Genomic DNA, 47,215 nt, shown 5'->3' on the forward strand with positions numbered 1-47,215 from the left:
CTGAATCCTGAATCCTGAATCCCGACCCCCGAATCCCGACCCCCGAATCCTACCCCGGCATAATCTCATCGAAGCGTGTGATCGCCGGGAATTCATCGATGTCGCGCGGCGGGCTCTTGGAGTCGGGCTGGCGCACGCACAGCAGGTGGCGGATGCCGTAGTGATGCGCGGAGCGCAGTACCGGCAGGCTGTCGTCGACGAACAGTGCGCGTTCCGGCTGGAAGGGCTCGCGCTCGCGCAGCCAGTTCCAGAAGCTCGGCTCCTCCTTGGGCTTGCCGTAGTCGTGGGCGCACACCAGACGGTCGAAGTGCCCGCCGAGGCAGGTGTGGTGCATCTTCAGCTCGAGGGCCTTGTGGTGCGCGTTGGTGACCAGCACGATGCGCTTGCCGGCGGCACGGATGCGGTCCAGGAATTCGATGACGTGCGGATGCACGGCGATCAGATGGTCGACCTCACGCTTGAGTCCGGCGATGTCGAGATCCAGCTCACGGCTCCAGTGATCCACGCAATACCATTCCATGCGCCCCTCGACGGAGTGGAATTTGGGGTAGAGCGTCTCCTTGGCCGACTCGAGCGCCAGCCCGTGGCGCTCGGCATAGCGCAGCGGCACGTGCTCGCGCCAGAAGTGGTTGTCGAAGTGCAGGTCCAGCAGTGTCCCGTCCATGTCGAGCAGGACGGAATCGATCTCGTTCCAGGGCAGTCGCATAGGGTTCGCGCGGTGCGCAGGTGGCTTCGGGGCCGCGGCGGTACCGCGGGTGGACATTATACAATCATGGCCCGGGATCTGCGGAACGGCATGGGGAAAACCTTTTTTGGCCACGGAATCCACGGACCAACACAGACAAAACCTTTTTTGGCCACGGAAACACACGGAAGTACACGGAATGTAAAACCCGTTATGTCGGCCTCTTCCGCGCCTATCGGTGCGTTCTTGTGGCGGATTTTCGGCATACCCCGTGCCTGTGAGGGACCGGGCGTGTAGGGTGCGTCGGCGGCAGCGACGCACCGGGGTGTGAAACCTGGTGCGTCAGGCTGCGCCTCGACGCACCCTACCGGTCCGCTGAGGGGACCCTGCAGACGGCTTCATTGCGTTTTCAACAATGGATTTTTTCCGTGTACTTCCGTGTGTTTCCGTGGCCATCAAGATTTTTCCGTACGCTTCCGTGGCAGTTGCGGTTTTTGGAGTCATGCGCTAGCCGTGGCTGAAAGGGGGTTCTCAGGTTCATGCGCATCTCCGTCGTCATCCCCACGCTGAACGAGGCCGACCGGATCGCGGCCACGCTGCTCCCGTTGCAACCGCTGCGCGCGCGCGGTCACGAGGTGCTGGTCGTGGACGGCGGCAGTACCGACCTGACCGCGGCGCGCGCCACCGGGCTGTGCGACCGCGTGTTGCAGGCGCCGCCCGGGCGCGCGCGGCAGATGAACCGCGGCGCGCAGGCCGCACACGGCGAGGCCCTCTGGTTTCTGCATGCCGACACCCTGGTCCCTGCCGGCGCCGCTGCGACCCTGCTGGAGGCGCTGACGCAGCGTGCCTGGGGCCGCTTCGATGTGCGCCTGTCGGGGCCGCAACCGCTGCTGCGCGCGGTGGAGGCGCTGATGAACCTGCGCTCGCGCCTCACCGGCATCGCCACCGGCGATCAGGGCCTGTTCGTGCGACGCGAGTTGTTCGAACGCGTGGGTGGCTTTCCCGACATCCCACTGATGGAGGACATCGCCTTGAGCCGCGCGCTCAGGCGCTCCGGCCCACCGGCCTGTCTGCGCGTGCGCCTGCTGACGTCCAGCCGCCGCTGGGAACAACACGGCGTGCTGCGTACCATCCTGCTGATGTGGCGGCTGCGCTTCGACTACTGGCGTGGCGTGCCGGCCGAGCGCCTGGCGGCGCGCTACCGTCAGGGCTGAACGATGCGTCATCCCAGCGCCCGCATCCTGGTGTTCGCCAAGGCGCCGGTTGCCGGGGCGGTGAAGACACGCCTCATCCCGGCACTGGGCGCCGCCGGCGCGGCACGGCTGCATACGCGGCTGGTGCGGCGCACCATCGCGCGGGTGAGTGCCTGCGGACTCGCGCCGCTCGAACTGCACGTCGCGCCCGACGGCCAGCACCCCCTGTTCCAGTCGCTCGCCGGCGCCGGTGTCCCGCTGATCGCGCAACGGGGACGCGACCTCGGCGAGCGCATGCACGCAGCCCTGGCAACGGCCCTGACCACGGCCGAGTTCGCGCTCCTGATCGGCACCGACTGCCCCGCGCTGGACTGCGCCTGCCTCGCGCACGCCTGCGATGCGCTCGCGGCGGGTCGCCCGGCGGTACTGGGTCCGGCTGAGGACGGTGGCTATGTCCTGGTCGGTCTGCGGCGCCCGGCAGCGACGCTGTTCACCGGCATCGACTGGGGCGGCCCGCAGGTACTGACCCAGACCCGCCGGCGACTGGCAGATCTGGGCTGGGAGGCCACGGAGCTGCCGACCCTGTGGGATCTCGATCGGCCTGCCGATCTGGAGCGGCTGGAGCCCGCCGAGCGGGCCGCGCTGTGCGCAGAGGAAACGGGATCGGAAATCTGATCAATTCAGGCGGTTGCTCAAATCGTACCGGCCGCGGTCGCTACAGGGCTGTCACAAGGTGCATACAGCAGGGGGCCGTCGGACGTGGCACGTCGTCGTTATACCGAGGCAGAGAAGCGGGCGGCCCTGGCCGCGGTGGCGACGGGGCGGGGACCGACCGAGGTGGCGACCTCTCTGGGTATCCCCATCGCGACCCTGCGGCGCTGGCTCAAGGCCGCCGGCGTCGCTACGGCGGCCGGGGCCGCCCGACATCAGGACAGGCCTCGCCGGTCGTCCCGCAGGCCCACCGCACCGGCACCCCACCCTGTGCGACTGCAGCTGGTCGTCATCGACGCGGCCGGTGATCTCCCCAAGATCCAGCGCATCCTGCACAACGAAGGTCTGGCCCTCGACCTCGTCCCGCTCGACCAACATGCCTTTGCCGAGAGTGTGGCCGACGGGCCGGCGTGGCGTGGACAGACCTGGGTCGCGGACGTCGACGATGCCGCGGCGCAACGCATCTTCGATCTGATCGAACGCAGCGGCAAAGTGCTGCCGCTGGTGGTGGTGGGTACGGTCGGACAGCGGCGTGCCCTGGCGCGCCGTTATTATCCGACCCTGGACGCCCAGGCTATCGATGACCTCGGTGTGGTGCTCGACCGTGAACGCCAGCACATCACTCAGCACGCCGCGCTGCAGGCACAATTACGCGATTGCCGGACGCACTTTGAGCAGCTGCTGCGCTGCAGTCATCGCGCCTTCGATGCCGACCCGGTACCGTTTGCGATCGTCGGTGCGCTCATCGACGATGTCGGCCATCGCTATGCGAACGACGCATACCTGGCACTGGTTGGGGCCACGAATTTTGAGGATATCCAGGGCTTGCCCTTCACGCGGCTGCTCGATGCCGAGTCCGGGACCGCGTTCATCGCTGCGCTCGGACGGCTGGACGACGCCGGTGCGACGCGGCGACTCGAGCTGTGCCTCCGCCGGGGCGACGCAATCAGTCTGGATATCACCCGCTTCCCGGGGACCTCATGCGGTTTTCAGATCGTACTGCAGACGACGGCCACGCTTGCGGCGCTGTCCGAGGATCGGGAGCAGGCGTTGTGGGCCGAACGTATCAACGCTGCCCTGACCCACAAAGGGCTGTTTTCCGTGGTCTACCAGCCGATCGTCGCACTGTGTGGTGTATCCAGCGACAGCTATGAAGTGTTGCTGCGTCTGCACGGGGGGGATGGCGAGTACCTGCCGGCGCATTTCATCCCGGCGGCGGAACGTTCCGGCCTGATGGTGCCGATCGACCGCCGGGTGATCGGCCATGCGGTCGAGGTGATCCGCGAAGAGCGACATCACGGTAAGATGCTCACGCTGTTCGTCAATCTGTCCCGGGGATCGGTGGTGGATCCGGAGTTTCCAGCCTGGCTGCGCGCGACGCTGTCTGCCGCCGGGATCCCTGCGGGTGCGCTGGTGCTGGAGATATCCTGTCGGGATATTACACCGTTGCGGGCGGACATGGCCGCCGCGTTGAGCGCGATCCGCGCGATCGGATGCCGCATCGCATTGGATCATGCGGGTACCGCCTGTCTCGAGACCGGTATCTTCCATCAGGTCACCATGGACTTCATCAAGCTGGACCGGTCGCTCACGGCCGGCAACGCCCACCCGGAGGCCACGATCGAGGCCATCGGCGCGATGATTGGCGCTGCGGAAACAGCGGGCGCAAAGACCATCGCCGGCTTCGTGCAGGATGCCGAGAGCGTATCGCGCCTGTGGCGTTGCGGCGTCACCCATGTACAAGGTTACTTTCTGCAGCAACCCTCGCGGGCGCTGAATTACGAATTCACCACCGCAGAGTACGAGATCCCCAGCACGAGCCGCTTCGGCCTCTGATCGCACCGTACGATCGGCCTCTCCTTTACCGCGCCGGACACCACCGGCATCAAGTCACATTTCTCCTCGCTTGTTCATACCGCCCGTCGTCAGGTAACACCCTGTTACAACTTGCCCGCATTCAGCAATATCCGCGAAACACCTGCGGGATAGCGTACTGAACTGTAGCAAGGGGGGAGTTTCAGGGTAGGTAGGGTGAAGGCTGTCCGATCCGCTATTCCGTTTAGGGATACGGATCGGACCTTTTTCGACTGGCCACCTGGAATTACTCACGAGCGCAAGTCAGTCCGGAGGGCAACGATGAGAAATACATGGCCCGTAGCGATCGGATCGGGATGTTGTACGGAGGTGTCGTGGCAGTCAGTGGTAAACGACCGCATGGCCTTGCTGCCCGGTTACGACTCCGGCGATTCGTTGTTCGGTCCGGAGGATATCAATCAGCTATGTCGGCGTCACCACCATCGTCGGGCGCAACCTGTCGTTCGGTACGGAATTTTGTGTCACCCGGTTGTCGACAGCTCACGCTGTCCATCATCCATGGTTTCGGAAACAGCATGACGGCCTCCGTCGGCCCGCCGATCGATGTCAGCTTAGAGACCAACCTGAATCACATTGCAATTCACCCATCGGCATTGAAGGCGTGTCCGAACCCAGCAGGTCATCCGTTTATAACCAGTGAGTAGAGAGGAGTATGCATCCATGTCCGTAAACACTGTTTCCCGGTTTTCCAAGAAACTGCTTCCTGCAGCCCTCGGTGTGGCGATTGCACTGACCAGTGCCGGCTGCATGGGCCCGCAATTTGCACCAGCCAGCTCCGATGTCGGCTGGGATACGAACTACACCGATGCCCTGAGTCCGCATACCCAGTTGGCGCTGGGTGTCATGAATGCGCTGAAGGATGATCCCGCCCAGGTCAAGAATCAGGCTGCGGCCGCGGCATTGTGGGATACCTTGGCCGGACAGGTCGATGCCAAGGCAGGTGATGCCGCCATCAACGCCACGCGCGCAAAGATCGAGGCACTGATGGGGCCGGAGCTGGTTGCAAAGGTCAAGAGCGAGCACTACAGCAAGGGGGATCTCATGGGCTTCATGATCAGTTCCGGCATGAAGATCCCGAAGGGCGGCAGCGGTTCGCTGAATCCCGATTTCATGGCCGCCCAGAATACCGCCAAGCTGCTGAAGGATGGCGGTGCATCGCTGCAGGCCAAGAGTGACGATGAATACAAGGCGGTGAGTCCGGAGGAGGCACTCAGCCCCATGCAGAGCCTGACGCTGGGGACGGCGCTATTACTGGCCGAGGATCGTGATTCCTTCGAGATGAGTCAGATATTCCGCCTGGCACTGTATTTCCGGCCGCTGCGGCGTATGTATGATCCCAACCCGGACATCATCAAGGCGTCGAGCTCGGCGAACTACGAGACGGTCTACATGGATCGAATCTGGCGCGTACTGCGACCCGAGCAGATCGCCGCGATCCGCAAGATGAATCTGACCCGCTCGGATATGGAAAAGTACCTCAAGGAGCACGTGCAGCTCTATAAGGTAGACATCAAGAAGACCCCGGACTTCGCGCTGGTCGAATACGCGGTCAACGATTTCCACGAGCAGATCGCGCCGCCGGACACCATCCCGCCGGAGGACAAGGGTGACTTCTTCATCGCCAGCAGTGTCAAGCGCATCAGCGGTGCCGCGCCCGGCGACGGCAAGAAGCTGTTTGAGGGTGTCTGCGCCTCCTGTCACGGCATCGACGGCCAGGGACGTTTCCCGCCGATCACCATGCAGTCCTACCTGTCACTGCACAGTGACCACGAGCACTTCGAGATCGTACGCTTTGGGCCGCCGCAGAAGCCTGGTTCGCCCATCGTCATGCCGACCTTCGCCGACAAGCTCACCGAGCAGCAGATGTGGGCGATCGTAAAGTATCTGCGTACCTTCGAGAACAGTACTGCTATGCGCCGGGGTGAGAGTGATGCGCGCGAAAGCGGCGTGAAGTTCTATGACACACCCGAAGTCTATGCTGCCTGGCAGGCCAAGGACAGTAATAAACTCTTCCTCGACCTGCAGAGTGATATTGCCTACCGCATCATGGGTCATATCCCGAACAGTCTGCACATCCGTCCCGAGGAACTGGCACAGAAGATGGATCAGCTGCCGAAGGACAAGGAGATTGTCGTCATCGACATGTTCGGCTCGCAGGGCCTGCAGCCGGCCAAGACGCTGGCCGACGCCGGCTATCGCACGGCGTACATGGCGACGGGCATGATGGACTGGCACATCACACGCAATTACCCAGTGTCCTATGACTGATCCGCTGCCCGCCGCCGCAAGGCGGCGGGCTTTGTCCAACGAAGGAGACGAGACATGCGAATACAGCCAATCGTGATCGGCCTCTTGGCCGCCGCGGGCACCATGACCCTGTGGGCGGGCAAGGCGCCTCAGGAGTCCGGTGCGCCACCAATCGACGAAGTCAAGGCCGTGGCCAAAGGCTATGCCGGCCAGCTCAAGGCGATGCTGCAGCAGCAGATGCAGGCGGGCGGCCCAGTCGATGCCCTCGCGGTCTGCAGTGACGAGGCGGCGCGCATCGGCAGCGATGCGGCCCGTGCCAGCGGCTGGTCTATCCGTCGTGTGACGGACCGGACGCGTAACCCGCTCGACATGCCGGACGCCTATGAACACCAGGTGTTGCAGGATTTCAGCAAACGTCTGGGCGACGGTGAGAAGGAGGTCGCGCGCTACGAGGTGGTCGAGGAGGGCGGCGTGCGCTATGCGCGCTTCATGAAGGCGATCCCGGTCGAAGGCCTGTGCCTGAGTTGCCATGGCTCGGCAACCGAGGTCGCCCCCGATGTCGCCGCACGTATCCAGACCCTCTACCCGCACGACCGCGCCATGGACTACAAGCTCGGTGATCTGCGCGGCGCACTGTCCATCAAGGTCAGGCTCGATTAGGACACGGCGGCTGGCTGATTTTCCATTGAAGCAATGACATCAAGAAGCGAGGAAATCCGATGAAATACATTTCGATCAGACACCTGTTCCAGAAGCGATTCCGTACCAGCACCCTCATGGCGGCCTTGCTGACGGGATCCCTGCTGCCAGCCGCAGTACCTGCACAGGAGCCGATCGGGCCCAAGCTCACACCGCGCCTGCACGAACTGCTGCGCGACGAGATGCTCTCCATCCGTCAGGCCATGGAACATATCATGAACGGCCTCGTGGCCGGCGACAGCTCCATCGTGGAGAACATGGCCATGCAGGTGCATGACAGTTTCATCCTGACCCAGCAGCTGACCGAGCAGGACAAGAAGGACCTGATGGCGGCGGCGTCGAAGGAGTTTCTGGCACTCGATGGCGAATTCCACGTGACGGCCAAGAAGCTTGCCCATGCGGCCGAGCAGAAGGACTTCGAGCTGCAGCGCTTCTACTACGGAAAAATGGTCGATAGCTGTCAGACCTGCCACAGCCAGTTCGTGACCGACCGTTTCCCGCAGTTTGCCGGCAAGGCACCCGAGGGACATGTGCATTGATGCCGGCGGTGCACCATACCCGATACCTGCTTCTGTCCACCCGGCCCTCCCTCGTCACACCCGACAGGGGAGGCGCTGGATGGGGGTAATATCATCCTGCTGGACACGGATCACGGGACGATCCATGGCATGAACACCTTCGAGTGCCACGAGTACCGGGTGTGGGATCGCGTGGTGCGGGTCTTTCACTGGGTCAACCTGCTGACCGTGTTGTGTCTGGCCGGCATCGGACTGGCACTGCTCAACAGCAAGATACTGGGTCTCTCCACGGACGGGAAACTGCTGCTCAAGACGTTGCATGTCTGGATCGGCTATGTATTCGCTGTGAACCTGTTGATGCGGCTGGTGTGGGCCTGCGGCGACAGTCCGCATGCCAGCTGGCGTGATCTGCTCCCGGCAGGTCCCGCCTTCTGGGCACGGTTCGGCCGTTATCTGCAGGCCCTGCAGTGCGGCACCTCGAGGCCGTACATGGGACACAATCCGGCAGGTCGGTTGATAATAAGCCTGTTGCTGGCGTTGCTGCTCGTACAGGGTTTCACCGGCATGATCCTGGCGGGGACGGAGATCTACTATCCGCCGCTGGGCGGCTGGATCGCTCACTGGGTGGTGGCGCCAGGGGTGGATCCCGCACAGCTCGTTCCGGGTGACCGCACCCTGGTCGATGCCATTGCCTATGCCGATATGCGTCATTTCCGCGAGTCTTTCGTCGCGATCCATGAAATTACGTTTTATATGCTGGTGCTGACGGTACCACTGCACGTCATCGGCGTGGTACTGGCGGAACTGCGTGAAGGCGGTGGGCTGATCTCGGCCATGGTCACAGGCCGTAAACGCATCAGCGGACGCCCGGAAGATACGGCCGAAACAGACCGGTGACAGCCGGCCAGGCCGAATGATCAATAATCGATGGTCGGTATCGGCTGGGCGGGGAACGACGCACATCCGCACCCCTGCGGCACAGCCGGTGCAACGGCAATCGTCGTTGCACCGGCTGTGCCGTTCTCATTTCAGGCTTGCGACATAGGCCGCCACGGCCTCCATCTCTGCATCGTCGAGCTTCGCGGCGATGTCGCGCATGACCGACCCGGAATCGTTGCTGCGGTCGCCGTACTTATAGGCGAGCAGCTGATTGAAGACGTAGCGTGACTGCTGACCGGCGAGAATGGAGAATCCACCAGCGGCCTCGCTGTGGCCGTTCGCACCATGACAACTCGCGCAGCTCGCGACAGCGGAAGTCCCCTGGGTGTAGAGTTTCTTCCCCTGTGCGGCCAACTTGGGGTCGGCCTCGCCCGGCGGCGGCAGCGGCAGGCTGGCGTAATAGGCAGAGACGTCCATGATATCGGCCTCACTGAGGCTCGCCAGCATCTGTTGCATGACGCCATTGAGACGCTTCCCGGCCTGGAAATCCTGCATCTGCCTGACCAGGTAATCAACGTTCTGGCCATCCAGCCGCGGCCAGGTCGGATTCATGGCCAGATTGGCGGCACTGTGGCAGGCCTCACAGTTGAACGACTTCTCTTTGCCGGCACTGGGATCCCCTGCACCCACGGCCGGCTTACAGACCATGACGCACAGCGCGATGGCGCCTGCCAATGTCGTTCTGTTCATGTCGATACACCCCCCTTTTCTGCAGTTTTGTCTTGAGTCGAAGACGCCGAGGCCGCGCCGGTGTCGTGCCGCAGCTCGCGCCGCCACGGGCAGCACGGCCGGCCATTCGTGTGTCAGGCTAACGAAGGATTCAGGGCGGTGTCTGTTACCAGTTGTATGCAGAGTGCTACGTACTGGAAACGGCGGTAGGTGTTGCGGTACCGATGCGCAGACGCGCCTCCGTACCTTGTCCCAGGGTGGAATGCAGGTCGAGTGCCCAGCGATGCCGATCCGCCAGCTGGCGCGCGATCGCGAGGCCGAGACCGCTGCCACCGGTGCGGCTGTTGCGGGACTTGTCCAGGCGGTAAAACGGCTGGAACACCAGCTCGAGTTCCTCCGCCGGTATGCCGGGTCCCTGATCGATGACACGGATCAGCGTACCCTCGGGCGTGGGGCCACAACACACCCGTATCGGTTTACCACCGCCGTAGCGCAGGGCATTGCACAGCAGGTTCTGGACGATGCGGCGCAGTACCAGCGTCGAGGCATGGCAGCGGCAAGGTGGATCGGCCGGTTCGAAGCGGATCCATTCACCGGTCGGGTCCATGTCGGCGACCAGTTTCTCCAGCAGGTCGTTGACTGCGAGCTCGCTGCCATCGTCGAGATGCAGGCCGCGGCTGAAGGCGAGTGATTCGCCGATCAACCGATTCATGTCCTCGAGGTCGGCGGTGATCTGCTCGATGAGCGCCGTGTCGGTCTGCCCGGCTCCGTCGTCCAGCATCTCGACGGCCAGGCGGATGCGCGCAATGGGTGTACGCAGGTCGTGGGCGATGCCGGCGAGCAGTACGGTGCGGTTGGACAGCAGCTGCTGGATCTGTGCGGCCATGTCGTTGAAGGTGCGCGCCAGGGTCGCGAGCTCGCCCGGGCCGGTCTCCGGCACGGGACCGGGCATGTCGCCGGCACCCAGCTGCTCGGCGGCGCTCGCGAGCCGGGCGAGCGGGCGGGTCAGCCGCCGTACCAACAGGACGGTGGTAATGCCGGTGAGCAGAGCGCTGCTGATCAGGATAGAAATCAGCGCCGAGGGGATATGGATGTCGATGCGGGACGCGGGAAAGCCGAGCCGCAGCGTCGCCTGTGGGCGTGGTATGTCGAACCAGTACCAGGTCTCGCCATCCTGGTCACGGCCGCGGTCGAAGCGGATATCCGTCTGCAGCCGGTGCAGCAGCGAGTTACGCAGGAAATAGACATAGGGGAGGTAGACGCGCACGTGTTCCAGCGGTGCCATGTCCGCATGCATCACCAGGCCCTGACGCGCTTCCAGGTCGTATTCCAGTGCGGGCCGCGCGGCGGGTGGGAGTGCCTCCCAGGCCTCCACCGCTGTGACGATGAAGGCCGCCAGGTCGTCGGCCGAACGCTTCGCCACGGGGATCATCACATAGTAGGCCGTCAACAGGAACGCAAACAGCTCGAAGACGATCATGACGATGGCGATGGTGATCGCCGTGCGGGCGAACAGCGTGGTGGGACGGCGGGCCACGCGCGGCCTCAGCGGGAACGACCTTCGGGGGAGAACAGGTAGCCCTCGCCCCAGATGGTGCAGATATAGGCCGGATCGGCCGGGTCCGTTTCGATCTTGCGACGCAGGCGCGTCACCCGTACGTCGATGCTGCGGTCGAACGGTGACCGCTCATAACCCTTGAGGATGTCCATCAGCGCGTCGCGGCTGAGCACCTTGTTGGGATGCGTCACGAACGCGTGCAGCAGCTTGAAGTCGGCATTGGTGAGGCGGATCTCCTCGCCGTCGCAGGTCAGCCGGTGTGCGGCGGCATCCAGCTCGAAGGAGCCGAAGCGGTAGGCAGGTGGGGCGGCCGGCGTCGATGGCGAGCGTTGTGCGCGCCGGCGCAGTACCGCACGGATACGGGCCAGGAGCTCGCGTGGATTGAACGGCTTGGCCAGATAGTCGTCGGCGCCTACCTCGATGCCGATGATCCGGTCCATGTCCTCGCCCCGTGCCGATAACATGATGACCGGGATCTCGTCACTGTTGCACAGCCGCCGCGCCAGCGTCAGGCCGTCCTCCCCGGGCAACATGACGTCCAGGATGATCAGATCGACGCCATGCCGTGCCAGGTGCGCCTGCATCGATTCACCGTCGGCCACCGCCGCAACCGAGAAGTCCTGCGCACGTAAATAACGCTGTAACAGGTCGCGCAGACCGGGGTCGTCGTCAACAACCAGGATACTGGGTTCGCTCATCGTCGCCTCTCATCGTCGGTACCGGGCCGGATATCAGCACGGTTACACACTGTTACATCTCGCAGCCGTCCTGCAATGTCGCAGCAACAGATTCCGCAGATGATCCGTTCTGCGGGGCGCATTGCGAATGCCACCGATTTGTGCAGGCGTAAGGCCGTTTTCCCGCTGTATTTTCCGATATAGACGATGTAGAGAGGCTTCCGTGCAGCGACGCGTAGCACAACGCCGTACAAACCTGTTCTTGGAATGTCCACCGAAACGACCGCGCGGTCAAGCAGGCCATCGCGGCTGGCGCACTGCCGGTGCCTTATGCGGAGCGTTATTGTGGTTTGATCCGGCCGCCGCCTGGGAGCGTCCGGCGTGGTTCGGTGACCTGGAGGTAGATACTGGCTTGACGTTCATCGGGCTGGTGCCGTGGGATGATGCGGTGCGTAAAGATGCCACGGCGTCGTTCGACGTCCTGCTGTCGCGCACCTTCCGCGGCGTGCATGTGCACCTGCATCTTGAAGGCAGCACCACCCCGGGCGCCAGCAGTGTGAGTGTGGCCGTGCCGGAGGCGAACGGTGACAGCGGCAGTGCGCTCGATGGCGACGGACGCGGCCGGGTGCAACGCTCTGAACTGTTCATGACGGTGCCCACCGCCGCTGGTCTGCAGTTCAGCACCGGGCTGATCGATGCTGCCGGTTTTCTGGATACCAGCGAGGTGGCTAACAGTGAGACCGAGCAGTTTCTCAACAGCGCGTTCGTCAACAATCCCACGATTGCGTTACCGGACTATACCCCCGGTGCCACACTGGTGTGGCAGCCGCCGGAGCGGGACTGGGGCGTGACCACCTTCCTGTCCGGGTCGCACGGACTGGTTGACGATGGTGGCTCCTATTCGGGCCTGTTCCGTTCGCAAGCACTGCGGTCCCATTTTGTCGGGATAACAGTGCTTCAGTTTGAATTCAGCTGAAGTTCCTATTATTTCACTGGCTATTTCGCCATCGGAATCCCCCCTGAAGTTAACCGCCATGAAGCTCACTCCTCTGACTCTCCTGCTGCTGACGGCGCTGGTTCCCTTCGTCGTCCGGGCCGAACCTTCCCTGCGCGACATCATCGACGCCAGCGTCGCGCGCGATCCGGATCAAAGCCTCGCCGGTGCTATCCGGGCCGAAGGTCGGGCCCTGCAGCGCCAGTCCAGCAGCCTGTTCGCGGCTGATCCGGCCCTGACTCTGCGCCATGAAACCGATGCCATCGATACCAATGCCGGCTACCGGTACTGGGAAGGCGGCCTTGCGATGCCGGTATGGCTGCCGGGCCAACGTGCCAATCGCCGTCTGGTGGCCACCGCCACGGAGGAAGAGGCGGCCGCCCAGGAATGGATGCTGCGCTGGCGGGTAGCTGGCACAGTGCGGGAATGGCTCTGGTCACTGCGTATCGCCGAGGCGGAATGGCAACTGGCACAGCAGGCGGTCGCCAGCGCCCGTAGTCTGCAGACGGACGTGGAACATCGCCTGCAGGCCGGCGAACTGGCCCGCACCGACCTGATCCTGGCCCAGAAGGAAACCCTGGCGCGGGAGCTGGAGCTAACCGCCGCCAACTCCCATCATCAGTCGCTGTTGCAGCGCTATCAGATGCTCACCGGCCAGACGGAATTACCGTGTCTCGAGGAGGAGTCGCGCGCGGCGGACAGGGACATCGGCAGCGGTCATCCCGTACTGGCCGCGGCCGAAGTCGCCATCGCCCGGGCCCGTGCCGAGCGCAACCAGATCAGGGATGAAAAACGCGCCAATCCAGTGGTCAGCATTGGCGCCATCAGCGAACGGGCGCAGCAGGGGTTCAGCACCGACCAGTCCCTGGCCCTGGAGATCAACCTGCCCCTGGGCATGGCCAGCCAGGCGGCGCCGCGTACTGCGGCGGCGGAACGTGCCCTGACCGAATCCACTAACACCCTGCTCCGTCTCCAGCGGGAACTGGAGCAGGCGCTGATCCAGGCGAACAGCGAGCGGGCACGCGCCGACCAGTCGCTGCGGCTTGCACAGGAACAACAGCGACTGGCTGCGGAAGGATTGCGCCTCAATCAGCGGGCCTTCGAACTGGGGGAAGGCGACCTTTTCACCTTGTTGCAGGCTCGTGCCCAGGCGCTGGCTGCAGCGCGCGAAGTGGAACTGCAGCGCCTCGCGCATGGCCGCGCCATCGCCCGGTACAACCAAGCCCTGGGAGTGATACCTGAATGAAAATCACTATCATCCTGCTGTCATTACTGTTGTCCTTGGGCAGCGCGCGGCTCGCCGCCGAACCGTTGGTGAATATCACCGCGGAACAACGCCAGGCCATTGGCATCGAGACCGCCGCGCTGCAGCCCATCGAATACAACCGCAGCGCTCTGCTGCCGGCCCGGGTCACGGTACCCAATGCCCAGCTGCAGGTGGTGACCGCCCCCCAGAGTGGGCTCGTGGAGACCTTGCTGGTAAGCGCGGGCGAGGCAGTCCAGGCCGGCCAGACCCTGCTGCGCATCCAGAGCCCGGCCTTGCTGGAACTGGAAAGCGATTACCTGGAAAACCGTACCCGGCTGACGCTGGCCCGCCGCAACTACGAGCGCGACCGCCAGTTGTACCAGGAGGGCATTATCGCCGAGCGCAGAATGCTGGAATCCCAGGCCAGCTATCAGGAACTGGCCACCACGGTGGCGCGCCTGAAGCGGCTGTTGGAGCTGGCCGGCTTGGAGGGTGAAGCCCTGCGGGTCCTGGAACAGCTGCGCCAGTTGACAGGTACCCTGCTGGTCCGCGCACCCTTCGACGGTGTGGTGCTGGAACAGATGGTCACCCCCGGCACCCGGGTGGCGGCGGCCGATGCCCTGTATCGCGTGGCCAGTCTCAAACCACTGTGGCTGGAGATTCATATGCCGCTGGAACAGCTCGGCACCACCGCCGTGGGCCAACAGGTGCTGGTGCAGAACGACCCACCCCTGCGGGGTGAGGTTATCAACATCGGCCACATGGTGCATGGCGCCGACCAGGGGGTGTTGATCCGTGCCGAGGTGGGTACCGGCAGCGAGCTGCTGCGGCCCGGTCAGTTCGTGCAGGTCCAGATCGCCATGCCGGCCGCAGCTGATCGCTACCGCATTCCCCGCGAGGCGCTGATCCGCAGTGCCGGCAAACACTATGTCTTCGTATCCCGGCCGGATGGCTTTGTGCCGGTCGCCGTCACCGTGATCATGGAGGAGCCGGAGCACCTGGTAATCCAGACCGTGCTGGCCACCGACAGCCAGATCGCCGTGCGGGGTGTAGCCACCCTCAAGGCCGCTTGGTCCGGGGGCACTGAATAATGCTGCAGCGCCTGATCGAGTTCGCGCTCACCCAGCGCATGCTGATGCTGCTGCTGATCGTGCTGATCGGTGGCGCCGGCTGGGTGGCGTTTCAGAATACGCCCATCGATGCCTTTCCGGATGTCTCCACCACCCAGGTGAAGATCATCATCAAGGCGCCGGGCATGACGCCCGAGGAGGTGGAAACCCGCATCACCGCCCTCATCGAGGTGGAGATGCTCGGCATCCCGCAGCAATCCATGCTGCGTTCGGTGGCCAAGTATGCACTGACCGATATCACCGTGGACTTTACCGAAGGCACCGACATCTACTGGGCCCGCCAGCAGGTGGCTGAGCGACTGGGCGCGATCTGGGGCGACCTGCCCGCGGATGTCTCCGGCGGCATCGCTCCCATGACCACCCCCCTGGGGGAGATGTTCATGTTCACCATCGAGGGCGGCACGCTCGATAACATGCAGCGCCGCGACCTGCTCGACTGGGTGATCCGCCCGGCCTTGCGCTCTGTGGCCGGGGTGGCCGACGTCAATGCCCTGGGCGGCCAGGTGCGCAGTTTCGAGGTGGTCCCCGACAACGCCCGCCTGCAGGCCCTGGGCATCCCTCTCAGTGAACTGCGCACGGCGCTGGAACAGAACAACCGCAACGACGGCGCCGGTCGCCTCAACGATGGGGAGGAGGTGCTGCTGGTGCGCACCGAGGGCAGCATCCAAACCTTCGATGATATCCGTGCCATTGTCGTGCGTGCCGATCGCCGCGAACCGGTGCGGGTGGCCGATGTGGCCAGCGTGCGCACCGGCGCCGTGACCCGGTATGGCGCCGTCACCCACAACGGCAAGGGTGAGGCGGTGGAAGGCCTGGTGCTCGGCCTGCGGGGTGCCAATGCCCGCGATGTGGTGCAGGGGGTACGGACCAAACTCGAGGAGCTGCAGCCGGCACTGCCCGAAGGGGTCCATATCAACGTGTTCTACGATCGTGGCCAACTGGTCAACAAGGCCGTCGGCACGGTCACTAAGGCCCTGCTGGAGGCCACGGTGCTGGTGTTGATCCTGCTCGTACTGTTCCTCGGGGATCTGCGCGCCGCGCTCACCGTGGCCTTCATCCTGCCGCTCGCGGCACTCGCCACCTTCGTGCTCATGTACCGCTTCGGTATGTCCGCCAACCTCATGTCCCTGGGTGGCCTGGCCATTGCCATCGGCATGCTGGTGGATGCCGCCGTGGTGGTGGTGGAGAATGTAGTTACCCATCTGGCCCGCGGCGGTGCCACCTCGCGCCTGCCGCGTCTGCATCTGATCTACCGCGCAGCCAGCGAGGTGGCGGTACCGGTCACCTCCGGCATCCTGATCATCATCATCGTGTTCCTGCCGCTGCTCACCCTGCAGGGACTGGAGGGCAAGCTGTTCATTCCCGTGGCACTGACCATCGTGTTCGCCCTCAGCGCCTCCTTGCTGCTGTCGCTGACCGTGATCCCGGTGTTGGCATCCTACCTGATCGGCAAGGTGTCCCATGAAGAACCGCGCTTGGTGCAGTGGCTGCAGCGTGGCTATCGGCCGGTGCTGCATTGGGTACTGGACCATGGGCGCACGGTCACCATCGCTGCCGCTGCCCTGCTGGTGATCGCCGGCTCGCTCTATACCCAGATCGGCAAGTCCTTCATGCCCACCATGGACGAGGGCGACTTGATCGTGCAGCTGGAAAAGCTGCCTTCCATCAACCTGGAACAGTCCCTTGATATCGACCTGCGGGTACAGCGCGCCCTGCTGCAGCAGGTCCCGGAAGTTAGTGGCGTGGTGGCACGCACCGGCTCCGATGAACTGGGCCTGGATCCCATGGGGCTCAACCAGACCGACAGTTTCCTGGTCCTGAAACCCCGTGATCAGTGGCGCATGGATAGCAAGGAGGAGTTGACTGCGGCGCTGCGCGTGGTGCTGGATCAGTTCCCCGGTGTCGATTACGCCTTCACCCAGCCCATTGAGATGCGGGTCTCGGAGATGCTGACCGGGGTGCGCGGCGACCTCGCCATCAAGATCTTCGGTGGCGATCAGGACAAGCTGAACCGCAGCGCCGACGCCATCGTCGCCGCCCTGGGCAAGGTGGACGGGGCCGAGGATGTGTTCACCCCACGCAATGAAGGAGCCCAATATTATCGGTTGGTGGCCGATCGTATGGCAGTGGGCCGCCTCGGTATCTCCATGGACGAGCTGCAACGTGCCCTGCGTACCCAGGTGGAAGGGATGGAAGTGGGTACGGTATACCAGGAGGCACGACGGATACCCCTGATGCTGCGGGGACCGGAAGGCCTGCAGACATCCCCGGCACGATTCGCCAATCTGCGCTTTGCCCTGACCAACGGCGAGACCACCGGCCTGCAAGACCTGGTAACCCTGGAGCGCACCGAGGGACCGGTGGCGGTGCAGCGGGAACATGGTAACCGCATGGCAGTGGTGATCGCCAACGTCCAGGGGCGCGACCTGGTGAGTTTCGTGGAAGAGGCCAAGCGCGTGGTGGCCGGACAGGTGCAACTGCCGGTCGGTTATTACCTGGAATGGGGTGGGCAATTCGAGAACCAGCAGCGTGCCGCGAAGCGCCTGTCCATCGTGGTGCCGGTGGCCCTGGGGCTGATCTTCCTGACCCTGTTCGCCACCTTCCGCTCGGTGCGGCAGTCGGTGCTGGTGCTGAGCAACATCCCCTTCGCGCTGATCGGCGGCATCGTGGCCCTCTGGCTCACCGGTGAGTACCTGTCCGTCCCGGCCTCGGTGGGGTTCATCGCTCTGCTCGGCATCGCGGTGCTGAACGGGGTGGTGATGCTGACCTACTTCAACCAGCTGCGGGCCCTGGGCCGGCCCATTGCGGAAGTGGTGACCGACGGTGCCCAGCGACGGCTGCGGCCGGTGTTGATGACTGCGAGCATCGCGGCCTTTGGCCTGATGCCGCTGTTGTTCGCCCAGGGACCGGGCTCGGAAATCCAGCGCCCACTGGCCATCGTGGTCATTGGCGGCCTGGTATCCTCCACCCTGCTGACCCTGTTCCTGTTACCTCTGCTCTATCGCCGCTATGGTGTCGCGAAGCCCGGAGTCTGATATGCAATCCTGCCTGCTGGCGCTGGCCGTATCCCCCTCGATGGAGCACGCCATGGTCGATTGGCTGCTGGAGAATGAGACCGTGGGCGGTTTCACCAGTCTGTCCATCCACGGGCATGGCACCTCCCTTCACTCCCTCAGCACCGCCGAACAGGTGGCCGGTCGCAAGGGTCAGATCCTGTTTCAGCTGTATCTGCCCGTGGCGGCCGCGCGCGAGGTGGTGGCAGCCCTGCGCCGGGAGTTTCAGGGCAGCGGCATGCATTACTGGATCACACCCCTGCTGGAGGCCGGTCACCTGGACTGAATACGTCACGGGGCAATACTGACAAAACGGATTAGATTGGCATGGTTTCGCATTGGGCGGGGCGTCACACGGAGCGCGGTGTCCGATGTCGGCCGCGCGCCCGACGAGGAGGATTCACGCGAGGCGGAGCTGTATCTTGGCCTGCAGGCCACCGCACGGACCAACATCGCGCTGTCGTTGCAAAGGATCCTGCACAGCGATTTCCGCGCCGGCCATGACGGTATCGGTCCGCATCAGACCGTGCTCGGGCTGCGCGTCAACTACCAGCTGTGAGCGGCGACGCCGCAACGTCAGGCGGCGCCGTCCGGCCCGCCATGCAGCGGTGCGTAGTGGCTGAAGCGCATGTCGAGCCGGACGTCAGTGCCGCACAGCAGGGCCAGTTCGGCATCGTAGCCCAGCAGCTCCGCCAACGGGACATGGGCGCACAGACGGGCGCGTCCGTCTGCCGCGATCCCGTCGCGTGCCTCGCAGTCGCGCAGCACGGCGCGGCGCCGTAGCAGGTTGGCGCGCAGCAGCGCCATATGCGGACGCGGCACATCGATGATCACCCACATGATGGGTTCGGCCGGCTCGGGATCGTCGCGATAGCGGATGCGCGGCTCGCCCACGTCGAGCGTCTCCGGGTAGTGATGTAGCAGCATTGCCACGGCATCGGCGAGTTGCTGTTCGCTTTCGGCGAGCAGCCGCAGACCACGTGGCGAAGTCTCCGGTACGGCCGCCGGCCGCGGGCCGAGCAGCTTCGCCGCCTCGGTGGCGAAGCTGGCCTGGATGTCGAGTCCGCGCTTGCGGACGAGCTGTTCGAGCACATGAGTGGGCATGTGTGATTCTCCTCGGTCAAAGCACATTGAATGAAGCCGATGTAGCAGTGGCCGGCTTCCATGCATTGTCGGTCGTCCCCGTGTCCGCACCAGGCTCCTAGAGTTCGAAATCGCCCGCCGCCTCGGGTTGATAGAGCAGTGACTCCACCCGCCAGCGGCGTGTCCCGGTCGGCAGTTCCACCTCGATGATCTCGCCGACGCGGGCGCCGAACAGGGCCGTGCCCAGTGGCGCGAGCACCGAGATGCGCCCGGCCGAGGCATCGGCGCCGTTCGGAAAGACCAGCGTGCATTCCATGGTCCGGTTGCTATCCGTGTCGAGCAGCAGTGCTACGCTGTGCATGGTGACCAGTTCGTCGGGCACTTCACGCGGCTGCAGCTCTTCGCCGGCCTGCAGTTTGTCGATCAGACGCTCCAGATGCGCGGCATCGCGGCTGCCCGGGGCGATGGTCTCGAGCAGGTGTGTCAGGCGCTGGACGTCGTGGCGCGAAAGATGGGCGGATTGCGGATTCATGAAGGATTCTCCTGTGTGTCTGTGCATTGACTGCGGCCGATCCCGGGTGTTGCGGCGGTGTGCCGGGTGCGCCCGCTTCACGAGGCGCATGAATATCTGGTAAGCGTGTCGCCTGTCGGGCGAAACGGGAGGGCCGGGGATGGTCGGGGATATACCGGGGCGCAGGCGGGCTGCGCCCCGGATCAGGGCCGCGTGGCGGAACGCGCCCCCGTGATGATCAGTCGTGGAGGGATCAGGGTAGGTACGCCGCCAATAGACAGGTTGTAATGTGACATGACGAGCCCCTGAATACAGATGCGCTGGTGCGCGCACGGTTGGCGCGCATCCCGGGTACAGAATAGCAGGTCCGTCCCGGAAGGCCAGCTGAACCGACATGCACGCTGGGGTTTATGATGGCACCTCGTGGGCAACTGCGGTCTAATGTTAAATCGTACGCGATATGGCACCGGTCCGGGATAGCGCGGATCGGGCGTTTGATTCAGTAGAGGAAACCGTCTATGAGTAATGATGCAGACGATGGCGTCAAGCGTCAGGATTTCGCCAATGCATTGAAGGAAATGGGTACCTTCGTCGACGTGACCCTGGACGATTTGCTGGAATTGAATACCCGCGCGGAAAAGTACGCGCGGCTGCGTACCGTGGGCAGCGGCGAGGTGGAGCGGGTGATGAGCCGGCACGTCGTCACGGTCAAACGGGACTGCTCGCTGGCTGAGGCCGCGCATATGCTGGTGACGCACAGGATCAGCGGCCTGCCGGTGGTCGATGACGACAACCGGCTGGTCGGTGTGGTCACCGAGGCCGATCTGTTGCGGGCCATGGGCCTGCCGGCGCACCACCCGACCCATTCGCTGTGGCAGACCCTGGAGGCCATGTTCACCCATCCCGTGCAGATCCCGGAGCCCACCGGCACGGTGGCGGATCTCATGGTCGAACAGGTCATCTGCGTAGGGCCGCACGAGACCCTGCACGGCGTTCTGGAGATTATGAAGAAGAACCGCATCAAGCGCGTGATCGTCTGCGACGAGCAGCGGCATGTGGTCGGTATGGTGACGCGCTCGGATCTGATCAGAGTATTTTTCGACAAGCTGCGCCGCCCGGGTGCGAAGTGATATCCGCAGCACCGGGGCCACGCGCCGGCTGGAATCGGTACGGAGGGAGGCGAGGGTGCACATCGCCATCAAACGCGTCTACGAAAAGGCATCCAAAGCGGACGGCCAGCGGATCCTGATCGACCACATCTGGCCGCGCGGCGTCAGTAAGGCGAACGCCGCGCTCGATGCCTGGCTGAAGGCGCTGGCCCCCAGCGGTGCACTGCGCACGTGGTTCAACCACGACCCAGCGCGTTGGACAGAGTTCCAACACCGCTACGGCCGTGAGCTCGACGCCAACCCCGACGCGCTCGCCGAACTCCGGGACTACATCAAAGCCGGCCCCGTGACCCTCCTCTATGCGGCCCGCGACGAGCAGCACAACAACGCATTGGCCCTGAAACAGTACCTCGAACACCGGTGGCGATCCTGAGCGGGGCCGGCGGCGCCTGTAAAACTTGACCTACATCATGTTTTTCGCCATCGATCTGCTGCGTGTGCAGGGCATTTCGTCGGTCACAAGGGCTCTTTTTCGGGGGTTTTCTATCCACTCGGTGGTAGAGGGATATCTCCGGCCCGACCGGGACGCCGGACGGCGTATGATTGCGAAACACAGGTCCAGCATCCTGATCTGTCGACGTAATCTCGGTCTGCCGGGCGCGACCATCGCCGCGGTGCGGTCGCCAGCCGGTCGCTGCATTGATGCGGTGTGGCTATCCCACCCTCCCCATCGGCTTATGCCCAATGGGATATACAAGTCCAGCGCGCGAAGACTAAGGTATGCCAAAGCGGTATACTAGATGCCGCATATATCCATAGCCACATCTGTTGTCGTCTTCACGTTCGACCGGAGGATCTACCAATGGCAAAAAAGTATGACACCCCTAATCTTGATCAACTCGAAACCGGTCCCTGGCCGAGCTTCGTCACCGGCCTGAAGCGGCTGGGGGAAAAGAAAGAGCTGATCGCCGATATAGTGGGAATGCTCGAATACTCCTACCAGACCAAGAAGGGTTACTGGAAGGGTGGCACCATTTCGGTCCGCGGCTACGGCGGCGGCATCATCCCGCGTTTCTCGGAGGTGGCGGACAAGTTCCCCGCGGCCGCTGAATTCCATACCCTGCGCATCATGCCGCCCCCCGCCATGCACTACGACACCGACATCCTCCGCAAGCTGTGTGACGTGTGGGATGAGCACGGTTCCGGCCTGCTGGCATTGCACGGACAGAGTGGTGACATGATGTTCCAGGGCGCCCGCTCGGATCAGGTTCAGCCCGCCTTCGATGCCATCAACGAACTCGGCTTCGATCTCGGCGGCGCGGGCCCCTCGGTGCGTACCTCCATGTCCTGCGTGGGTGCTGCGCGCTGTGAGCATTCCTGCTTCAGCGAAGCCGTGGCACATCGTCAGGTGATGAATAATTTCACCGATGACCTGCACCGCCCGGCGCTGCCCTACAAGTTCAAGTTCAAGTTCTCGGGCTGCTCGAACGACTGCATGAACTCCATTCAGCGCTCCGATATGGCGATGATCGGCACCTGGCGTGACGACATCCAGATCAAGCAGGATGAGGTGAAGAACTTCGTTAAGGCCAAGGGACGCCAGTATGTCATCGACAACGTGGTGACGCGCTGCCCGACCCAGTGCATCACCCTGAAAGACGACGACACCATGGCCATCGACAACCGCAACTGCGTGCGCTGCATGCACTGCATCAACGTCATGACCAAGGCGCTGTCGCCCGGTAAGGACCGCGGTGTCACCATCCTCACGGGTGGCAAGCGCACCCTGAAGATCGGTGATCTGTTCGGTACCGTCCTCATCCCCTTCATGAAGCTGGAGACCCAGGACGACTACGACAAGCTGAATGAGCTCGCCAGCAACATCATCGACTTCTGGGCCGAGAACGGCCTGGAGCACGAGCGTTGTGGTGAGATGATCGACCGCATCGGCCTGTCGAATTTCCTGGACGGCATCGGTGTGGATATTGAGCCTGCCATGGTCGCCCATCCGCGCACCAGCTCCTACATCCGTCTGGATAAGTGGGAGGAAGAGGCTGAAAAATGGCATGCCCGTCAGGCCGAACGTCATACTGCCTGAGGTGGTCCCCGCTGAAGTTCGATGATGATTGCGCCGGCCACTCTGTGGCCGGCAAAGGAGTGAAATGATGTCACAGCCAGAACATCGTCAGGCCGTCGAGAGCGGTGTGCCGGACGCCTTTCTCTACATGCATCCGTTGATGGTCAAGAATTACGGGAACTGGGACTGGCACGATCGCCCGCGCCCCGGTGTCCTGCACCACGTCGCCAAGAGCGGCGACGAGATCTGGACGGTGCGTGCCGGTACCCAACGGCAGATGGATACCGGTACCATCCGCAAACTCTGCAGCATTGCCGATGAATACGCCGAAGGTCACGTGCGTTTCACCATCCGCTCGAACATCGAGTTCATGGTCGGCAGTGAGGCCAAGGTGGCGCCGTTGATCGAAAAGCTCGGCAAGGAGGGCTTTCCGGTCGGCGGCACCGGCAACTCCATGTCCATGATCGCGCACACGCAGGGTTTCCTCCACTGCGATATCCCGGCCACCGATGCCTCCGGCGTGGCCAAGTCGATGATGGATGCACTCTACGAGGAGTTCATCAACGAGCAGATGCCCAACCGCGTGCGCATGTCCACGTCCTGCTGCCAGATCAACTGTGGCGGTCAGGCGGACATCTCCATCAATATCCAGCACACCAAGCCGCCGATGATCAACCACGATCTGGTGTCGAACGTGTGCGAGCGGCCGTCGGTGGTGGCGCGCTGCCCGGTGGCGGCCATCCGCCCGGCCATGGTCAATGGCAAGCCCTCACTGGAGGTCGATGAGAAGAAGTGCATCTGCTGCGGTGCCTGCTTCCCACCCTGTCCGCCGATGGCGATCAACGATCCGGTAAACTCCAAGATTGCCATCTGGATCGGTGGCAAGAACTCCAATGCGCGTTCCAAGCCAACCTTCCAGAAGCTGGTGGCGGCCGGTCTGCCGAACAATCCACCGCGCTGGCCGGAGGTGTCGGAGCTGGTGAAGAAAATTCTCACCATCTACAAGGAAGACGCCAAGGAGTGGGAGCGGGTCGGTGAATGGGTGGAGCGCATCGGCTGGCCGCGCTTCTTCGAACTCACCGGGTTGCCGTTCACACGTTTCCACGTGGACAACTGGACGGGTGCACGCCACTCGCTGAACCAGTCGACCCATATCCGCTTCTGAGCCACGAGGTCGGCCCCTTCGGCTGAGAATGCCGGGGGGCTGCCTACCGAGCAATGGCAGGGCATGACCCGGCCGCAGGGAGGGCGGCCGGTCATGTTTTCCGAACTCCGGCAAGCTTCGCGAACTGAGCCTTTCCGGACCAGCAACCGAACGGGAGGTACCAATGACGAGGGTTGTGGACTATCTCGCTGACGTGGAAATGGGTGATGAGGGCTATCTGGCCCATCCGGCGGATTGGAACGAAGATATCGCCCGGCAGTTGGCTGCGAGTGAAGGCGTTGAACTGACCGAAGAGCACTGGAAGGTAATCCGTTTCATGCGGGAGTATTTCGCAGATAACGGCATCGCTGCGGATGCACGTTTTGTCGTCAAGTTTCTTGCTGAAGAGGTCGGTTACGGGGCGAAGGCGCACGCACGACTGTTTCAGCTGTTCCCCTACGGCTATGTCAAACAGGCCTGCAAGATCGCCGGGATGAAACGTCCACGGGCGTGGAGCACGGGTTGATCGGCAAGACCCGGTATGCCGACCGGGGCTGGGTGGCTTCCAAGTAGTTCCGCAGCTGAATTGTCATGTCTCGGTCCAGACGCCAGGACTGATGATTTTCCCCTTATAGTTCATTACCCTATCACGTTGGCGCGGACAGGATGGATACGCGTGGCGGGCGGCAATGATCGCTGCCCGATGCGTCACGCCCGCGCACATGCCGACCCCCAGGGTGCCTTGCATACCCCAGGATGGTACTTCGCATCCTGAATAGAAGGATTTCCCGTGACGCGGGGCTGTGGGGTCCTTTGTTACTCAGACGCTCCCTGAATCAACCGCTGTACGCCTGCCCAAAACGGCATACCGAACTCAATCCCGACCTTTTCGTGTTTCAGATGGCAGCAGCCTGTTATGGGCCGTGCCGACCTGAACGCTCCGCCCGCCCCGCTCAGAGGCGGTCGATGGCCGGCCGCGCCGTGCCACTGGCCGCAGCCGCGTTGGTTGCGGTGGCGTATCGCCGGCCCAGGCGTCTAGACTGAGGCATGGTAATGGCCGGTGGCTGTCCGGTATAAGCCGTCGGTGAGGCGCACAGGAGTGAAGGCCATGCGACCGGAACAGCGCATGCTGGAGGACATCGAGCGCGAGGTGGGCTACACCCGCAGCCTCCTTGGCAAAGATGCCCTCGACGCGCGCGTCATGGCGGTCCTGAAAGGCGTGCCGCGCCACGCATTCGTGCCCGAGGAACTGCGCGACGCGGCCTACGACAACGGGCCGCTGCCCATCGGTCACGGCCAGACCATCTCCCAGCCCTATATCGTGGCGCTGATGACCGATCTGCTCGCACCCGAGCCCGACGACGTGATTCTGGAGATCGGTACGGGTTCCGGCTATCAGGCAGCGGTGCTGTCGCGGCTGGTGCGGCAGGTGTATTCCCTGGAAATCATCGAGTCGCTCGCCACGAGCGCCCGCGAGCGGCTCGCCCGGCTGGGCTACGCCAACGTCGAGGTGCGCGCCGGTGATGGGTACCATGGCTGGCCCGGGCATGCCCCCTTCGATGGCATCGTCGTCACCGCCGCCGCGCCGGCCATTCCCGAGCCGCTGATCGAGCAGCTCAAACCGGGTGCACGCCTGGTGATCCCCGTCGGTCGACCTGATGGCGATCAGAAACTCATGCTGGTGGAGAAGACCACCGATGGTCGTGTCGAGAAGCGCAGCGTCCTCGGTGTAGCCTTCGTGCCACTGACGCGTCCAGGCGCCAGACCCGGCGAAAGCTGATGTGGGCCGATCCGTCGCTTTCACGGCATGACATCGCCCTGCTCGGGAGCGGCGCGGCATGGGGCTGGTCCGGGGGCATCCGCAGCGGCGCCGGGATGCGGACGGGTTCAGCCGAGCCGCTTGCCGGCCAGTGTCGGCACCTTGTCCATGCGCGTCTCCAGTTTGAGATAACTGACCAGCCGCACCGCGCCATCGGCATGCACTGTCGCATGGACTTTCTCGATGGCGGCGAGGATGTCGGTCAGTTCCCCCTCGATGTTGGTGCCGGAAGCATGGGTCTCCAGCAGGAAACCGAAGCCCTTCAGGATCTCCACGACGCGCATGATCTCACGCCGGACGGAGACGCCGCTGCCGATGGGCACAAGCTGAAATTCAGCGGTCGCATGCATGCGGTATTCTCCTTGCCTATGGAAATAGCGTTGGTGCTGGGCCGAGTCTAGCAGGGACGTCGTCGGGCTACAGAGGGGGAAACCGTCCAGAAGCCTGTCGGACTTGGGCGATCGTAGCGAGCCGGGTGGGGGAGCGAGGTCATTTTTTCGCTCCTTCGAGGGGAATAGCCGTAGCTATTTGATGAGCAGGATCGGGAAAATGGACGGCTATCCCACCGGCGCAGTAGATTCGTCCCAAGTCCGACAGGCTCCTGGACTGTATGTTGACGGCTCGACCGTCTGCACGCGGGCAGGCGGCTATGGGCATCTACAGGAAACCGCATGAGCGAACCGGCGACTGACCACAAATCACCCTGGCGCGTGCAGATCAATCCGCCGGTGTTCGTCCTGTCAGGTATGCTCGCACTGGCCTTCGTCACCTTCGCCGTGATCTATCCAAAGGCCGCAGGCAGCCTGTTCGCGGCCGTGCAAGCCTGGATCACTCACTCGGCGGGCTGGTTCTATGTCCTGACCGTGGCGGGTTTTCTGGTGTTCGTGGTGACATTGGCGATTTCGGGCTACGGGCGCATCAAGCTCGGACCCGATCACAGTGAGCCGGATTACAGCTATACATCCTGGTTCGCCATGCTGTTCTCGGCGGGCATGGGCATCGGCCTGATGTTCTTTGGTGTGGCTGAGCCGGTCATGCACTACGTGAGCCCGCCTGTGGGTGAGGGCGGCACGGTCGCGGCCGCGCGCGATGCCATGCGCATCACCCTCTTTCATTGGGGCATCCACGCCTGGGCCATCTATGCGGTGGTGGCGTTGTCGCTGGCCTACTTCGCCTTTCGCCACGACCTGCCGTTGACCATCCGCTCGGCGCTGTATCCGCTGATCGGCGAGCGCATCTACGGGCCGATCGGTCACGCGGTGGATATTTTTGCCGTGCTCGGGACGCTGTTCGGCGTGGCCACGTCGCTCGGCTTCGGCGTCATCCAGGTGAATGCGGGTCTGAACTACCTGTTCGATGTGCCCAGCACCGTCTTGACTCAGATCATCCTGATTGCCGTGATCACTGCCATCGCCACGCTGTCCGTGGGTCTCGGGCTGGATGCCGGCATCCGGCGCATCTCCGAGTTCAACATCGTGCTCGCCGTGATCCTGCTGTTGTTTGTGCTGGTTGCCGGGCCAACCGTGTTTCTGTTGCAGACACTGGTGCAGAACACCGGTATGTATCTGTCCAATCTGTTCGATATGACCTTCAACCTGCAAGCCTACGAACCGACGACCTGGATCGGTGGCTGGACGCTGTTCTATTGGGGTTGGTGGATCGCCTGGTCGCCCTTCGTCGGCATGTTCATCGCGCGGGTCTCGCGTGGGCGTACCATTCGGGAATTCGTTATCGGTGTCCTGCTGGTGCCGGTCGGATTCACCTTCATGTGGATGACATTCTTCGGCGACACCGCCATCCATATGATCCTGATGCAGGGTATCAGCGAGCTGCCGGCTGCGGTGGCGGCGGATACCTCGGTGGCACTGTTCAAATTTTTCGAACACCTGCCACTGACCGGCATCACCTCGCTGCTGGCGACGGTGCTGGTGGTGACCTTCTTCGTGACCTCATCCGACTCCGGCTCGCTGGTGGTCGACATGCTGACCTCTGGCGGTGAGGAGGAGTCGCCGCTGTGGCAACGGGTCTTCTGGGCCGTGGTCGAGGGTATCATCGCGGCGGCCCTGTTGCTTGCCGGCGGCCTGCAGGCACTGCAGACGGCGACCATCGCCAGTGCCCTGCCGTTCGCGGTGGTGATGATCCTGATGTGCTGGGGCCTGGCCCGCGCACTGCGCCTCGAGGCCATCAAGCACCTCAGCCTGCGGCGTGCGCGAGTCACACCGGGGGCACCCCAGATGGCACGCAGTTGGCAGAGTCGGCTGCGTAACGTGATCCACCAGTCCAGCCGCACCGAAGTAGATCGTTTCATTCAGGAAGTCGTCAGACCGGCCCTGCATGAGGTCAGCGAGGAATTGAAAAAACAGGACATGGAGGCCGGTATCGGCGGCGACGAGGAGGGCAGGGTCTGGATCGAGGTCCGCCATGGAGCAGAGATCGATTTTTTCTACTCGGTACATCCGCGGCCCTACGAGCCGCCATCCTTCGTATTACGTGACACCCGGCCACGGCGAATGGAGGCATTGCGGTACTACCGTGCCGAAGTCCATCTGCGTGAAGGTGGGCAAAACTATGACATCATGGGCTGGAGCGGCACCGACGTGATCAATGATGTCCTCGACCACTACGAACGGCATCTGCACTTCCTGCACGTCGTCCGCTGAACGCCATCGACCGAGCGACAGAACCGGGAGGACGCATGCCGATCCGCATTCTCTGCATCCGTCAGCTCGGCGTCCTGGCGATCGCCATCCTGACCTTGGATACCGCAGTTGCCTTCGATCTCGGCAACGGCTTCCGCCTGGGCGGTGCGCTGCGCTACAACTACGTATACCAGGATTGGGATCCCAGGTACGACGGTGCGGGTCTGATCAATTTCGATACCTTCCGCATCGATACCGGTTACGACCACGGCGATTGGCTGGCTTCGGCACAGTACCGTTTTTATCGTTACCGCGGCGGTACTGAGACGAATTTCCTGCAGCACGCCTGGGTCGGGCGTCGCTTCGGTGATCGTACTCAGCTGCAGCTCGGTGTGAATTCCATCCCTTTCGGTATCCTGCCGTATGCCTCGCACAGCTTCTTTTTCTCCATAGCCTATTACGTCGGCCTGGAGGACAGCTACAACCTCGGCGGCAAGTTGATGCATACCATCGGGCCGTGGGATCTGCAGCTCGGCTACTACGTCCGCGACGGTGGCCATGGGAGCGGCAACAGCGAGAGCAGTGCACGCTACACCTTCAACCTCGTCGAGGACGGTGCAATCCGCAATCACGAGCGCGATACCCTGGTCGGGCGCGCGGCGTATACCTTTGAGCAGGGCGCTGCACGCCGTGGCGAGGTCGGCCTGTCGCTGCTGGCCGGACGCCTGCCGAACGCGACTACCGGACGCGACGGTCATCGCCGTGCCGCTGCGGTGCATTACCAGGACAGCTATGGGCCCTGGGGTGTGATGCTGCAGGCTGCGCGCTACGTGAACAGCGTCGAGAATCCACCCGGGCAGGATCGTCGCATCGTCATCATGGGTGCCTACGATTTTCCCTACGAGGTAGCGGCGCGCGCGAATGTCTATACGGTCAATCTGAGTTACACACTCGGCACGTGGGGACCACTGCACGATGTCACGCTCTATGCTGACTATGGATGGCTGTCCAAGGACGTGGCGGGATTCCGCGACAGTGCACAACGCGTGTTCGGCATGTCGTTTACGCCGATCGACAAGGTGTTCGTCTATGTCGATTACCTGCGCGGTCGCCAGCATCCCTACATCGGGCCGAACTTCACCACCGGTCTGGCGGCCGGTGGCAGCGACGACACCTGGCATGAGCGGCTGAACATCAATGTCGGGCTGTACTTCTGAGGCCGTCGTGCAGGGTGCAGAGGTTTCTTCAGACACCGGTGTCCGGATGCGTGGCCTGCTCCTCCGCCTCGGCCAGCATCACCAGCGCCTCGGGCGAGGTGCGTACCATCGCTGCGAACTGGGTGTGGTCCGCAGCGGCGACGGGCGGTGCCTGGCGTATGCGCAAGGAGACGAACGCGGCCAGCAGCAGGAGTATCGTGGCGTAATAGACCAGCAGGCTGAGCGGCCCGAAGCGGCCCATCAGCAGTCCGACGCCAGCGGGTCCCGTCGCCGCCCCGACACCGTGCAGCAACAGCAGACCGCTGCTGCCCTCCAGTATGGTGTCCGGCTGGAGGTGATCGTTCAGATGTGCCACGCTGAGCGGATAGACGCTGAAGGCGAGTCCGCCGAACGGCACCATGCAGACCAGCAACCATGTAACCGAGTCGGGCGCGACCACGGCAGCGGCGAGGGCGGATACGGTGCCCGCCGCACCCACACAGGCCAGCACCCAGCGGCGGTCCAGGTGGTCCGACAGTCGCCCGATCGGCCACTGCAGTGCCGCACCGCCGAGGATGGTCGCCGCCATGAAGCCCGCGACCCCCGCGTTGTCCAGACCGAGGTGGTGGGCGAACAGCGGGCCCATGCCCCAGAAGGCCCCGATCACGAGTCCCGATGCCAGCGCCCCGGCGACCGCAACCGGCGAGGTGGTGTAGAGAAAACGCAGGCCGAGCCGCGGTGCCGTAACCGGCTGCGGTGGTGCCAGGCTGGTGAAAGCGACCGGCAGCAGCGCCAACGACATCAGGATGGAGGCGATGCCGAACAGGGTGAAGCCGGCGGGATCGGCGCGGGTGATGAGCGCCTGGCCGAGCGCCAGTGCGAGCAGCGTCACGACCATATAGGCCGCGAACACCTGGCCGCGTCTGGCGCTCGGTGCCTGTGCGTTCAGCCAGCTCTCGATGACGATATACAGCCCGACCAGGCACGCCCCGGTGATCATGCGCAGAATCAACCAGACGCCCGGATGGATGATGAGCACATGCAGGATGACCGTGGCAGCCGCGACGGCGGCGAACATGGCGAAGGCCCGGATATGCCCGACACGGCGAATCAGCGTCGGACAGAAGAAGGTGCCGGCGAAAAAGCCCACAAAATAGGCCGACATCACCAGGCCGATGACCGGGTCCGCGAAGCCCTCCAGGCCGGCGCGCAGTGCGAGCAGTGTACCGAACAGGCCGCTGCCGACCAGCAGGATGCCGATGCCGGTCAGCAGGGAGACGAGCGGGAACAGGGTGGGCAGCATGATTCGAAGCCGCGTGGGATCGCAAAGGGGCGAGTGTAACAAATTTGGCCGGCGGTGCACGGCGAGCAGATCGCGCGGTGAGCGCCTATGCTAGTCACAAGGGGTGTGGCGATGGCATTGAAAACTGTATGGACTCTGCTGCTGTTGATTGCCTTGTCGGCACCGGGCGGTGGGCCGGCGCGTGTGGCAGCGGGATCGGATAGGCAGATCCTTGCACTCGATATCAACGGTGCCATCGGTCCGGCCACCGAGGACTATATCGAACGCGCCTTCGCCACGGCGGACCGCGAACCCACGGCGCTGATCCTGATCCGCATGGACACACCCGGCGGGCTCGACAGCGCCATGCGCAACATCATCAAGCACATCACCCGTTCGCCCGTGCCGGTGGCCACCTATGTCGCACCCAGCGGTGCGCGCGCTGCCAGCGCCGGCACCTATATCCTGTACGCGAGCCACATCGCCGCCATGGCGCCGGGCACCAACCTCGGTGCCGCGACACCGGTTCAGATCGGCGGCTCGCCCTTCCTGCCGGAAAGCGGCGACAAGGACCACGTACCGTCGCAGGACGGCCCCGATGCCGAGCGGTCCGCCGGGTCCGCAACGGCGCCCCCGGGCGATGCGATGACGCACAAGCTGGTCAACGATGCCGTCGCCTACATCCGCGGGCTCGCGGGACTGCATGGGCGCAATGCCGACTGGGCGGAGCAGGCGGTGCGTGAGGCCGCCAGCCTCCCGGCCAAGGAGGCCCTGAAGCTGAACGTCATCGACATCCTCGCGACCGATAGCGCCGATCTGTTCCGTCAGCTCGACGGCCGCGAGGTGCGCGTGCTCGGCGCGGTGCGTACCCTGCACACACAAGGCCTGCCGCTGCGCGCGCTCGTACCCGACTGGCGCAACCGGCTGCTGGCGGTGATCACCAACCCGAACGTTGCCTATATCCTGATGCTGATCGGGATCTATGGGTTGATCTTCGAGTTCATCAACCCCGGTGCCGTCGTCCCCGGCACGGTCGGTGCGATTGCGCTGCTGATGGCGCTGTATGCCTTCCAGCTGCTGCCCATCAACTATGCCGGTATGGCTCTGATCCTGCTCGGTGTCGCGCTGATGGTGGCCGAAGCCTTCCAGCCCAGCTTCGGTATCCTCGGCATCGGCGGCGTGCTCGCCTTCGTGCTCGGTTCGATCATCCTCATGGACACGCAGGCGCCGGGCTTTGGCATCGACATCGCCGTGATTCTCGGTTTTGCTGCGGTGAACGCGCTGGTGTTCATCTTCGTGATCGGCATGGCGCTGCGTGCCCGGCGCCGGCCGGTGGTGAGCGGCCGTGACCAGCTGTTCGGTATGGAAGGTGTCGCACTCACCGATTTCAACGGCGAGGGCAGCGTGCGCATCCACAGTGAGATCTGGCAGGCGCGCACCACACGGCCCGTGCGCCGCGGGCAGCGCGTCCGTGTAACGGACGTGCAGGGCCTGACCCTGTCCGTCGAACCGGCCGTGATGGCCACACAGGAGAATCCACCATGACCGCCTATGTACTCTATGCCCTGATCGCCCTCGCCGTGCTCTTTCTGGCCAGCGCGATCAACATCCTGCGCGAATACGAGCGGGGCGTCGTGTTCCTGCTCGGGCGCTTCTGGCGGGTCAAGGGGCCGGGCTTCATCCTCATCATCCCGGTCATCCAGCAGATGGTGCGGGTCGATCTGCGCACCATCGTCATGGACGTGCCCACGCAGGACGTCATCTCCCGCGACAACGTCTCGGTGAAGGTCAATGCGGTGGTGTATTTCCGCGTCATCGAGCCGGACAAGGCCATCATCCAGGTGGAGGATTTTCTCGAGGCCACCAGCCAGCTCGCCCAGACCACGCTGCGCTCGGTGCTCGGCCAGCATGAGCTGGACGAGATGCTCGCCGGACGCGACCGTCTGAACGCCGATATCCAGAAAATCCTCGATGCACAGACCGATGCCTGGGGCATCAAGGTCGGCAATGTCGAGATCAAGCATGTTGATTTGAATGAAAACATGGTCCGCGCCATCGCCCAGCAGGCCGAGGCCGAGCGCGCGCGTCGCGCCAAGGTGATCCACGCCGAGGGCGAGCTGCAGGCCGCGGAGAAACTGCGCGATGCCGCCCGTATTCTCGCCGAACAGTCCCAGGCCCTGCAGCTGCGCTATCTGCAGACGCTCACCGACATCGCCGGCGAGCGTTCCAACGTCATCGTGTTTCCACTGCCGCTGGATATACTCGGCAAGCTGCTGCGCGAAAAATCGCCGCCGCCCGCGCCTCAGTGAGGTCGTCGCTCCGCGGGCAGTTCCCCGCCCCAGGGTTCACGCAGGGCGCGCCAGAGCAGGGGCAGCAACACGACGGCCAGCAGCAGCGGTCCGATGTAGATCAGGCCATCACCGTAGTCCGCACCCAGGAGAAAGCGCTCACGGATCACCAGTGCGGCATGCAGGACGACCAGGACCAGCCCGACCGTGGTAGTCAACGCACCGCGCAGCAGCGGTACCGCCAGGGCGTAGATGAAGTAGGGGGTCAGGCCGGCCAGTACCACACCGAAGCGGAGCTGGTAGCCCGTGCCGTAGTACGGTACGACTGCGGCGGCGAAGGTGAGCACGGCACCCAGTACGATGACGGCATAGGCCAGGGTGCGTGACGAGGTTTGCGTTTCCATAGGTGTCCCTCCTCGGATGGAAACCGGCGGAAGCGCACACCACCAAGACCTCCGCCGTATGGAAGATCCGCCACAACGACCGCGAAAGCCGACGGGCCGCAATTATGTTCGTGGGTTTCGTGGCGCTTCACTGCTGTTCCATAAACCCAAAAACCGTATTTGCCACGGAAGCACACGGAAGACACTGAAATGAAACCGTGTCGCAGAAGCTCTGCCGCAGCGCTTGGCAGGTGACGTGAGATGCCGTGTGAAGCATATGATCTCGTCCGTGTTTTTCCGTGTACCTCCGTGGCAATACGGTTTTCAGATTTATCTGTGCCTGTCGCTCAGGCCGTCGCCTCCACACCAAGGCGCTCGGCCTGCGATTTCATCAGGTCGACGATCGCATAGATGCCGACGTGGCGGTTCGGCGACAGGTGTTCGCCGAGCTGCAGCTGTTCGAAGATCTCGTCCATGTCGATGGCCTGGATGGCCTCGATGTCGCGTCCGGAGTACAGATCGATCAGCAACGCCAGCACGCCCTTGATGATCGGTGTATCGCAGTCACCACGATAACGGATGTACTGTGGGTGCTCGGGGTCGCGGTAGGCACAGACGTGCACCGTACTCATGCAGGGCTTGACGTGGTTTTCCTCCGATTTGAGCGCTGCCGGCATGGGTGGCAGCTGCTCGCCCAGTTCGATCAGATAGGCATAACGCTGGTCCCAATCGCCGAGCAGTTCGAAGGTCTCGACGATGTCGGCGAGATCGGTCATGTGTGCGCCTCCCGGCATCGCCTCAGACGCTGAAGGATTCGCCGCAGCCGCAGGTGTCCTTGACGTTCGGGTTGCGGAACTCGAAACCTTCGTTGAGGGCATTGTTGCGTACATAGTCGATCTCCATGTCCTCGAGCTGCTGCAGGCTGCCCGTGTCGACCACGACGGTCACACCATGGCTCTCGAACACGCGGTCATCGGCCCCGATCTCGTCGGCGTAGTCGACCACGTAGGCGAAGCCGCTGCAACCGCTCTTGCGGGTGCCGAGCCGCAGCCCCAGTCCATGGCCGCGCTTGCCGAGCATGGTGCGTACGCGCTGCGCCGCCGCTTCTGTCAGTTGGATCCCCATCTAAACGTCGTCCTCTCTGTGTTGCTTGTCATTGAGACAATACGGTCAGAACATCCCCAATTCAAGGCGTGCCTCGTCGCTCATGCGCTCGGGGCCCCAGGCCGGCTCCCAGACCAGCTCCACGTCGACTTTTTCGACGCCCGGTACGCGTTTCACCGCACGCTCCACCGCGCCCGGCATACTGCCGGCGACCGGACAGGCCGGTGCGGTCAGGGTCATCTCGATGTGGATATCCTTGCTGTTGACGATCTTGATAACGTAGATCAACCCCAGTTCGAAGATGTTCACCGGGATTTCCGGGTCATAGACCGTGCGCAAGGCGCTGATAATCTGTTCCTGCAGGGTGTCGCCGGTGATCGCTTCACCCTTGGGGTTGTCCATCTTGCTTTCCAAATCGGCGGTGCGTACTGCGCGTTCAAACATGGGTTTCACCTCCGGTTGCGTGCTTCTTCGCCTCGTTCGACAGGAGCTGCTGCATACGCCGCTCCACCCGCGTGCGGAAACCTTCCACGGAGCAGCCTGCCAGGACCTCGGTCGCAAATCCCAGGCACAGCATGCGGCGTGCATCCTCGGCGCCGATGCCGCGTGAGCGCAGATAGAACACCTGCGCCGGTTCCAGCTGGCCGATGGTGGTGCCGTGGCTGCACTTCACGTCATCGGCGTAGATCTCCAGCTGGGGTTTGGTGTCGACCTCGGCGTCGCGCGACAGCAGCAGGTTGTCGTTGGCCAGATGCGCGTCGGTCTTCTGCGCGTCCACCGCGACGCGGATAAGGCCGTCGAACACGGCGCGGCCACGGCCCAGCAGAATGCCCTTGAAGCGCTCACGGCTGCTGCAGTGCGGTACCGCATGTTCGATTTCCAGGTGAAAATCGGTGAGCTGACCGTCGCCGGCCACGTACAGACCGTCCAGCTCGAAGCGTGCGTGTTCCTGGCGCAGGGTATTGTGATATTCGACCCGCGACCACAGCCCGCCGAGGCTGATGCCGATACCCTGATAGAGGCTGTGGCTGCCCTGACGCACGAATACCTGGCCGATGTGCCGCGCTGCGGGGCTCTCATCCTGCAATCGCTCGTGTTCCAGTTGCGCGTGCTCGCCCAGCAGTACCTCGGTGAGACCGTTGTTGAAGTAGGCGGCGTCGCCCAGGCACGCGTAGTGTTCGATGACGATCGCCTCGGCGCCGTCCCCGAGGACGATCAGGTTGCGTGGTTGCAGCAGCGGCGGCTGGTCCTGACCGATGGCCAGGTGCAGCACCTCGATCGGCCTGGAGAGTTTCACGTCGGCGGGGATCTGCACGAACAGACCATCGTCGATCAGCGCGGTGTTCAGTGCCGCGAAGCTCGATGCCGCCGGCGACGCGGCCTGGCCGAGGTACTGCGCCAGCCGATCGGGTTCGTCCTCCAGCGCCGCGCGCAGGCTGCCGACCCGCAGGTTGGAGGCCAGCGCGCGTGTGTCGGAGAGTTCAGGTACCCAGCGGCCGTTGGCGAATACCACCAGGGCGGCGGCATCCTCGACCAGTCGGAACTCCTCGATGTCCAGATCCGTCAGTGCCTCAAAGGGCGCCTCCGGGATCTCCCACTGCTGTTCGAGCACGCGGTCCAGACTGGTGTAGCGCCAGGCCTCGTCCTTGCGCGTGGGAAAGCCCTGGGCGATGAAGTGTTTGGTCGCCAGCGCGCGTTGTGCTGCCAGCCAGTCTGTCCGGCGGGCCGGCAACCGGGGTGCGGCGTTGTCGAGCAGCTCACGGTAGCGTTCGACGGGTTCGGGAATCGCATTCATGCAGCGGCCCCCTCGGTGATCCAGCCGTACCCCTTGCTCTCCAGTTCCAGGGCCAGCGTCTTGTCTCCGGAGCGCACGACGCGCCCGCCGGCCAGTACATGCACATGATCCGGCTCGATGTAGTCGAGCAGGCGCTGGTAATGGGTGACCAGGATCAGGGCACGGTCGGGCGAACGCAGTGCGTTCACGCCGTCCGCGACGATGCGCAGGGCGTCGATGTCCAGACCGGAGTCGGTCTCGTCGAGGATGGCAAGCTTGGGCTCCAGCAGCGCCAGCTGCAGGATCTCGTTGCGCTTCTTCTCGCCACCGGAGAAGCCGACGTTGACCGGTCGTTTCAGCAGGTCGGGATCGAGTTTCACCAGCGCGGCCTTCTCGCGCACCAGCTTCATGAACTGGGCGGCGTCCAGCTTGGGTTCACCGCGGGCGCTGCGCACGGCGTTGAGTGATTCGCGCAGGAATACCATGTTGGCGACGCCCGGCAATTCCACCGGGTACTGCAGGGCGAGAAACACACCCTTGCGCGCCCGTTCTTCCACCTCGAACGCCAGCAGATCTTCGCCCTCGAAAAGCACTTCGCCGCCGGTGACGTGATAACCCTCGCGGCCCGCCAGCACATGCGCCAGACTGCTCTTGCCCGAGCCGTTCGGACCCATGATGGCGTGCACCTCGCCAGGCCGTACGGTGAGATTCAGACCCCTGAGGATCGGCTCGTCGTCAATCGTCACCTGCAGATCCGTCACTTTCAACATGTCGTTGCCTCCGTTTTGTTCAGGCGGGGGATTTCCCCGGCCAGCCCTCGTCCGCCAGGAGAGGGGTAAATGTTCAGTCAGTCCTGGTCCCGATGAGGACTCATGCCACCACGACCTGAGTCCTCGTCATTGCCCGCGTCGATAGCGTCAGCCCACCGCACCTTCAAGGCTCACGCTCAGAAGTTTGGTCGCCTCGGCGGCGAACTCCATGGGCAGTTCCTTGAATACCTCCTTGCAGAAGCCGTTGACGATCATGGATACGGCATCTTCCTCCGACAGTCCACGGCTGCGGCAGTAAAACAGCTGGTCATCGCCGATCTTCGAGGTGGTCGCCTCGTGCTCGACCTTCGCCGTCGGGTTGCGCACCTCGATGTAGGGAAAGGTGTGGGCCGCGCAGCGGTCACCCAGCAATAGCGAATCGCACTGGGTGTGGTTGCGGGCGCCCTCGGCCTTCTGGCTCATGCGCACCAGGCCGCGGTAGGCGTTGCTGCTGCGGCCGGCGGAGATGCCCTTGGAGACGATGGTCGAGCTGGTGTTGCGACCGATGTGGATCATCTTGGTACCGGTGTCCGCCTGCTGCCGACCCTTGGTCACGGCGACCGAATAGAATTCCCCCACGGAATCGTCACCGCGCAGGATACAGCTCGGGTATTTCCAGGTGATGGCCGAGCCGGTCTCGACCTGTGTCCAGGAGATGTGCGAGCGTGCACCGCGGCAGTCGCCGCGCTTGGTGACGAAGTTGTAGATCCCGCCACGGCCTTCCTCATCGCCCGGATACCAGTTCTGTACCGTGGAGTACTTGATGCGCGCGTCGTCCAGCGCGATCAACTCGACGACGGCGGCGTGCAGCTGGTTCTCGTCGCGCGTGGGCGCGGTGCAACCCTCGAGGTAGCTGACATGGCTGGACTCATCGGCGATGATGAGGGTGCGCTCGAACTGGCCGGTATTCGCGGCATTGATGCGGAAATAGGTCGACAGCTCCATCGGGCAACGCACACCCTTGGGGATATAGACGAAGGTACCGTCGGTGAACACCGCGGAGTTGAGCGAGGCGAAATAGTTGTCGCGGTACGACACCACGGTACCGAGGTACTGGCGCACCAGCTCCGGATACTCGCGTACCGCCTCGGAGATGGGGCAGAAGATCACCCCGGCCTCGGCCAGCTTTTCCTTGAAGGTGGTCGCTACCGACACACTGTCGAACACGGCGTCCACCGCCACGCCGGCCAGGGCCTTCTGCTCGTCCAGCGGAATACCGAGTTTCGCGTAGGTCTCCAGCAGTATCGGGTCGACCTCGTCGAGACTTTCCAGTTTGGGTTTCACCTTGGGCGCCGAATAATACGAGATCGCCTGATAATCGATCGGCGTGTGCTGTACCGAGGCCCAGTTGGGCTCAACCTGTTGCAGCCAGTGGCGAAAGGCGGTCAGCCGCCATTCCAGCAGCCATTCCGGCTCCTGCTTCTTGGCGGACAGGGCGCGGATGACGTCCTCGTCCAGTCCGGGCGGGAAGGTGTCCGTCGCGATGTCGGTGATGAAACCCTGCGCATAGTCGCGCTGGATCAGATCCGTCACGCTGTGGCTGTTGGCACTCATAAGTCACTCCCGGTCGAGGTTGATGCGCTGGCCGTCACAATGCCAGCATCCAAGGGGTATATGGGGTATATATTGTTGGCCGCTATCAGAGTGTTGATGGTGTGCGCCCGCCCCGCTGGTTGAACTGGGGATGGTTATCCCAGGCAACCACGGGGGATAACCCCTCGCTAAAAACTGAGTAATCTTGTCAGGTATGTGTTTTAAGATACCTGAGCGTATTAGTCAACAATTTTTCCTGTCGGGTTTTTGTGTCTGGGGCGTCGAATCTGCGCATGGAATGACAGATAGACACGGTCATACGCACTCCCCAGATACCTTCATCACCCTGATGATGTTAATGGATGATTGCAGGAATTCTTTGTATTTAGATGTTTTATATTATTTTATTTTGTTACGAATCAATTTCCTGAGCCGGTAACCCAAGCGCATTCGGATCGGTATTCGGTCGTTTTGGTATATTCGACCCATTTTAACGCATAACGGTGTCCATAGCCGTATGCCCCTGAGCCGTATGCTCCTGTATCCGCCTGACCGGCCGAGGACGATCGTCCCTTCATGAAACTGTCTGATCCATTACCACCTGCGGGTCGGGGTACGCTATCGCTGTGGCAACGCCTGACGGTCGCCATGGGCGTGCTGCTGGCGGTGTTGCTGCTGACCGCCTTCATCGGCTATTCGTTGGTGCACCGCGCCCTTGATGTGCTCGAAGACGGTTATATGGTGATCGAACGGGAAACGTTGCCAGTGGTGCGGCTCGAGATGCTGTTGCTGCAGGCACATATGCCCGCCAGCGACTACCTCGTCCACGGCGATGCCGGCGAGCGGGAGAAGTTCGAGCTTACCGCTGCGGTCCTGGAGGCGCATTTCCGCAAGGTGTTCGCCATCCCCTTCGAAACGGCTGCGAAGACGGCTCTGTTAGGTGAGGCCTATGCCCTGTGGCAAGCCGGGGCCGCACTGAGTCGGGAGATCATGGCGATCCCCGCGCCGGTTGGCGATGCCGTCGGGGCCGGGCTCATGATCCGCATGGACGGGCACCTGACCCAGGCCGCTGACCACGTGAGTCAGATCAGCCGACTCACCATCGCCGAACTCGACCGGCAGCGGCAGCTTATCCAGCGGTTGCATGTGCAGACCAGTGTGGTGATCGCCGTCATGTTCGGCCTGATCATGGTGGCGATCGCTGCTGGCACGGTGTTCATCCGCCGCTGGATACTCACGCCGCTACGGGCCTTGCGCAGCGGGGCGGAGGAGTTCGCCGAGGGGCGGCTCGACCACCGCATTCAGGTGTACGCCGACGATGAGATAGGCAGAGTGGCGACCACCTTCAATCAGATGGCCGAAACCGTGATGCACGACCGCGATGTCATGCACAGCCTGGCGATTCAGGATCAGCTGACCGGGTTGCCGAATGTCCGTGAATTCTATCGTCGTCTGGAACTGGAGCTCGCCCGCGCTGTTGCCGAATGTCCGTGAATTCTATCGTCGTCTGGAACTGGAGCTCGCCCGCGCTGAACGTCACGACCATCCATTGGCGGTGCTGATGATCGATGCCGATTTCTTCAAGTCCATCAACGACCGCTTCGGCCATCCGGCGGGTGATCTGGTACTGCGCGAGCTGGCCTACCGGCTGCGCGGCTCACTGCGCCCCAGCGACGTGGCGGCGCGCTATGGTGGTGAAGAGTTCGTCATGATGCTGCCCGAGACCGATACCGCCGGGGCCATGGCCATGTGCGAACGCCTGCGCGGGCAGGTGCAGGACACTCCGTTCGAGATCAGTGTCGACAACCACCAGACACTCACGGTGAGCATCGGTGTGGCCGTGTATCCGCGCGACGCACAGACGGCCGAGGCGCTGATCGCGGCCGCCGACAAGGCCCTGTACGCGGCCAAGGGTGGCGGTCGCAACCGCTGCGCGCGCTACGTGCCCTGACCGCACCCCGGAAAAGCATGCTGCGGGCGGTGTGTCCGCCTGCGGGGGGCGCTCACCCACGCAGGTGCCGGGTCTGGCGCGCGGGTACGTGTCCATCTGCAGGTGACAACGTCGCCGGTGTCGTGCGCAGCCGTTCCTGCAGAAATGCCGGACAACCCTTGGCGCCCTGTGAGGCGCAGTCGCGGGCCAGCGTGTCCAGCACGGTATCTGCGTCGATTGCAAACGGTCCGATGAGTGCGTCGGCAAGCAGTTCGAACAGGCGCGGCAGGGCGATGCGATGGGTCTGGCCGGTGCGATCGAACAGCCAGTCGGAAAATGTCAGGAAGCGTGCGAAGGGCGCGTCGTCGAGCAGCAGCGGCAGGGTGGCGGTAAAGCGCCCGGAATTGCCGATCAGATCCCAGTAGCGGGCAAAGCGCGTCATGCGCTGCATGGCGGCGAACGGAATGCGGTCGGTGGACAACACGGTGTAGGGCGGCTGCGGCATGAAGCGCAGATCGAAGGTCTCCACATGCCGGCCGATCGGCGCACCGCGCAGGCGTTTGAGGATCCCCACCTGGATCTCATGCGGACCCAGTGCATACAGTCGGTCGAAACCCGCGCCGAAGCTCGTCAGGTCCTCGCCCGGCAGGCCGACGATCAGATCGGCGTGGATGTGCGCATGCGAGTGCTCGCGCAGCCAGCGCAGATTTTCCGTAGTGCGGTCATTGTCCTGGCGGCGACTGATGAGCGCCTGTACCTCCAGGTTGAAGCTCTGTACGCCGATCTCCAGCTGCAGTGAACCGGGTGGGAACAGCGGCAGTAACTCCTTCAACCCATCCGGCAGCCGGTCGGGAACGACCTCGAAGTGCAGGAACAGATCATCACTCAGCCGGTCGAGAAAGAACTGCAGGATGCGCCGGCCGCTGCTGACATTGAGGTTGAAGGTGCGGTCGACAAACTTGAAATGCCGTGCCCCGCGCCGGTGCAGCCGGTCCATTGCCGCGAGAAATGCATCCAGATCGAACGGCCAGGCGGTCTTGTCCAGCGCCGACAGGCAGAACTCACACTTGAACGGGCAGCCGCGTGAGGCCTCGACGTAGATCAACCGGTGGGCGATGTCGGCGTCGCTGTAGTGGGCGTAGGGCAGGGTGATGTCCGCCAGTGCCGGTGGTGCCGGTGTGATGAGTTTCTCTATCGGCCGTTCGCCGCTGAGCAGTCGTTCGCACAGCGTGCGGAAGGCGAGATCCCCCTGGCCGGCGACGACATGGTCGGCGAGTTCGACGATCGCTTGTCCCGCCTGTTCGTGGCTCACCTCCGGCCCGCCCAGCACGATCACCAGTTCGGGGGCGACGCGCTTGAGCAGCGCGACCAGCTCGGCCATCTCGCGTGCGTTCCAGATGTACACCCCCAGTCCGAGGATGCGCGGTGCCTGCGCGAGCAGCCTCTCGGCGATATCCGCCGGCCGCTGTTCGATGACGAATTCCATGATCGTCGCCTGCGCCTGCAGCACACCGAGATTGGCGTACAGGTAGCGCAGCCCCAGCGAGGCATGGATGAACTTGGCATTGAGCGTGGCGAGGACGATGTCAGGCATGGCGCCATTGTACGTGAGCTGTGGCGTGACCGAACACCACGGCCGCCGTAGGGTGCGTCGGCGCAAGCGACGCACCGTGACGCCCGGACCCGGTGCGTCAGGCTGCGCCTCGACGCACCCTACGGGGTTTCCAGCAGCTGGCGGCGGATACGCCGTTCCTCGGCAGGGGTGACCAGGCCCTCGTCCAGCAACTCCTGCAGGACCTGCAGCTGGCGCAGGCGGCGCTGGGAGATGGATTCACTGGCGACAGGGGCACTCCGCTGGTCAGGCGCGACCGGAACACGTGGCGTGAGCGTCGGCGGTTCCGTGAGCGGTGGCGGGCGTTCGGGTTGAATCGCCGGCACGGCGCGTGCCGGCGGGACGGGTGCGGCGGGTTGGGTGCCGCAATCGAGCGTGACCTGCAGGCCGCGCTCGAGGTCGCCCCGGGTGACGCGGTGGACCAGGGTCTCGCAGCCGGCGCGGCGCAGGGTGACGGTACCGTACAGGTGGGCCCGATCCTTGGGGTAGTCGTTGGGGTAGAGGGCACGCTCATCGATGGTGAGCGGGGTGTGGCCGACGCTGCCGCCGATCAGCAGCACTTCGGCGCCCGGCGGATCGGATTCGATGCGCAGCTTGTGCAAGGTGAGCTCGGCCGCCACGCCGGGCAGGGTGAGCAGCGCGCCGAGCAGCCCGGCGGCACAAGCCTGCAGGTGGGTCGCGATGGTGGCGGGACGCGCCATGTCAGAATGCGGTGTCGAAACCGAACAGGATGTAGTTTTCCTTGGTCAGGTGGCCTGTCCAGTAGCTACCGGTCTGGTTGGTCTTGTCGAGAAAATCGACGTTGAGCTCCGCGATGCCCTTGACGTTGCGCATGAAGTAATACGACGCCGTCAGACTGAGGCTGTTGATGTCGATGCCTTCGTAGATGGTGTCGGTATTGGCAAGATCACCGGCGTCGGCGTAGTTGTACAGCAGCGAGAAGGCCCAGCGTTCGCTGGGGATGTAGTCGACGCCGGCGAAGCCGCCGTGCCAGCGGTAGTCACGGCCGGCATCGGCATCGAGAAAGCCGTCCCAGGAATTCCACAGATACTGCGCATACCAATAGGTATTGCCACCGAAGTCGCCGGACACGTCCAGGCCCACGGCACGCTTGTCGGTGTTGCGGTCGCCGCTGTTCAGGCCGGCATTGCCGACGGCGATGCTGTGCTGCTTGCCGGTCATACCGAACAGGCCGGTGGAGACCGGGCCGATGTCCGTGCCGATACGGCCGAATACGGTCTTGGAATTGTCATTGTCGAACATCTTGTCAGGACGACGGTAGCCGGGGCTGTTGATGTTCAGGTTGTCGGTGATGCCGTTGCCGTTGGTCAGACCGAGCGCCAGTTCGACCGGGCCGAGGTCGCGGTCGAACAGCACGCCGCGGTCGTAGGTGATGCCGGCCATGCGGTAGACCATGTAGTCCTGGAAGGGCATACGGACCTCGCGCGGGAACATCAGGTCGGAGAGCTGGAACTGGCCGAGCATCATGCCGATATCGGTGCCGAAGATGCTCGAGTGGCGGAACCAGGCGTCCTCGACCAGCACCTCGCCGTTGGTACCCTTCTCGGCGAGGATGCCATAGAAGTAATAGGTGATGTAGTCGCTGAGCGGCGCGCTGGACAGGATCTTCACCAGGTAGGGCGACTGGAAGTCGGTGGTCGCCGAGTCGGTCTTGCCGCTGAGTGGATCGATGGATTTACCATCGCGCGCTTGCACATAAGCCTGCGCGCGTACGGCAAAGGGCGGATAGGCGGGCAGGGCCAGGCGGTCGTCGCCAGTCTTGGCGGTGCTGTCCTTCCAGTGCGGCAGGCGCATGTTGTTGGCGGCGAATTCCTCACCGAACTGGTTCAGGCGCGGGAAGGCCGAATGACAGGCGGCGCAGCTCATGTCGTAGCGACGCGCGAATTCCGGCATGGCCCAGGCCGACTGCAGGCCGAGGATCCAGATCAGGGCGGCCTGGGCCACGAGCAGGCCGCCCGCTCGGATGCGGTGAGTGTTCAGGTGCATGTTCCATCTCCTATAATTTACTTCTTATGTGTAGGGACACTAGACAATGCCCGCGGCGATGTCAACGCGACGGACGCGGGATTGATATCTGACAGTCCGGCATGCATTGCTGACCGCCATGGGGGGCACGGGCGTCGTGAACGACGGCCCTTTATTTCGTCCTCAACGGGGGAACTGAGGGCTATGAAGTCGCTACCAATATAGGTGTAAATGCCTCCGCAGTCTTTACTGAAGATGCCTCCATCGCCCCACAGTGGTTACAGGTCTGCAACAAACGCCGCACGATCGCGGACCCACACTCCTTAGAACCAGAACGTGGTGTCCTTCAGCAGGAATTCCACATACGACATGTAGTGCGAGCCGTCGCAGGAGAAGGTCAGGCTGACCATGCCATTGAACAAGTTGATCGAGGCGGTGCGTAGATAGATGGTCGGGTCGGCCAGGCGCAGCGCCTGCATGATCTGCAGGATGCGCTTGACGTCACCGCGCGGGATGATGGCATCTGCCGGGTAGGGACGTGAGGGGAAGGCGAGGCAGATGTCCGGGTCCCGCAAGGCCTCGTGGTCGAGGATGCGGTAGCGGTACGGGTCGTCGACGGTCCAGATGATCGCCTGGCTGCTGGAGAAATGGATCTGGCACTGGAACACGCCGCGTTCGGTCAGCAATTCCTCCAGGATCGACAGTGCCCGGTACATCTTGCGGTCCATGGGGCTTTCGGTGCGGCACTGCTGGAACACCGTGCCGCGGATGGCCGGATCGCCCTTGATCTGTCGCCAGTAGCCGGGCTCGTCGTAGAGTTCCGAGGTACCCGGCAGGTTGCGCAGGTCGAAGTCGGCACCCAGATAGCCCAGGGCCCGACCGTCCTGGCGCACCACTTGCAGGGCGGTGAGGGAGGGGCGGTGTTTCCGCAGGCTGATATACGCATCCGACAGCAGGAAGCCCCAGGCCGGTACCGCCTCCTTCATATACGGGCGCTGTGAACGGTCGCGGCCGAAGTGTTCGGGTGCCAGTCCGTCCTTGCCGACGTTGTCGCAGATCTGCACACCGTCCGTGCCGACGCCGTAGAGGTAGGTGCAGTGCGGGATGCTGGCGAAGCCATCCAGGAGCACGGCGTTCAGCGCTGCACGGTCGCCCCAGACGGGGGCACATTTGGCGGCCAGCTGTTCCAGCGGTTCGCGCAGCAATGCGGCGAGCTGCTCACGCTGCAGGTAGATGCTGTCTTTCCATGAAGCCTTCATGACGGATTCTGCCGTTGCCAAGGGGGACACAGGGCCGGTATTCTCCGGTACGAAGGGTCCCGCGTCGAGCGGTTGCCTTGCCGGGTGCGACCGGTGTTCCGAGCCGCCCGGCCCCTGCCCATCCGGGGGGGTCTATAAATTAGGCTGGTGCTCCCCCTGCGTTCCTGTATAATAGTGCTCGTTGCAGTACAGTTCTTGTAGTTGTCCCGGAAGCCCCTCCAGTGTTGTTTTTGGTCGACCTCCCGTGTTTCTCGCTAGAAATGAACTGCACGTCATCGCAATTCAACTGATTACAGAGGTGTTTCCCAGTGATTACAGGTACCGTAAAGTGGTTCAACGACGCCAAGGGCTTCGGCTTCATCACCCCGGCGGACGGTAGCAAGGATGTCTTCGTGCATCACTCTGCCATCCAGGCCAACGGGTTCAAGTCCCTGGCCGAGGGCCAGCAGGTGGAGTTCGATGTGGAACAGGGCCAGAAGGGCCCGTCGGCCGTGAACGTCAAGGCCATCTAAGCATCGAGACCTGCGCAGTCAGGTTGCAGTAACCGGACCCCGCCTTATGGCGGGGTCTTTTTTTGCGTCAGGCGTGGGCGCGGGTGTCTTCCTGCCGTTGTGCATGCTGCCGTGGGTACAGGCAGTCCTTTCAGTACCCGGGGCCGATCAGCGCAGCCATCAGCCGGTCGGCATGCAGGATCACCACGTGATAGCGCTCGGCGCGTACCCGCGCCGCCAGCCAGGGTCGCAGGGCGGTGAACAGTTCGGGCGTGGCGAGCAACGCCGGGGCACGTACCTGCAGGGTATTCCCCGCGCGATTCAGCCGCAGGCGCTGCCACCCCGGATCGGGGGTGGTGTCCACCATCAACGCATTCCAGTCGATGTGTGCACCCGCGGCAACCGCGGGCACGATGGCGTCGGCCAGCTGCCTCAGTTCCGCGACCACCGCGGCGCAGGCACTGCGTTTTGCACGGAGATCGGCCTGGCTGTCGAACTGAAATTCCAGGCCGTCGTCGGTGGAGCACGCCGGGCCTGCCCGGCTGAAGCTCCACAGCGGTGCCACCCCGGCGGGTGCGGGCAACGCCTCCGGCGGCACGGCCGCGTCGAGGAGATCGGCGGTGCACAGGTTCAGGCGGCAGAAGCGCTCGATCACCCGCCGTTCCAGCGCCTGCTGCGCGTGTGGACGCGGACTGCTCACCAGCACCGAACGGCCCTCGATGATCAGCTGGATGCCGTCGTCCGGTCCGATACGCACCTCCACGGGCGTCAGCGGGGTGATGTGAATGGCCAGGGTGGTCATCTCGGCCGCCAGATCCTCGACGGCACGCATCCAGCGCCGCAGGTCGTGGTCGCCGGGGTGGTGCTGCAACTCGGCGCGCGCACGCTCGACCTCACGGCCGTAGGCGGCCGCCAATTCCGCGGCAGCCGCGCCCGCCAAGTCGGCGCGCAGAGGCGCGGGGCCGCTGCTGAGCTGGACGGCGAGGCGGGCG

At 63.6% G+C, this 47,215-nt stretch carries 46 protein-coding genes; 26 read left to right on the forward strand and 20 right to left on the reverse strand.

Features of this window, described 5'->3' with window-relative positions; translation table 11 throughout:
- Nucleotides 1-49 precede the first annotated feature (49 nt).
- Nucleotides 50-706 carry a GMP/IMP nucleotidase gene (gene yrfG, locus K8I04_02150; protein MBZ0070521.1) on the reverse strand — a complete coding sequence of 219 codons (657 nt, stop codon included), beginning with the start codon at nucleotides 704-706 and terminating at the stop codon, nucleotides 50-52.
- Nucleotides 707-1,224: 518 nt separating this feature from the next.
- On the opposite strand from yrfG, the gene K8I04_02155 reads away from it, so the two are divergent.
- The 7 genes from K8I04_02155 (at nucleotide 1,225) to K8I04_02185 (ending at nucleotide 8,825) form a co-directional block, all read left to right on the forward strand.
- On the forward strand, nucleotides 1,225-1,899 hold the full coding sequence (locus K8I04_02155; GenBank protein MBZ0070522.1) for a TIGR04283 family arsenosugar biosynthesis glycosyltransferase: 675 nt from the start codon (nucleotides 1,225-1,227) through the stop codon (nucleotides 1,897-1,899).
- Nucleotides 1,900-1,902: 3 nt separating this feature from the next.
- Nucleotides 1,903-2,553: a TIGR04282 family arsenosugar biosynthesis glycosyltransferase gene (locus K8I04_02160; GenBank protein MBZ0070523.1), complete on the forward strand. Its 651-nt coding sequence runs from the start codon at nucleotides 1,903-1,905 to the stop codon at nucleotides 2,551-2,553.
- A gap of 84 nt (nucleotides 2,554-2,637) precedes the next feature.
- Nucleotides 2,638-4,425: an EAL domain-containing protein gene (locus K8I04_02165; protein ID MBZ0070524.1), complete on the forward strand. Its 1,788-nt coding sequence runs from the start codon at nucleotides 2,638-2,640 to the stop codon at nucleotides 4,423-4,425.
- A 699-nt stretch (nucleotides 4,426-5,124) separates the two neighbouring features.
- Nucleotides 5,125-6,732: a c-type cytochrome gene (locus tag K8I04_02170; protein MBZ0070525.1), complete on the forward strand. Its 1,608-nt coding sequence runs from the start codon at nucleotides 5,125-5,127 to the stop codon at nucleotides 6,730-6,732.
- Between the two features lie 54 nt (nucleotides 6,733-6,786).
- On the forward strand, nucleotides 6,787-7,371 hold the full coding sequence (locus K8I04_02175; protein ID MBZ0070526.1) for a DUF3365 domain-containing protein: 585 nt from the start codon (nucleotides 6,787-6,789) through the stop codon (nucleotides 7,369-7,371).
- A 59-nt stretch (nucleotides 7,372-7,430) separates the two neighbouring features.
- Nucleotides 7,431-7,949: a cytochrome c gene (locus tag K8I04_02180; GenBank protein MBZ0070527.1), complete on the forward strand. Its 519-nt coding sequence runs from the start codon at nucleotides 7,431-7,433 to the stop codon at nucleotides 7,947-7,949.
- A gap of 129 nt (nucleotides 7,950-8,078) precedes the next feature.
- Nucleotides 8,079-8,825 (forward strand): cytochrome b/b6 domain-containing protein, encoded by a 747-nt coding sequence (locus tag K8I04_02185; GenBank protein MBZ0070528.1) that lies wholly within the window; start codon nucleotides 8,079-8,081, stop codon nucleotides 8,823-8,825.
- A 126-nt stretch (nucleotides 8,826-8,951) separates the two neighbouring features.
- Here K8I04_02185 and K8I04_02190 read toward each other — a convergent pair whose 3' ends face one another.
- From K8I04_02190 to K8I04_02200, 3 genes are all read right to left on the reverse strand, one after another.
- Nucleotides 8,952-9,557, reverse strand: coding sequence for a cytochrome c4 (locus K8I04_02190; protein ID MBZ0070529.1), 606 nt, complete (start codon nucleotides 9,555-9,557; stop codon nucleotides 8,952-8,954).
- Between the two features lie 166 nt (nucleotides 9,558-9,723).
- A complete protein-coding gene (locus K8I04_02195; GenBank protein MBZ0070530.1) occupies nucleotides 9,724-11,073 on the reverse strand; it encodes a HAMP domain-containing protein in 1,350 nt (449 codons plus the stop codon).
- A gap of 8 nt (nucleotides 11,074-11,081) precedes the next feature.
- Entirely contained in the window at nucleotides 11,082-11,792 is a 711-nt protein-coding gene (locus tag K8I04_02200) for a response regulator (GenBank protein MBZ0070531.1), read from the reverse strand.
- A gap of 391 nt (nucleotides 11,793-12,183) precedes the next feature.
- Between K8I04_02200 and K8I04_02205 the strand changes: the two genes are divergently transcribed.
- The 6 genes from K8I04_02205 to K8I04_02230 all read left to right on the forward strand — a co-directional run bounded on the left by K8I04_02205 (nucleotide 12,184) and on the right by K8I04_02230 (nucleotide 18,753).
- Nucleotides 12,184-12,747 (forward strand): hypothetical protein, encoded by a 564-nt coding sequence (locus K8I04_02205; protein ID MBZ0070532.1) that lies wholly within the window; start codon nucleotides 12,184-12,186, stop codon nucleotides 12,745-12,747.
- 58 nt (nucleotides 12,748-12,805) lie between these two features.
- A complete protein-coding gene (locus K8I04_02210; GenBank protein ID MBZ0070533.1) occupies nucleotides 12,806-14,011 on the forward strand; it encodes a TolC family protein in 1,206 nt (401 codons plus the stop codon).
- Nucleotides 14,008-15,102: an efflux RND transporter periplasmic adaptor subunit gene (locus tag K8I04_02215; protein ID MBZ0070534.1), complete on the forward strand. Its 1,095-nt coding sequence runs from the start codon at nucleotides 14,008-14,010 to the stop codon at nucleotides 15,100-15,102. The genes K8I04_02210 and K8I04_02215 overlap by 4 nt, the downstream gene beginning before the upstream one ends.
- A complete protein-coding gene (locus K8I04_02220; protein MBZ0070535.1) occupies nucleotides 15,102-18,176 on the forward strand; it encodes a CusA/CzcA family heavy metal efflux RND transporter in 3,075 nt (1,024 codons plus the stop codon). The genes K8I04_02215 and K8I04_02220 overlap by 1 nt, the downstream gene beginning before the upstream one ends.
- A gap of 1 nt (nucleotide 18,177) precedes the next feature.
- Nucleotides 18,178-18,480 carry a DUF3240 family protein gene (locus K8I04_02225; protein MBZ0070536.1) on the forward strand — a complete coding sequence of 101 codons (303 nt, stop codon included), beginning with the start codon at nucleotides 18,178-18,180 and terminating at the stop codon, nucleotides 18,478-18,480.
- Between the two features lie 78 nt (nucleotides 18,481-18,558).
- The gene (locus tag K8I04_02230; protein MBZ0070537.1) at nucleotides 18,559-18,753 is read left to right on the forward strand and encodes a hypothetical protein; all 195 of its coding nucleotides are present in this window, start codon (nucleotides 18,559-18,561) and stop codon (nucleotides 18,751-18,753) included.
- A 17-nt stretch (nucleotides 18,754-18,770) separates the two neighbouring features.
- Here K8I04_02230 and K8I04_02235 read toward each other — a convergent pair whose 3' ends face one another.
- Nucleotides 18,771-19,298, reverse strand: a complete 528-nt coding sequence (locus K8I04_02235; protein MBZ0070538.1) for a hypothetical protein — start codon at nucleotides 19,296-19,298, stop codon at nucleotides 18,771-18,773.
- Nucleotides 19,299-19,395: 97 nt separating this feature from the next.
- Nucleotides 19,396-19,809 carry a GreA/GreB family elongation factor gene (locus tag K8I04_02240; protein ID MBZ0070539.1) on the reverse strand — a complete coding sequence of 138 codons (414 nt, stop codon included), beginning with the start codon at nucleotides 19,807-19,809 and terminating at the stop codon, nucleotides 19,396-19,398.
- A 497-nt stretch (nucleotides 19,810-20,306) separates the two neighbouring features.
- Between K8I04_02240 and K8I04_02245 the strand changes: the two genes are divergently transcribed.
- The 6 genes from K8I04_02245 to K8I04_02270 all read left to right on the forward strand — a co-directional run bounded on the left by K8I04_02245 (nucleotide 20,307) and on the right by K8I04_02270 (nucleotide 25,898).
- A complete protein-coding gene (locus K8I04_02245; protein ID MBZ0070540.1) occupies nucleotides 20,307-20,918 on the forward strand; it encodes a CBS domain-containing protein in 612 nt (203 codons plus the stop codon).
- Nucleotides 20,919-20,973: 55 nt separating this feature from the next.
- Nucleotides 20,974-21,330 carry a DUF488 domain-containing protein gene (locus tag K8I04_02250; GenBank protein ID MBZ0070541.1) on the forward strand — a complete coding sequence of 119 codons (357 nt, stop codon included), beginning with the start codon at nucleotides 20,974-20,976 and terminating at the stop codon, nucleotides 21,328-21,330.
- A 429-nt stretch (nucleotides 21,331-21,759) separates the two neighbouring features.
- A complete protein-coding gene (gene dsrA / locus K8I04_02255; protein ID MBZ0070542.1) occupies nucleotides 21,760-22,995 on the forward strand; it encodes a dissimilatory-type sulfite reductase subunit alpha in 1,236 nt (411 codons plus the stop codon).
- A gap of 67 nt (nucleotides 22,996-23,062) precedes the next feature.
- The gene (dsrB, locus tag K8I04_02260) at nucleotides 23,063-24,139 is read left to right on the forward strand and encodes a dissimilatory-type sulfite reductase subunit beta (protein MBZ0070543.1); all 1,077 of its coding nucleotides are present in this window, start codon (nucleotides 23,063-23,065) and stop codon (nucleotides 24,137-24,139) included.
- Nucleotides 24,140-24,302: 163 nt separating this feature from the next.
- Nucleotides 24,303-24,644, forward strand: a complete 342-nt coding sequence (locus tag K8I04_02265; GenBank protein ID MBZ0070544.1) for a TusE/DsrC/DsvC family sulfur relay protein — start codon at nucleotides 24,303-24,305, stop codon at nucleotides 24,642-24,644.
- Between the two features lie 582 nt (nucleotides 24,645-25,226).
- Nucleotides 25,227-25,898 carry a protein-L-isoaspartate(D-aspartate) O-methyltransferase gene (locus K8I04_02270; protein ID MBZ0070545.1) on the forward strand — a complete coding sequence of 224 codons (672 nt, stop codon included), beginning with the start codon at nucleotides 25,227-25,229 and terminating at the stop codon, nucleotides 25,896-25,898.
- 107 nt (nucleotides 25,899-26,005) lie between these two features.
- Here K8I04_02270 and K8I04_02275 read toward each other — a convergent pair whose 3' ends face one another.
- Nucleotides 26,006-26,287, reverse strand: coding sequence for an MTH1187 family thiamine-binding protein (locus tag K8I04_02275; protein ID MBZ0070546.1), 282 nt, complete (start codon nucleotides 26,285-26,287; stop codon nucleotides 26,006-26,008).
- A gap of 321 nt (nucleotides 26,288-26,608) precedes the next feature.
- Between K8I04_02275 and betT the strand changes: the two genes are divergently transcribed.
- Nucleotides 26,609-28,597, forward strand: a complete 1,989-nt coding sequence (betT, locus tag K8I04_02280) for a choline BCCT transporter BetT (protein ID MBZ0070547.1) — start codon at nucleotides 26,609-26,611, stop codon at nucleotides 28,595-28,597.
- A 35-nt stretch (nucleotides 28,598-28,632) separates the two neighbouring features.
- The gene (locus K8I04_02285; protein ID MBZ0070548.1) at nucleotides 28,633-29,793 is read left to right on the forward strand and encodes a hypothetical protein; all 1,161 of its coding nucleotides are present in this window, start codon (nucleotides 28,633-28,635) and stop codon (nucleotides 29,791-29,793) included.
- A 28-nt stretch (nucleotides 29,794-29,821) separates the two neighbouring features.
- On the opposite strand, the gene K8I04_02290 is transcribed toward K8I04_02285, so the two are convergent.
- A complete protein-coding gene (locus K8I04_02290; protein ID MBZ0070549.1) occupies nucleotides 29,822-31,063 on the reverse strand; it encodes an MFS transporter in 1,242 nt (413 codons plus the stop codon).
- Between the two features lie 123 nt (nucleotides 31,064-31,186).
- On the opposite strand from K8I04_02290, the gene K8I04_02295 reads away from it, so the two are divergent.
- Nucleotides 31,187-32,599, forward strand: a complete 1,413-nt coding sequence (locus K8I04_02295; GenBank protein ID MBZ0070550.1) for a nodulation protein NfeD — start codon at nucleotides 31,187-31,189, stop codon at nucleotides 32,597-32,599.
- Complete coding sequence (locus tag K8I04_02300; GenBank protein MBZ0070551.1) at nucleotides 32,596-33,363, forward strand: slipin family protein; 768 nt, start codon at nucleotides 32,596-32,598, stop codon at nucleotides 33,361-33,363. Before K8I04_02295 ends, K8I04_02300 begins: the two co-directional genes overlap by 4 nt.
- On the opposite strand, the gene K8I04_02305 is transcribed toward K8I04_02300, so the two are convergent.
- The 7 genes from K8I04_02305 to sufB all read right to left on the reverse strand — a co-directional run bounded on the left by K8I04_02305 (nucleotide 33,357) and on the right by sufB (nucleotide 38,966).
- A complete protein-coding gene (locus K8I04_02305; protein MBZ0070552.1) occupies nucleotides 33,357-33,746 on the reverse strand; it encodes a hypothetical protein in 390 nt (129 codons plus the stop codon). The two genes, K8I04_02300 and K8I04_02305, sit on opposite strands and share 7 nt — an antisense overlap.
- 326 nt (nucleotides 33,747-34,072) lie before the next feature.
- Entirely contained in the window at nucleotides 34,073-34,501 is a 429-nt protein-coding gene (locus K8I04_02310; GenBank protein MBZ0070553.1) for a SufE family protein, read from the reverse strand.
- 22 nt (nucleotides 34,502-34,523) lie between these two features.
- Nucleotides 34,524-34,850 carry an iron-sulfur cluster assembly accessory protein gene (locus tag K8I04_02315; protein ID MBZ0070554.1) on the reverse strand — a complete coding sequence of 109 codons (327 nt, stop codon included), beginning with the start codon at nucleotides 34,848-34,850 and terminating at the stop codon, nucleotides 34,524-34,526.
- 45 nt (nucleotides 34,851-34,895) lie between these two features.
- Nucleotides 34,896-35,231, reverse strand: a complete 336-nt coding sequence (locus K8I04_02320; GenBank protein MBZ0070555.1) for an SUF system Fe-S cluster assembly protein — start codon at nucleotides 35,229-35,231, stop codon at nucleotides 34,896-34,898.
- 34 nt (nucleotides 35,232-35,265) lie between these two features.
- Nucleotides 35,266-36,624, reverse strand: a complete 1,359-nt coding sequence (gene sufD, locus K8I04_02325; GenBank protein ID MBZ0070556.1) for a Fe-S cluster assembly protein SufD — start codon at nucleotides 36,622-36,624, stop codon at nucleotides 35,266-35,268.
- Nucleotides 36,621-37,373 (reverse strand): Fe-S cluster assembly ATPase SufC, encoded by a 753-nt coding sequence (gene sufC, locus K8I04_02330; GenBank protein ID MBZ0070557.1) that lies wholly within the window; start codon nucleotides 37,371-37,373, stop codon nucleotides 36,621-36,623. The genes sufD and sufC overlap by 4 nt, the downstream gene beginning before the upstream one ends.
- Before the next feature lie 147 nt (nucleotides 37,374-37,520).
- Entirely contained in the window at nucleotides 37,521-38,966 is a 1,446-nt protein-coding gene (sufB, locus tag K8I04_02335; protein ID MBZ0070558.1) for a Fe-S cluster assembly protein SufB, read from the reverse strand.
- Nucleotides 38,967-39,521: 555 nt separating this feature from the next.
- Between sufB and K8I04_02340 the strand changes: the two genes are divergently transcribed.
- Together K8I04_02340 and K8I04_02345 are read left to right on the forward strand one after the other, a co-directional pair.
- The gene (locus K8I04_02340; GenBank protein MBZ0070559.1) at nucleotides 39,522-40,439 is read left to right on the forward strand and encodes a HAMP domain-containing protein; all 918 of its coding nucleotides are present in this window, start codon (nucleotides 39,522-39,524) and stop codon (nucleotides 40,437-40,439) included.
- The gene (locus tag K8I04_02345) at nucleotides 40,375-40,896 is read left to right on the forward strand and encodes a GGDEF domain-containing protein (protein MBZ0070560.1); all 522 of its coding nucleotides are present in this window, start codon (nucleotides 40,375-40,377) and stop codon (nucleotides 40,894-40,896) included. The genes K8I04_02340 and K8I04_02345 overlap by 65 nt, the downstream gene beginning before the upstream one ends.
- Before the next feature lie 52 nt (nucleotides 40,897-40,948).
- On the opposite strand, the gene K8I04_02350 is transcribed toward K8I04_02345, so the two are convergent.
- The 4 genes from K8I04_02350 to K8I04_02365 all read right to left on the reverse strand — a co-directional run bounded on the left by K8I04_02350 (nucleotide 40,949) and on the right by K8I04_02365 (nucleotide 45,732).
- Nucleotides 40,949-42,469 (reverse strand): DUF4080 domain-containing protein, encoded by a 1,521-nt coding sequence (locus K8I04_02350; protein MBZ0070561.1) that lies wholly within the window; start codon nucleotides 42,467-42,469, stop codon nucleotides 40,949-40,951.
- 119 nt (nucleotides 42,470-42,588) lie between these two features.
- On the reverse strand, nucleotides 42,589-43,125 hold the full coding sequence (locus tag K8I04_02355) for a PEGA domain-containing protein (GenBank protein MBZ0070562.1): 537 nt from the start codon (nucleotides 43,123-43,125) through the stop codon (nucleotides 42,589-42,591).
- 64 nt (nucleotides 43,126-43,189) lie between these two features.
- Nucleotides 43,190-44,494, reverse strand: coding sequence for a hypothetical protein (locus K8I04_02360; GenBank protein MBZ0070563.1), 1,305 nt, complete (start codon nucleotides 44,492-44,494; stop codon nucleotides 43,190-43,192).
- Nucleotides 44,495-44,796: 302 nt separating this feature from the next.
- Nucleotides 44,797-45,732 carry a PDC sensor domain-containing protein gene (locus K8I04_02365; protein MBZ0070564.1) on the reverse strand — a complete coding sequence of 312 codons (936 nt, stop codon included), beginning with the start codon at nucleotides 45,730-45,732 and terminating at the stop codon, nucleotides 44,797-44,799.
- A 308-nt stretch (nucleotides 45,733-46,040) separates the two neighbouring features.
- Here K8I04_02365 and K8I04_02370 point away from each other — a divergent pair, with 308 nt between their 5' ends.
- A complete protein-coding gene (locus K8I04_02370) occupies nucleotides 46,041-46,244 on the forward strand; it encodes a cold-shock protein (GenBank protein ID MBZ0070565.1) in 204 nt (67 codons plus the stop codon).
- A gap of 130 nt (nucleotides 46,245-46,374) precedes the next feature.
- Here K8I04_02370 and K8I04_02375 read toward each other — a convergent pair.
- On the reverse strand, nucleotides 46,375-47,215 hold an 841-nt coding region (locus K8I04_02375), incomplete at its 5' end, for a hypothetical protein (GenBank protein ID MBZ0070566.1).

This window comes from Gammaproteobacteria bacterium, assembly GCA_019911805.1.
Classification (GTDB): domain Bacteria; phylum Pseudomonadota; class Gammaproteobacteria; order Thiohalobacterales; family Thiohalobacteraceae; genus JAHJQQ01.

Excerpts from the sequence above, each read along its gene's own strand:
- K8I04_02345 (MBZ0070560.1), top strand. The coding sequence starts at position 40,375 with ATGTCCGTGAATTCTATCGTCGTCTGGAACTGGAGCTCGCCCGCGCTG.
- K8I04_02240 (MBZ0070539.1), bottom strand. The coding sequence starts at position 19,809 with ATGAATCCGCAATCCGCCCATCTTTCGCGCCACGACGTCCAGCGCCTG.
- K8I04_02190 (MBZ0070529.1), bottom strand. The coding sequence starts at position 9,557 with ATGAACAGAACGACATTGGCAGGCGCCATCGCGCTGTGCGTCATGGTC.
- K8I04_02215 (MBZ0070534.1), top strand. The coding sequence starts at position 14,008 with ATGAAAATCACTATCATCCTGCTGTCATTACTGTTGTCCTTGGGCAGC.
- sufD (MBZ0070556.1), bottom strand. The coding sequence starts at position 36,624 with ATGAATGCGATTCCCGAACCCGTCGAACGCTACCGTGAGCTGCTCGAC.
- K8I04_02210 (MBZ0070533.1), top strand. The coding sequence starts at position 12,806 with ATGAAGCTCACTCCTCTGACTCTCCTGCTGCTGACGGCGCTGGTTCCC.
- K8I04_02365 (MBZ0070564.1), bottom strand. The coding sequence starts at position 45,732 with ATGAAGGCTTCATGGAAAGACAGCATCTACCTGCAGCGTGAGCAGCTC.
- K8I04_02170 (MBZ0070525.1), top strand. The coding sequence starts at position 5,125 with ATGTCCGTAAACACTGTTTCCCGGTTTTCCAAGAAACTGCTTCCTGCA.
- K8I04_02285 (MBZ0070548.1), top strand. The coding sequence starts at position 28,633 with ATGCCGATCCGCATTCTCTGCATCCGTCAGCTCGGCGTCCTGGCGATC.
- K8I04_02185 (MBZ0070528.1), top strand. The coding sequence starts at position 8,079 with ATGAACACCTTCGAGTGCCACGAGTACCGGGTGTGGGATCGCGTGGTG.
- sufC (MBZ0070557.1), bottom strand. The coding sequence starts at position 37,373 with ATGTTGAAAGTGACGGATCTGCAGGTGACGATTGACGACGAGCCGATC.
- K8I04_02300 (MBZ0070551.1), top strand. The coding sequence starts at position 32,596 with ATGACCGCCTATGTACTCTATGCCCTGATCGCCCTCGCCGTGCTCTTT.
- K8I04_02180 (MBZ0070527.1), top strand. The coding sequence starts at position 7,431 with ATGAAATACATTTCGATCAGACACCTGTTCCAGAAGCGATTCCGTACC.
- K8I04_02200 (MBZ0070531.1), bottom strand. The coding sequence starts at position 11,792 with ATGAGCGAACCCAGTATCCTGGTTGTTGACGACGACCCCGGTCTGCGC.
- K8I04_02155 (MBZ0070522.1), top strand. The coding sequence starts at position 1,225 with ATGCGCATCTCCGTCGTCATCCCCACGCTGAACGAGGCCGACCGGATC.
- K8I04_02295 (MBZ0070550.1), top strand. The coding sequence starts at position 31,187 with ATGGCATTGAAAACTGTATGGACTCTGCTGCTGTTGATTGCCTTGTCG.
- K8I04_02360 (MBZ0070563.1), bottom strand. The coding sequence starts at position 44,494 with ATGCACCTGAACACTCACCGCATCCGAGCGGGCGGCCTGCTCGTGGCC.
- K8I04_02275 (MBZ0070546.1), bottom strand. The coding sequence starts at position 26,287 with ATGCATGCGACCGCTGAATTTCAGCTTGTGCCCATCGGCAGCGGCGTC.
- K8I04_02160 (MBZ0070523.1), top strand. The coding sequence starts at position 1,903 with ATGCGTCATCCCAGCGCCCGCATCCTGGTGTTCGCCAAGGCGCCGGTT.
- K8I04_02245 (MBZ0070540.1), top strand. The coding sequence starts at position 20,307 with ATGAGTAATGATGCAGACGATGGCGTCAAGCGTCAGGATTTCGCCAAT.
- sufB (MBZ0070558.1), bottom strand. The coding sequence starts at position 38,966 with ATGAGTGCCAACAGCCACAGCGTGACGGATCTGATCCAGCGCGACTAT.
- K8I04_02235 (MBZ0070538.1), bottom strand. The coding sequence starts at position 19,298 with ATGCCCACTCATGTGCTCGAACAGCTCGTCCGCAAGCGCGGACTCGAC.
- dsrB (MBZ0070543.1), top strand. The coding sequence starts at position 23,063 with ATGTCACAGCCAGAACATCGTCAGGCCGTCGAGAGCGGTGTGCCGGAC.
- K8I04_02315 (MBZ0070554.1), bottom strand. The coding sequence starts at position 34,850 with ATGGGGATCCAACTGACAGAAGCGGCGGCGCAGCGCGTACGCACCATG.
- K8I04_02270 (MBZ0070545.1), top strand. The coding sequence starts at position 25,227 with ATGCGACCGGAACAGCGCATGCTGGAGGACATCGAGCGCGAGGTGGGC.
- K8I04_02175 (MBZ0070526.1), top strand. The coding sequence starts at position 6,787 with ATGCGAATACAGCCAATCGTGATCGGCCTCTTGGCCGCCGCGGGCACC.
- K8I04_02310 (MBZ0070553.1), bottom strand. The coding sequence starts at position 34,501 with ATGACCGATCTCGCCGACATCGTCGAGACCTTCGAACTGCTCGGCGAT.
- K8I04_02225 (MBZ0070536.1), top strand. The coding sequence starts at position 18,178 with ATGCAATCCTGCCTGCTGGCGCTGGCCGTATCCCCCTCGATGGAGCAC.
- betT (MBZ0070547.1), top strand. The coding sequence starts at position 26,609 with ATGAGCGAACCGGCGACTGACCACAAATCACCCTGGCGCGTGCAGATC.
- K8I04_02320 (MBZ0070555.1), bottom strand. The coding sequence starts at position 35,231 with ATGGACAACCCCAAGGGTGAAGCGATCACCGGCGACACCCTGCAGGAA.
- K8I04_02305 (MBZ0070552.1), bottom strand. The coding sequence starts at position 33,746 with ATGGAAACGCAAACCTCGTCACGCACCCTGGCCTATGCCGTCATCGTA.
- K8I04_02265 (MBZ0070544.1), top strand. The coding sequence starts at position 24,303 with ATGACGAGGGTTGTGGACTATCTCGCTGACGTGGAAATGGGTGATGAG.
- K8I04_02340 (MBZ0070559.1), top strand. The coding sequence starts at position 39,522 with ATGAAACTGTCTGATCCATTACCACCTGCGGGTCGGGGTACGCTATCG.
- yrfG (MBZ0070521.1), bottom strand. The coding sequence starts at position 706 with ATGCGACTGCCCTGGAACGAGATCGATTCCGTCCTGCTCGACATGGAC.
- K8I04_02220 (MBZ0070535.1), top strand. The coding sequence starts at position 15,102 with ATGCTGCAGCGCCTGATCGAGTTCGCGCTCACCCAGCGCATGCTGATG.
- dsrA (MBZ0070542.1), top strand. The coding sequence starts at position 21,760 with ATGGCAAAAAAGTATGACACCCCTAATCTTGATCAACTCGAAACCGGT.
- K8I04_02350 (MBZ0070561.1), bottom strand. The coding sequence starts at position 42,469 with ATGCCTGACATCGTCCTCGCCACGCTCAATGCCAAGTTCATCCATGCC.